Here is a 54,223-nt window from a genome sequence, read left to right on the forward strand (position 1 = left end):
GGCCATCCCTTTCAAGGTCTTTTCGTTTTGGCAGCCTTGATGACCCTGTCTGTTGAAACGTGGGCATGTACCGCCGTCCCTTGAACCCATGTCCTGGGCTTGGGTACCTTGGGGCCTCGTTGGCTTTTGGCGACTTGCTTGGGTTGAATGTTCTTGGCTAATTCCAACAAGCGCTGGGCCAGTTTTTCCATTGAGACGATCGGTAGATATTCGACGGGCAGAGCGATCTGCATGCCCTCATATCCAGCTCTGACCTGGATCGCCAAGTGATAGATCGAAGCCTCCCAGCCCTCAGGCTGAGTCTCTCGATGAGCGTGTTCGACGCTGCGCTTGAGCAAGGCCAGTACGTTGTACGCCAGCACGGCAGTGGTGAATCCAAGCAAGGCAGCTCGTGGACTGCCGAGAGATTCAATTTCACTTTCCAGAATGGCTTCCAGTCGCTGGAACATCCCTTCAATACTCCAACGACGGCGATAGAAGTCCGCGATCTGCGGTGCGCTGATGCTCTCGGGCAGGTTGCTCCAGAACATCAAACTGCGGTCACCTGAGTCGTTTGGTGAATGGAGCGTCAACTCGATGCGTCGCCACTGATGCCCCCCTCTTACCTCAATGCTTTGTTCACGCACCGTACCTGTTGCAACAGGCAAAGATGCTTGCCACTCGCCCTCTTGAATCAGGCGCGGGTGCTTGGCCTGCTGGCGAATGACAAATGACGTTTTCACTTGTTCACAGGCCTCCATTACAGGAAGCGTGCAGTAGAGCCGATCAGCGATCCAAACCTGGTTCGTCTTGGCATCGGACAGTAGCGGCAACACGCAGACTCGCTCGCTTGCGTAGGCGTCTTCGCAGGGTTGCAGGTCAATGACCTGATCCAGGTCGGGATCGTAGACCACGACCGAGAATCCGGGACGAGCCGCTCCGCGCTCGTGCCGTAGTGCTCCAAGGCGCTTTTCGGTGGACGCCAGGTGGCTGCCGTCTACCACCCGAACCTGCCAATCGGGCAGCATGGCTGAGCCCCCCAACTCCTTGATCGTCGGAGTCAGGCGCTGCGCGCAACCTGTGACCAAGGCGCGCAACAGAGCCGGTTCGGTACGGCTGACCTTGTCGTAAAGGGCCGCCAGGCTAACCGGAAGATCCTCCAGTTGCTTGGCCGCGGCATGTAATGACGGCTTCAAGCCCAATGAAACAAGGGACATGAGCTTAACGATGGTTGAGAACAGCAATTCGCGGGAGTACTGCCGTTGCCGGTGTTCTTCGAAAACCTGATCGACCCACTCCGGCGCAATGGCTTGCTCCAAGGCAAGTTTGGCCATCACGCTGGCAGGTGCTTTTTTCTCGAATCGCGCTAGTACATCGGCCCACATCGTTCGGGTCTTCCTGACTGAATTTCAGCGGATTTTACCCAAGACCTTGAAAGGGATGGCCGTAAGGGCGGAACCCTAAGTGGCCGTTACCGCAGGAATGGATATGTACACCGCCCAAAAAGTGTAGTGCCAGAGCCGACGCCATCGCGAGCAAGCTTCGCTCCTACAGAAGCCCCGCAGCAACGGATACGTACACAAGATCGCGATCTACTGCACCGGCAAAAAATTCATCAGCAACAAGCTCTGCGCATAATTCAACCCAATGCGCCGATAACGCTCATCCAGCATCTGCGTCAACAAATCCAACCGCGCAACGATCTTCCCAAACTCCACAGCAAAACTCAGATTGCTGCCCTCCTCCGAAATCTCATTGGAAAACAGCAACAACTCCCCATTGGCCCCCTGCCGCTGACTGAGCATCCAGGTGGCCTTTTCGATATTGCGTGCAGCGTTGCTGACGAACTGCGGGTCGATAGTGTCGGTCATGAAAAACTCGGTGCGCCCGCCATGGGCGGTGACCAGCATGCTGCCAATGGCATAGATAAAGGCGCCGACCCGGTCGCCACGAAACTCCGGGCTCAAGGCATAACTCAAGGCAGCCAGGTCGCGGCGGTTACCCAGGGCCGGCAAAGACTTCTGCTGCTCAATGGCCTGGCGGATGTCCCGCGCGGCACTGGTAGCATCGGTGTAACCCCACTCGCGCCACTGGTTGGGGTTGCGCAGGTAGAGCTTGTTCATCAGCAGGTACAGGCTTTGCAGGTTGTCGCGCATGCTCAGGGTGGCCATGCGGTCGACACTGGTCTGGAAGAACTCCTGGGGTTTGCCATTGCTGAACTGGTGGGCCATGTCACGCCCCTGCTGCTGGCTGCAGCCACTGGCGCAGACCATCAAGACAGCCGCCAGCCACAGCGGCTGGCGCACTATACGCAGGCAAAAGACGCGCAGAAAACAACGAGAAAGCGGATAAACCATCGGCACCGTTCTGGACTCTGGCCGCGCGGGGATCGGCGCGGCCTGGCCCTGAATAGAACCGCAAAAACGCAAAAAGTGCGGTAGCCGCAGCCTCAGCGCAATTGCAGCGGGTCCACCAGGCCGACAGCGATGGCCATGCCCACCAGTTCCGGCAGGTGCTCGGCCTGCATGCGTTTCATCACCCGTGACCGGTACAGGTCGATGGTCTTGACGCTGACCCCCAGCTGCTCGGCGATCTCGCGATTGCTGTAGCCCTGCACCAACGGCAGCAACACATCCCTCTCCCGCGGCGTGAGGCTCTCCAGGCGCGCTTCGATCCGGGCCTGCCCGGCGTTGCGGCTGTGGCGGTCGTCGGCGCGGCTCAGGGCCTGCTGCACGCTGTCCAGCAGCAGCTGTTCGTTGTAGGGCTTCTCGATGAAATCCACGGCGCCGGCCTTGAATGCCCGCACCACGATGGGCACATCGGCGTGGCCGCTGACAAAGATCAGTGGCAGGTGGATATCCCGCTGGCGCAGCTCTTCCTGGACATTCAGCCCGCCCATGCCGGGCATGCGCACATCCAGCAGCACGCAGGCGTCGAGGCTCGGGTCGCAGTGTTCGAGGAATTCCCGGCCGCTGGTGAAGGGCACCGCCTTGAGGCCCACCGACTCCAGCAGCCAGACGGTGGAGTCGAGCATGCCCGGGTCGTCGTCGACCACATACACCAGCTGCTGCGCCACACTCGTCATTGCCTTGCTCCTGTTGTCGGATGGGTGGGTGAATCGGCTTGCGCCGGGGCCGTCGCCGGCAAGTGGCAGCACATCTTCAAGCCGTGGCTCTGGGGCTGGGCCTGCAAGTCGCCGCCGAAGCCTTCGACGATGCTGCGGCTCATGGACAGCCCGAGCCCCAGGCCGTTGGCCTTGCTGGTGTAGAACGGGGTGAACAGCTGCGCCAGTTGCTCGGCGGAGACGCCCGGGCCCTGGTCGCTGACGCTGACCTCGACCCCGCCTTCGCCACTGGCCTGGGCGCCGAGGACGATCTGCGAGCCCTGCTGCGGATGCACCTCGCGATTGGCCTCGATGGCGTTGCGCAGCAGGTTCAACAGCACCTGCTCGAGCAAGATCCGGTCGGCGTACACCGGCGGCAGATTATCCGCCAGGCGCAGCTCGATCGTCACCTGGCAGGCCTGCGCCTCCCAGGCGCACAGGCGCACCGTTTCCCGGGCCACCTCGGCGAGGTCCAGGGCCTGGACCCGGCGCCCGCCCTTGCGCAAAAAGGCCCGCAGGCGCTTGATCACTTCGGCGGCGTGGGTGGCCTGTTCGGCGATCCGCTCCAGGCCCTGGGCAACCTTTTGCACAGCCTGGGGTTGAGTATCCAAGGCTTGCAGATAGCGCTGGCTGGCGTTGGCGTAATTGACCACCGCCGCCAGCGGCTGATTGATCTCATGGGCGATGCCCGAGGCCAGTTCGCCCAGGGTCACCAGGCGCGCGGTGTGGGCCAGTTCGTCCTGGTGATGGCGCTGCTGGGCCTCGCGCAATTCCCGTTCGCTCTGGTCGTGGGCCACCAGGGAATAGAAGCGCTCGCCACTGGCCGCGCGATGGGCCAGCAGCATCAGCGACACCGGCACCGACGCGCCGCCGGCCGGCGGTTGCAGGCGCGCTTCGATGCTCCAGCGGCCTGTGTGTTCGGCGCGGTGCCAGCCTTCGCGTTGCAGGCTGTCCAGCACCTCCGGGGTGAGGATGCTTGCCAGGTCCGGCATCGGCTGCCCGGCCTCCAGGCCCAGGGTGCGCCGGGCCGCCGGGTTGAGGTAGGTCACCGCGCCGCCGGGCTGGATGAACAGCACCGGGTCGGGGTTGGCCTCCACCACTTCCGCCAGGCGCCGCTTGTTCTCTTCGGCCTGGACCCGGGAGGTGATGTCCCGGGATACCGCCACCACTTCCACCACCGCCCCGGTGTAGGTTTCGCGGATCGCCCGGCAGGCGGTCTCGAACCACAGGTAATGGCCGTCGCGATGGCGGATGCGAAAGGTCATGGTGTGGTAGCCGTCCTGCTCCAGGGCGTCCCGGGTGCGCTGCGTCAGCCCGGCCAGGTCCTGGCTGTGGAACAGGCTGCGGGCCAGGCGCCCGCGCAGCTCTTCGGGCCAGTAGCCGAGCAGGGTCCAGGAGGCTGGCGAGGCGTCGAGAAAGGTGCCGTCGGGCGTATGCCGGGAAATCAGGTCGGTGGTGTTTTCGGTGATCAGCCGGTACAGGCGCCGGGCCGTGGCCGACTCGCGCTCGGCGAGGATCTGCGCCGTGGCTTCGCGGCAACGGGCCAGGACCCGTTGCCGGTGCGGGTCGGGGATAAAGCTCCAGAGCAGCACCCGATCGCCCCACTGGGCCTCGACCTCTTCGATGGCCCGCTGCTGCTCCAGGCACGCACGGACCAGGGCCGGGTGATTGACCGGCAGCAGCGCCGCGACCTCGCTCGACGCCTCGGCATCCAGCCATTGCCGGAGCGCCGGATTCAGGTCCAGCGGCCGCGCCTCGGCGTCCAGCAACAGGCTGGGTTGCGGGTCATGGCCGAGCCAGGGCGAATCCGGCAGCCGGCCTTCACGCTGCAGGCGCAGCCAGCGATTCAAGTGGGTGGAGGTGGGCATCGTCGATAAACCTGCGGGCTGGATCAGCGAATTATTAATATAGTAGAAATACCATACAACTCAGGTAGTACTTCCATATCCATTGCCAAGCAGTATATAAAAGCCTCCGGATAAGTCACCGAGCGCCGTTAAAAACGGTCTCGGCCAATAGAGCTAACAATCAGCCACCGGGTACCCGAACCATGTCCATCTACGAGCAAGGCCTCGCGCCGACGGCCGTCAACCATATCGCCCTGTCCCCCTTGAGCTTCATCGAGCGCACCGCCGCCGTTTACCCCGATTACCCGGCGGTGATCCACGGTTCGATCCGCCGCACCTGGGCCCAGACCTACAGCCGCTGCCGGCGCCTGGCTTCGGCCCTGGCCGGGCGCGGGATCGGCAAGAACGACACGGTGGCGGTGATGCTGCCGAATATCCCGGCCATGCTCGAAGCCCACTTCGGCGTGCCGATGATCGGCGCCGTGCTCAACGCCCTCAACGTGCGCCTGGACGCCGAGGCCATCGCCTTCATGCTGGCCCACGGCGAGGCCAAGGTGCTGATCGCCGACCGCGAATTCCATGAGGTGATCCACGCCGCCATCGCCATGCTCGACCAGCCGCCTTTGGTGATCGACCTCGACGACCCCGAGTACGGCGAGGGCCAGCCGGTCAGCGAGCTGGACTACGAGGCCTTCCTCGCCGAGGGCGACCCGGCATTCGCCTGGCAGTGGCCGGATGACGAATGGCAGGCCATCGCCCTGAACTACACCTCAGGCACCACCGGCAACCCCAAGGGCGTGGTCTATCACCACCGCGGCGCCTACCTCAACGCCCTGGGCAACCAGATGACCTGGGCCATGGGCAACCACCCGGTGTACCTGTGGACCCTGCCGATGTTCCACTGCAACGGCTGGTGCTACCCCTGGACCGTCACCGCCCTGGCCGGGGTGCATGTGTTCCTGCGCCGGGTCGACCCGCAGAAGATCCTCAACCTGATCCGCGAGCACCAGGTCACGCACCTGTGCGGCGCGCCGATCGTGCTCAATGCCCTGGTGAACATGCCGGACTCGGCCAAGGCCGCCATCGACCACCCGGTCAATACCATGGTCGCCGGGGCCGCGCCACCGGCCAAGGTGATAGGCGCGGTGGAGGAAATGGGCATCAAGGTGACCCACGTCTACGTCCTGACCGAGGTCTACGGCCCGGTAACCCTGTGCGCCTGGCACGCGGCCTGGGACAAGTTGCCCCTGGAACAGCGGGCGCAGATCAAGTCGCGCCAGGGCGTGCGTTACCCGACCCTGGAAGGGGTGATGGTGGCCGACCCGAAAACCCTCGAACCCACGCCCCGCGACGGCCAGACCATCGGCGAGATTTTCATGCGCGGCAACACGGTGATGAAGGGCTACCTGAAGAACCCCAGCGCCACCGCCGAGGCCTTCGAGGGCGGCTGGTTCCACACCGGCGACCTGGGGGTGACCCACCCGGACGGTTATGTGGAGATCCGCGACCGGCTCAAGGACATCATCATTTCCGGCGGCGAGAACATCTCCACCATCGAACTGGAAGGCGTGCTCTATCGCCACCCGGCGGTGCTGGAAGCCGCGGTGGTGGCGCGGCCCGACGAGAAATGGGGCGAGACGCCCTGCGCCTTCATCACCCTCAAGGCCGATCACCAGCAGGTCAGCGAGGCGCAGATCATCGCCTTCTGTCGGGAACACCTGGCGGGCTTCAAGGTGCCGCGCACCGTGGTGTTCAGCCAGTTGCCCAAGACCTCCACCGGCAAGATCCAGAAATTCGTCCTGCGCGACATGGCGAAAAACCTCTAGCTTGAATAGACAGAAACCCCGCGCACGCCGTTGCCCTGCCGGGAGTCGGCATGGCGGGGTCTAGCCTTTTTGAATCACCCGGCCCCGGCCGTTCAACCTCCACTCTTGCCCGAGGTTCCTGCAATGCCCGAATTCAACGCCCCCCTGCGCGACATGCGCTTCGTTCTCCATGAGGTGTTCAACGCGCCCAAACTCTGGGCCCGGCTACCGGCCCTGGCCGAGACGGTGGATGCCGACACCGCCGATGCGATTCTCGAAGAGGCGGCCAAGGTCACCGGCCAGCTGATCGCCCCGCTCAACCGCAGCGGCGACGAGGAAGGCGTCACCTGGGACAACGGCCGGGTGCGCACCCCCGCCGGTTTCAAGGAGGCCTACGGCACCTATATCCAGGGCGGCTGGGTCGGCCTGAGCGGCAACCCGGCCTACGGCGGCATGGGCATGCCGAAGATGCTCGCGGTGCAGTTCGAAGAGATGCTCTACGCCGCCAATTCCAGCTTTGCCCTGTATTCGGCCCTGAGCTCCGGCGCCTGCCTGGCCATCGACGCCCACGCCAGCGAGGCACTCAAGGCGCTGTACCTGCCGCCCATGTACGAAGGCCGCTGGGCCGGCTCCATGTGCCTGACCGAGGCCCATGCCGGCACCGACCTGGGGATCATCCGCACCCGCGCCGAACCCCAGGCCGACGGCAGCTACCGGATCAGCGGCAGCAAGATCTTCATCACCGGCGGCGAGCAGGACCTGACCGAAAACATCATCCACCTGGTCCTGGCCAAGCTGCCGGACGCTCCGGCCGGGCCCAAGGGCATCTCGCTGTTCCTGGTGCCGAAGATCCAGGTCGACGCCCAGGGCAACCTCGGCCAGGCCAACGCGGTGAGCTGCGGTTCCATCGAGCACAAGATGGGGATCAAGGCCTCGGCCACCTGCGTGCTGAACTTCGACGGCGCCACTGGCTGGCTGATCGGCGAGGCCAACAAGGGCCTGGCGGCGATGTTCACCATGATGAACTACGAGCGCCTGTCGATCGGCATCCAGGGCATCGGTTGCGCCGAGAACGCCTACCAGAACGCCCGCACCTATGCCCGCGAGCGCATCCAGAGCCGCTCGCCCGCAGGCCCGGTGGCCAAGGACAAGATCGCCGACCCGATCATCGTCCACCCCGATGTGCGGCGCATGCTGCTGTCCATGAAAGCCATGACCGAGGGCGGCCGGGCCTTCGCCAGCTACGTCGGCCAGCAGCTGGACCTGGCCAAGTTCGCCGACCAGCCCCACGAGCGGCACAACGCCGAGGCCCTGGTGGCGCTGCTGACCCCGGTGGCCAAGGCATTCTTCACCGACACCGGGCTGGACAGTTGCATCCTCGGCCAGCAGGTCTTCGGCGGCCACGGCTATATCCGCGAATGGGGCCAGGAGCAACTGGTGCGGGATGTGCGCATCGCGCAGATCTACGAAGGCACCAACGGCATCCAGGCCCTCGACCTGCTGGGCCGCAAGGTGGTGGGCAACGGCGGCGTGGCCCTGCGCCTGTTCACCGGCGAGATCCGCGACTACGCCTACCTGCCCGGCGCCGCCTACGCCGCCGAATTGCTGGACGCGGTGCAGCGCCTGGAAGACCTCAGCGACTGGCTACGGGAGCAGGCGGTGCAAAACCCCAACGCGGTGGGCAGCGCCTGCGTCGAGTACCTGCACCTGTTCGGCTACGTGGCCTACGCCTACCTGTGGGCGCGCATGGCCCAGGTGGCCGAGCACAAGCACGCCGAGGACGAAAGTTTCTACGGCGCCAAGCTGGCCACGGCGCGCTTCTACTTCAGCCGTCTGCTGCCGCGCATCCTCAGCCTGGAGCAGAGCATTCGCGCCGGCAGTTCCTCGCTTTTCGGCCTGGAAGCGGAGCAGTTCTAACCCCCTCGGGCGGGGCCTCCGTGCCCCGCCCTGCTGCACGGCGGCTGATGCAAAACCGCCGGCGGCCTTGCATACTGCGCGCCCCGAACACCGCCCAAGGAAGAAACGTGTTGGCGCCTGCCCCGATCATTGCCCGGCCAGCCATGCTGCTGCCCGACACTGCGCACCTGATCCGCACCTTAGCTACTCGCCCATTCCAGCCTGGTGAACCGACCCTGTCCGCCACCGGCAGTGGCTTGCCATTCTCTTGAATCCGGCACGCCCCGTGCCATCTCCTTTCCTGTCTTTGTCGAGTACGCCCATGCATCGCCTGTTCACTTTGTGGTTATGGATCAACGCCGTCCTCAGCGGAATCGCCGTAGCGGCCCCGCTGTCCGTGATGGTGTTTACCGATCTGCAACTGATCGTCCCCCGGGACGTCAGCGGCACCCTGTTCGGCGGGGCCATGGGCTTTCAGCTGTACCTCGGCATCTGGCTCCTATGCGCCCTCGGCCTGGGCCTGGCCCTGCTCACGCGCATGCCCGGCGCCCGCCTGGCCTGGATCGTCGCCGGCCTGGTGCCGCTGCTGCTGGGCGCCTGGTGGCGGATCAATTACCCGGACGATGCCGACGGCAACCTGATCTTCAGCCCGCAAGCCTGGGAACTGGACTACGCCATGGCGATCGGCTGCGCCTTGGTCTTCAGCGGTCTGTACTGGTATCGACGCGGGCGCCTCAAGCCCCGCCCGGTCGCCACTAGCGCGGATGTGCTGCTGCCCCGGACCGTCGGCGCGCTGATCCTCGCCAGCCTGTTCCTCCTCCCATCGCTGAACTTCATCAAGCAGCAGGCCTTGCCCAACTGTGCGTTCAACAAGGCCGGGCAACAGCTGACGGTGTGCCTGGGCGATGACCCGAACGAACAGGTGATTGTCGACTGAAAGAGGGCTGTGGCCCCGGCTCGAACAGCCCGGCGAGCAGCGCATGTCGCTGCGCCGGAAACCGGGCCCGGGCCACCGGCAAATTGCATTGCATCGCCTACCGTCGCAGGATGTCTGCCCTGACCCACAACCGCTCAAAGGACGTGCTCATGACAATTCGTGCTGTGGTTTTCGATTTTGGTGGCGTGCTGTTCGACTGGAATCCGCACCATCTGTACCGCCAACTGATCCCTGACGATGCCCGCCGCCAATGGTTCCTCGACACCATTTGCACCCAGGCCTGGAATACCCGGCAGGACGCCGGGCGAACGCTGGCCGAAGCGACCCGCAGCCTGGTGGCCGAACACCCGGAACATGCGCCCCTGATCGAAGCCTATTACGGGCGCTGGCCGGAAATGCTCCGCGGCCAGCTGGATGACGGCGTGGCCTTGCTGGAAGACCTGCATCAGGCACAGATGCCGCTGTTCGGGCTGACCAACTGGTCCCAGGAAACCTTCCCCTATGCCTGGGACAACTATCCGTTCCTGCAGCGTTTTCGCGACATCGTGGTGTCCGGGCAGGAGCGGCAGATCAAGCCTGACGCGGAGATCTACCACACCACCCTGCAACGCATCCGCGCGCACCTGCCGGAGGTGGCGCCCCAGGAGCTGGTGTTCATCGACGATCACGCACCGAATATCGTCGCCGCCAAGGCCCTGGGCTGGAATGCGATTCACCATCAGTCCGCGGCTGAAACCCGTCGCCAGTTGCAGGCGTTGGGGTTGGGGTTGTCGGTTTGAACTGAGGCGGGCGCGCCAGTCTGTCAGGTCGGCGGCTGGTACCGCGTGCGGTAGCGCCCCGGGCTTTCGCCGGTCCATTTCTTGAACGCACGATGGAAGGCGCTGGGCTCCTGGAAGCCGGTGCGCTCGGCGATTTCGCCGATGCTCGCGCGGCTCTGGCGCAGCAGTTCGACGGCCATGCCGCGGCGCACTTCGTCCTTGATTTCCTGGTACGACACGCCCTCGCGCTCCAGGCGCCGCCGCAGGGTGCTGGGGCTGACCTGCACCTCGCCGGCGAAGGCTTCCAGGGTCGGCCACTGGCTGTAGTGACTGCGGCGCAGACGTTGATAGACCTGGGTCGCCAGGCCGTGCTGGTTGCGAAAACGGATCACCAGCCATTGCGGCGCGCTGCGCAGAAAGACCTTGAGCGAAGCCAGGTCCTGGACCACCGGCAAGCGCAGGAAGCGGCTGGCGAACTCGATTTCGGTGCGCTCGGCGCCAAAGGTCAGGTTCGGTCCCCAGAGCAAGGCATCGTCGCTCAGGGACAGGCGCGGATAACGGAAGTCGGCGCGGTCGATGGCAATGCGCCGCCCGCCGAGCCAGCACAGCAGGCTGATCATCAGCACCAGGAAGGTCTCTTCGCCAAAACGCCCGGTGGCTTCATCGCGAGGCTGGCTGTCGAGGCTCAGCACCGCGCGCTTGCCGCGCACACTGAGGCTGCCGCGAAAGTCGCGCAGGAACAGGCCGAAGTTGGCCAGGCACTGGCGCAGGGCCTTTTCCAGGGTCGGCTCCTGGATCAGCCCCCGGCAGATCAGAGCAAAAGCCCCCGGCGGCAGGCCGTGGGAATCGAGCTGGAAAAACTCGTCCTGCAGCTCGCGGATCTGGATCAGCCACAGGGCCGCGAACGCGCTGGCCGGCACCCGCGCCTCGGGCTGGCCGAGCAAGGCCGGATCGATGCCCGCCTCGGCCAGCACCGCGGCCAGGCGCTCGGGCCGCTCACGCAAGGCGTGGACCATGACCTGCACGAAGTAGACCGCGACCGAATCCTTTTCCCGCATGGAATGACTGCTCTCTGTGGCTGTGAACATGGCAAAAAACGCCAGCGCGGCTGAGCGCTTTTGGCATAGGCCGGGGTCGGCGCGGGCACTAGACTCGCGCCTCGAAGGTTGCATTGCAAGACGCGTTCGCGCTGCTCTGCGACACGCCCGGACGAAGAAAGAGAAGCCAAGATGAATCTGCAGAATATCGGCGTGATCGGCGCCGGCACCATGGGTAACGGAATCGCTCAGGTCTGTGCCCAGGCCGGGTTCGAAGTGACCTTGCTGGACATCAGCGACAGCGCCCTGCAAAAGGCCCTGGCCACGGTGAGCAAGAACCTCGACCGGCTGATCGCCAAGGGCAGCCTGGACGAAGTACAGAAACAGGCGACGCTGGGGCGCATCCGCACCAGCACCGACTACGCCAGCCTGGTCGACGCGCACCTGGTGATCGAGGCGGCGACGGAAAACCTCGAGTTGAAACTGCGGGTGCTGCAACAGATCGCCGCCCAGGTTGCCAGTACCTGTGTGATCGCCTCCAACACCTCGTCGCTGTCGATCACCCAGCTCGCCGCCAGCGTCAGCGCGCCCGAGCGCTTTATCGGCCTGCACTTCTTCAACCCGGTGCCGGTGATGGGCCTGATCGAAGTGATTCGCGGCCTGCAGACCAGCGACGCGACCCACACCCTGGCCCTGGACATGGCCACGCGCCTGGGCAAGGTCGCGATCACCGCCGGCAACCGCCCGGGCTTCGTGGTCAACCGGATCCTGGTACCGATGATCAACGAGGCGATCCTGGTGTTGCAGGAAGGCCTGGCCAGCGCCGAGGACATCGACGCCGGCATGCGCCTGGGCTGTAACCAGCCGATCGGCCCGCTGGCCCTGGCCGACCTGATCGGCCTGGACACCCTGCTGGCGATCCTTGCAGCCCTCTACGATGGCTTCAACGACAGCAAATACCGGCCCGCGCCGCTGCTCAAGGAAATGGTCGCCGCCGGTTACCTGGGGCGCAAGACCGAACGCGGCTTCCACCGCTATGGCTGAGCGTTGCTCGCGTTTTGCCGAAAGCCGCGACAAGGCCCTGGAGCTGTTCGCCAGCAAGGGCTTCGGCCAGGTCGGCATGCGCGAGCTGGCGAGCCATCTGGGGCTGACCCCGGGCTCGCTGTATCACCATTACCCGAGCAAGCAGCACCTGCTGCTGGACCTGATCGAAGAGTTCTACGACGAACTGCTCGATACCCTGGGGCGCATCGAACGGCGGCGCAAGGCGCCGGACGATCGCCTGCGCACCCTGATCCGCGCCCACCTGAAACTGCACCGGGAACTGCCCCGGCATTTCCGCCTGGTGGAGCGCGACAGCGGTTGCCTGAACCCGGACCAGCAGGAGCGCGTCCGCCAGCTGCGCGAGCAATATGAACGCCGCCTGCTGATGCTCCTCGGCCCGCTGCCGCGGCTCGGCGACGCGGTGCTGCTGGCCACCGGGCATGCCATCGCCAGCCTGCTCAACCATGCGCCCGGCTGGCTGGCCGAACAGCCGTTGGCCGAACACGAGCGCGAAACCCTGCTGGAACACCTGCTCAGCGGCGCCCTGGAACGGCTGTTGAACAGCTCGCCGCAGAGTGCCGTGGCCTGACGCCGGGCCGGGGGCGATCCTGCCCTTTTCCGCCCACGTCCTGGACGTCGAAGTGCGCAGCGCCGCTTGTATTTATTCTTCGTAAGCCTCGCCCTGCTGATTGCCAAACGCGCTATATCGCCGCGCCAGTTGCTTGTCCCACCTGAATATATTTTTTCCCGATAACGGCTATTCAAAGTTATTCAGTGGCCCTTGCGTTTGCCCCGAGCCCGGCCTGCTTAACTGCAAAAGCTGCCGGATAGCGCAGTCTCTACAACCTCCCACGGAAGGCAACGCCATGAGTTCATCCTCGCAACATGTCATTCCGCCCTATGGAGTGGCGATTCAGAAAGCAATCTCCCTCGGCAACCTGCCGCAGATGAAGTCCCTGCTCAAACAACGCGATTCATCCCAGAAAGAATCCAAGGATCTGAGCAGCGCTTACGAGCAGTTGGCACAGGAAGTCGCCCGTCTGGAACGGCGCTAAGGCCGTTTCCATTTTCTAATGCAATGGAGGCAATCATGTCCGGTTCCACTACGTCCCCTGTTGGCCTGTTTCCGCTCAGCTACCGGATCGGCAATCCGACCCCGGGCGCGCCGAGCCTTACCCTCGACCTTCTGGTCTACACCCCCGAGCAGACCGTGCGCGGCACCTCGGTGGTGACCCAGGCCACCAACCCGCCGCTGGACCTGCAGTCCGATGTGTGGGGGCAATACACTTACCTGACCGTCATGCCACCCAGCTCGAGCAAGATCCTGGTCACCGCCCAGGGTAACCAGGGCGGGCCGGGCTCGAACTCGATCGTCACCTTCAAGATTCAACTGGTGGTGGACCACGACTGGAAGAACGGCATCGCCAACTACCAGTACTACAACGGCCAGCGCTGGGTATCGGTGGAGAACGCACCGGCCCACCTCGTCGAGTCGGTACCCTCCTACGCCTTGTCAGCCCTGCCAATACCACTGGAACCCGGCCCGGTCCTGCTGCCGTATCCACCGATCACCCCGCTGTATGCCGCGCCGATCCATGGCGCCATCGCCAGCGGCGACTTGACCCAGATGAAGAGCCTGGCCAGCCTGGCCCAGCAGCAACTGGACCAGTTGCCCCAGCTGCGCAGCGCGCTGGATGCGGCCAAGGACGAGATCGGCCGGCTCGAGCGGCGCTGACCACGGCGTGCCAACCCACCGACTTCCCTGAACAAGAACAAGGAGTTGCACCATGCAAACTGGACTGTTCCATACCCGTATCCAAGCCACCACGGGGCTGTTGGGTGCCCCGGTTCTGACCCTCGACCTGTTGGTCAACACCGTGCAGAAAAAAGTCAGCGGCGTGGCCCGCGTGTTCAAGAGCACTTACCCGCCGGTGAACTTCTTCGCCGACGTGTGGGGCGACTATTCCAAGGCACAGCTGCACCCGTCGACCGAAGGCCACATCATCCTGAGCCTGACCGGCAACCCCAGCGGCCCGACCAGCCAGATCGCCGCGACCTTCCACCTGCACGGGATTCTCGGGCTCGACTGGGCCAGCGGTTTCGCCAGCTACAAATACTGCTACCAGGGCAACTGGCAGGACGTGCAGCACGCCACGGTCAGCCAGGCGTCGATCCCGCACCCCGAGCCTGTGCCCCATCACCCCGTGCCGCTGTATGCGGTGGCGGTGCAGCAGGCGCAAAGCAGCGGTGACCTGGCGCAGCTCAAGGCGGTCGTCCGCCAGGGCGAGCAGCAACTGGCCAGCAGCGATGCGCTGCGCAGCGCCTTGCAGCAGCTGAACGCCGAGATTGCCCGCCTCGAAGCTCGCTGAGCAGTGGCGTCCGGGCCTGGCCTTCCTTCCTCGGGGCCAGGCCCGGTCTTCCATTGCAAACCATGTGTCCGCTCGGGCCGGCACCGCCAGGGACGGCGCGGACATCCACCAGGTTCGTGCTGCGCGCCTGTGTGCGCCCAAAGGACTGTCCATGTCAGCCAATCGCCCCGCCCGCTACCTCAGCGAAACCGACCTCAAGCGTTACGTACCGGTGCATGTGGTCTGGGAAATCACCCTCGCCTGCGACCTCAAGTGCCTGCATTGCGGCTCGCGCGCCGGCCATCGACGCCCCAACGAACTGAACACCCAGGAATGCCTCGACGTGATTGACGCCCTCGCCGCCCTCGGCACGCGGGAGGTCACCCTGATCGGCGGCGAAGCCTATTTGCGCAAGGACTGGACCCGCCTGATCCGGGCCATCCACGACCATGGCATCTACTGCGCGATCCAGACCGGCGGGCGCAACCTCACCCCGGCGAAAATGCAGGCCGCGGTCGAGGCCGGGCTCAACGGCGTGGGGGTTTCGCTGGACGGCCTGGCGCCCTTGCATGACGCCGTGCGCAATGTCCCGGGCTCCTTCGACAAGGCCGTGGACACCTTGCGCCGGGCCAAGCAGGCCGGGCTCGCGGTCAGCGTCAACACACAGATCGGCGCGGCCACCCTGCCCGACTTGCCGGAGCTGATGAACCTGATCATCGAGCTGGGCGCCACCCATTGGCAGATCCAGCTGACGGTGGCCATGGGCAACGCGGTGGATCACCCGGAACTCTTGCTGCAACCCTATCAACTGCTGGAAGTCATGCCGCTGCTCGCGCGCCTCTACCGCGAAGGCCAGGAACGCGGCCTGCTGATGAACGTGGGCAACAACATCGGTTACTACGGCCCATACGAGCATATGTGGCGCGGTTTCGGTGACGAGCGCGTGCACTGGAGCGGCTGCGCCGCCGGGCAAACGGTGCTGGCCCTGGAAGCCGACGGCACGGTGAAGGGTTGCCCGTCACTGGCGACGGTGGGGTTCTCCGGCGGCAATGTGCGCGACATGAACCTGCACGACATCTGGCACTACAGCGAAGGCATGCATTTTGGCCGCCTGCGCTCGGTCGACGACCTCTGGGGTTATTGCCGCACCTGCTACTACAACGACGTGTGCCGCGGCGGCTGCACCTGGACCTCGCACTCGCTGCTGGGCAAGCCGGGCAACAATCCGTACTGCCACTACCGCGCCCTGGACCTGCAGAAAAAGGGCCTGCGCGAACGCATCGTCAAACTCGAGGACGCCGCCAAGGCCTCGTTCGCGGTCGGCCGCTTCGACCTGATCACCGAACGCATCGACACCGGCGAGACGGTCAGCAGCGTCAGCGACAGCGGCCAGGTGATCAAGCTGGCGTGGATCAACCAGGGGCAGAAATCCCCCGAGGAAGGACGCCTGCCCACCCGACTGGCCCTGTGCCGCAGCTGCTGGCAGTACATTCATGCCCACGAAACCACCTGCCCGCACTGCTCGGCCGATGTGGCCAGCGCCGAGGCCGACTACCTGGCCGACCGCGCCCGGCAGCAGGCGATCATGGATCGCCTGACCGGCCTGCTGGGCATGCCCCAGACCCGGCTGGTGTAGCGCCACCCCAGGCTCGCCGCCGACTCGGCGGCGGGCCTGACAGGGAGTGCACCAAGGGTGATAACCCGTCACCGCCCCAATGAGAAAACCGTCTAAGAACAAGCCCACTGCCACCCAGGTTTAGGCTTTGCTAGTGGAGGTCTCAATCCATCGGTTTTTTGCCAGCGGGCCGGCTTATCCGGCGCGCCCGCTGCCCTGCCATCCGGGAGTCACCAGCATGAAAATCAATCCCTACCTGATCTTCAACGGCGATTGCGCAGCCGCCTTCAAGTTCTACGCCCAGAGCCTGCAAGGCACCCTCGAAGTGATGATGACCTTCGGCGAAAGCCCCGCCCGCGAGCATGTTCCCGCCGAGTATCACAACCTGATCATCCACACCCGCCTGCTGGTGGGCGACCAGGCCATCATGGGCTCGGACAGCACGCCCGATCGGCCTTACGCGGGGATCCACGGCTGCTCGATATCGCTGAATGTCGACAGCATCGCCGAGGCCGAGCGGGTATTCGCCGCGCTGGCGGACCAGGGCACTGTGCAGATGCCGTTGGAGGCCACCTTCTGGGCGGCGCGCTTCGGCATGCTGGTCGACCGCTTCGGCGCCTCGTGGATGGTCAACTGCGAAAAGGACCAGTGACAGGCGCTGGTGGTTAAGCCCAAGGTGCCGTGGCGATCCGCGGCACTTCAGGCTTCGCCCTTGGCCTCCATCACCTGCAGCGCCCCCAGGCGCTGACGTATGCCTTCGCTGGCCATCGGCCCGGCCTGGACCGTGCAGTGCTCCAGCGGTACCGGGCGGCCATCGACCAGGTCAGCCATCATCGGCCGCACCGGCCGGCCGGTGGCGCGCTCGACGATCTGCACGCTTTCCCCTTCCGGCGCGTAATGGCGATTGCCCCAGGCAACGAACGCCATCAGCACCACACGGAAGTCCTCGCCCCGGGCCGTCGGCACATACTGGTAGCGCAGCGGCCGCTGGCTGTAGGCCTGGCGCTCGAGCAAGCCGGCCTCGACCAGCGAATTCAAGCGCCGGGTGAGCATGTTGGGGGCGATCTCCAGGCTGCGGGAAAACTCCTCGAAACGCCGCAGGCCATGCAGGGCGTCGCGCATGATCAGGATGCTCCACCACTCGCCCACCCGCTCCAGACTGCGGGCAATCGGGCATTCGTCGTGAAGGAGGGTCTTGCGTTGCATGGCGGTTCCTCGGAGTTCGCAGTTGCGTATTTGTGGTTCGGGCATGTTACTTTCATGATGATAGTGACGTCCATAGAGCGACACACCCCACTCGAGATGAAGGAGCTGAAGGTCATGAATAAACGCATTGTCGTCACTGGCATGGGCGCATTGACCCCGCTGGGCTGCGGCGTCGAACAGGTCTGGCAACGCCTGCTGGCCGGGCAATCGGGTATCCGCCGGCTACCGGAAGAACTGATCGGCGACCTGCCGATCAGCATCGGCGGCCAGGTTCCGGACCGCATCCAGGACCCGCAGGCCGGCTTCGATCCGGACGCGCTGCTGTCGCCCAAGGAACAGCGCAAGATGGACCGCTTCATCCTGTTCGCCCTCGCCGCCGCCCAGGAGGCGCTGACCCAGGCCGGCTGGGTGCCGCAGACCGCGGAAGAGCAGGAACGTACCGCCACCATCATCGCTTCGGGCGTGGGCGGCTTCCCGGCCATCGCCGACGCCGTGCGCACCACCGACAGCAAGGGGCCGCGGCGTCTTTCGCCGTTCACCATTCCGTCCTTCCTCAGCAATATGGCCGCCGGTCATGTGTCGATCCAGCATGGCCTGAAGGGGCCGCTGGGCACGCCGGTGACGGCCTGCGCCGCGGGTGTCCAGGCCATCGGCGACGCCGCGCGGATGATTCGTGCCGGGGAGATCGACGTCGCGGTCTGCGGGGGCACGGAAGCCACGATTCACCGGGTCAGCCTGGCCGGTTTCGCTGCCGCTCGCGCCCTGTCGAGCGATTTCAACGACACCCCGGAACGTGCTTCGCGGCCCTTCGACCAGGCGCGCGACGGCTTTGTGATGGGCGAAGGCGCCGGCCTGCTGGTGATCGAGGAGCTGGAACACGCCCTGGCCCGGGGCGCCACGCCGATCGCCGAACTGGTGGGCTACGGCACCAGCGCCGACGCCTATCACATGACCGCCGGGCCAGAAGATGGCGACGGTGCCCGCCGCGCCATGCAACAGGCGTTGCGTCAGGCCGGCGTCGAGCCGTCCCAGGTCCAGCACCTGAACGCCCACGCCACCTCGACCCCGGTGGGCGACAAAGGCGAACTGGCGGCGATCAAGAGCGTGTTTGGCCACCACAGCGAGCTGGCCATCGCCTCGACCAAATCGGCCACCGGCCACCTGCTGGGCGCCGCCGGCGGGATCGAAGCGATCTTCACCATCCTGGCGCTGCGCGACCAGATCGCCCCCGCCACCCTCAACCTGGAAAACCCGGATGCCGCCGCGCAAGGCCTCAACCTGATTCGTGGCCAGGCGCAGCCGCTGGCGATGGAATACGCCTTGTCCAATGGCTTCGGCTTTGGCGGGGTGAATGCCAGCGTGCTGTTCCGGCGCTGGGGGTAAGGCCGGGATTGTTCGCCGGGCATAACGTGGTTTCAGTGTGGCTTCGCTGGAACTTCGATGTGCCCGGCCCGCCTTGTGCAGCTGGGTATTTTCAGTCGGATGTCGACACGTTCGGCACCTTCGCCAGGTTGCCGTGCATGCATCCGACTTCAAAGGTAAAGAGGATGGGCGGCTGCGAGCCACCCTCAAGCTGACCAAACTGTAATGACGCTGGATTTATAGCGGCTGGATCGGGCTTTCCCTAGGACGATCGTGCCAACACCCCCCTTGCCTGGCCCACACCCTCCACATGAATGAGTAGCTTGGGCGCAGATTCCGGGGCACGCAGTCACCAGGCTCCGCAATCCGAGCGAAGAAGAACAAGAAGACTTCAGCTCTTGTTTTTTTTCATGACTTTTTAGTTTGTGAGGGAAAACGAACCATGGCGATATTCGACTACAAGGGCCAAGACGGTCGCGTGCTCATTTCAGATGCCTGGAACCTTGCCACCTACACCAGCGGTGTAGCGACGGTAGGGGCGCTCTACAACCTGCCCGGGGCGGTCCTGGGCGAAGGCAACACCTTTGCCCTGCCCAAGGGCTGGCGCGAAATCAGCGCCAGTGACCTGGGCATCGACGGCAGCCACCTCGACCTGACAGGCAGCTTCAAGGGCGAGAACGTATCCGGCTCCCAGGCCAAGGTGTTCGGCCAGTACGACGAGAGCGGCAAGCTGGTCAAAATGGGCTTTTCGATTGCCGGCACCAACTCGCCGATGGACCTGCTGGGCTACCCGGCGATGATCGACAACTCCTATATCCACGGCTACGACTACCTGCTCGACTCGATCAAGAACTACGCCACCAGCCATAACCTGACGGGCAAGGATGTGCTGGTCACCGGCTACAGCCAGGGCGGCTCCGTGACCAACAGCATGTACCTGGGCAGGGACACCCTGGCCGACGGCTTTTTCAAGGATTCGGACTACTTCGGCATGGCCTCGCCCAAGGCCAGCAACAGTGACGGCATCTTCAACTTCGGCTTCGAAAACGACATCGTGCATCGGCTGATCGGCGAACAGACCGACCTGAGCGGCGCCATTCTCGCGGCCCTCAAAGGCAGTGATGCCAGCTACACCTCGACCACCGACAACATCGTGCTGTTCGACACGGTCTACGCCCTGCCCACCTGGCCCAACGGCCCCTTCTCCGTGGTCAATCCCAACGGCTGGGTGGCGCACCTCGAAGGCATCTTCATCAACCCTATCCAGCGCATCGGCCAGTCGACGTTCTACGACTACATCGAGCGCGACAGCACCATCATCATCAGCAACCTCGACCCGGTCAGCCGCAGCTTTACCTGGGTCAGCGACAAATACTCCGCCACCTCCAACCACTTCGGCACTCCGGCCTTTCTCCTCGGCACGGACAGCGCGGACAAGTTGCAGGACGGCCGCAACGACGACTTCCTGGACGGCTTCGCCGGCAACGACAGCTTCAAGGTCAGCACCGGTACCGACATCGTCGCGGGCGGGGTGGGCGACGACAAAGTCTTCCTGCAGGGTACGGTCTCCAGCTACGAAGCCGTGCGCCTGAGCGATGGCAGCCTGTTTCTCAACGACACCGGCGGGCGTTACGGCCTCAAGGAGCTGCACGACGTCGAACATGTCGAGTTCGAAGGCCTCCTGGGCCAGGCCTTGACCCCGGCCTATACCGTGACCAGCAGCAAGCTCAACTTCGAAGGCCTGTTCGGATCGGACAAGAGCTACGCCAAGGCCACCGAAGGCACGCAGTTGGCCGACCTCCTGAAGGGTACCGCCGGCCGCGACCTGATCTTCGGCCAGGGCGGTGACGACCTTATTGAAGGCGGTGCGGGCCATGATCTGCTGCACGGTGGAAGTGGCAACGACACCCTGCTCGGCGGCAATGGCAACGACGCCCTCTACGGCGGCGCACAGAACGACATCCTGGTCGGCGGCCTGGGCAACGACACCCTCAGTGGTGGCGTGGGCAGTGATCTGTTTGTCTTCGACCTGGGCGGGTTCGGCCATGACCTGATCAGCGACTTCAACGTTCACCAGAACGGGTTCGATCAGTTGGTGTTCTCCAAATCCCTGTTCGCCTCCGCGGCTGCGGTCATCAGCGCCACCAGCCAGCAAGGCAGCGACAGCCTGATCGTGGCGGGAGACAGCAGCATCACCCTGGTAGGGTTCAACCCCGCGCAACTCAGTGCGGACATGATCAGCCTGGTCTGACGCTCGATGGGCACGCCCTCCATCCGTGTGAGGGTGTTGCTCCAACCGGCTTTGGCCACTTCAGAAACACAAAGGGTCCACCTTGGGGTGGGCCCTTTTTTTGATCGTCCATTCTTTATTTAGGGCACTTGAGCCATCGGCAAGCTCACCCCACACACATCCAACGAAGGCTCTGCTCTTGAGCCTGTATCGATCTGTTCCACCAGGCCGCTCCGGATACTCTGGATGGTTTGTTGCGGGCAGAAAAAACCCGGCTCGATGGCCGGGTTTCTGTTCAGTCAATCCTGCACTCGCAATACCGATCGGTAACCGCGAGCACTATGTCCTCAGGCGCATCACGAGCTCGCCATCAAGCACCTCGCCCGTCTCTAGAAACCCCTCGGAGGCATAAAGATTGCGCGCCCCAATATTCTCCGGCGCGACGCCCAGGGTGATGTCAGGACCTCCTGACAAGCCTTTCAGGTATGCCACCAGCGCACGCAGAGCTGCGCGTCCATACCCTAAACCTTGGTGCTGACGATCAATCATCAGGCGATAGAGCCAGCGACCGTTATCGTCCGGGTCGAGGGCATGCATAAGGAAGCCGACCATTTCTCCAGAATGAACGGCGCGCACCGCCAAGGGTTCACACCAAGGACATTCGGCAGCTTCTTCCAATGATTCGGCGTTGCTGGCAATAAAGTCGATCTGTTCGTCACGCACTTGCAGAGCGCAACATTCTGCTTCTTCATCGCGAGTGGATATCGGAGCAAGAAGCACAGCGGGGTAAAGCGTACGCATTGGGTTTTCTCCGCGGGGCAGTGATCGCCCCTCCAGCATTTCGTTGATGGTTCAGTAGCGAAAACATCGTTGGAATCTGGGTCATAGGGCACCTCCTTTTTTCTCGCGGATGGAAACCGATTGGCTGATCCGGCCAAGCGGCGGCGAAATTCTAGAAAACCTCACTTTAACGACGCAAGCGATAGCCATGTTTTGAAAAGAGGTCCTGGTCACCTGAAGCACAAACCCATGCAAACCCAGGATCCCTGGACGAAAGTTGATGAGCGCTCCGAGCAGAGCGAGCCGGCCGCTGCTTTCGCATGATTAAGGGTTAGTATCTCCGCTGGAAACTTCAGCAACGAAGGTTCGGCCCGATTCAGCCGATCAGCGTTCAACCTGTCATGGAAAACGGGAAGTGCTATGAACCAACATAAATTGCCCCTGCTTCTACTAGCAGTACTCGCGGCGGGCACGGGCGGCTGCAAACAAGAGGTGGCGGCTGCCTATAACGGGCCGTTCGGCCTGCAGATGGGCATGACCGCCGAGCAGGCCCGGGCAGTCACCGAGGTTCTGGGCAGCAACGATCGGCGCAACCTCATGCTGGTCGAGCACCCGCCGAGGCCGATGGCCGGGTTTGATCAGTTATCACTCAAGTTTGGTAAAGAAGCCGGGCTGTGCGAAATCTACACAGCGGTCGAGATGCCGGAGAATGCGCAGGACTCGGCCATTCGCGCCCGCTTCGAAGAATTGACTCGTCTACTCACCCAGCGCTATGGCGCGCCCTCGGTAGCCATCGACCAGGCAGTGGATGACGAGCGAGAGCAAGTCCTGGTGTCCCAGTGGCTGGCCTCCCAAGGGGCGAGTCTGGAAGGTGCGCAGGAAGCCGTGCTGACCGTCGGCAGACGCGATGTCGACCCCATCAGTATCAGCCTGTCCATTTCCGGCCCTGGGTCCGAACAGTGCCAGCAGGAGCAACGTCAGGGGCCGACCGACGCTTCTTGAATGGCGTCCAGGCATCACCAGGCACGCTGGCTTTTAAAGCGCTGATTGGCCTCAGTTTAAGGCAACGAGGTGTCTACGAAACCCGGGGCGATTCAATCATGTCCCCTCGCTGCGGCTGGTCGACCCGCACAAATCCCGCCGCTTCATAGGTCTGTTCATAGAGGCTCGGCCCGGCCGGGTCTTCCCACCATCGGCTTGCCTGGAGAAAAGCATGCCTACAACCACGACCCCTTCTCAACGGAATGAGTTCGCCAACCTTGGCGCTCGTCTGATTCGCTTCGGCCAGGCGCTACAGGAAGGCTCGACAACCGTAGGTAAGCTCACCTCCCTGGCAGCAGCATGCGGTATCAGCTTCAAGCTGAAAGCTACTGCGGAACAGGGAGAGCCCCAGAATGGCTAGAACACTCCTTCGGGTCCGAAGTAAGGGTGTGGCCTTCTACCTGAACTCTGAAACCTCCCCCCCCATACCGGGCATCGAAATCGCTACCGCCTATTCAAGACGGAAAATTACGGCCGCGAAAAATCGGGCTGGATTCAAGTGGGTTCGATTGCTGGTAGGGAGTTGATGGCGATTCAGGGAGAGATAGCCTTGCTCGAAGCTTGTGAGGCGCTATTCAGCAGCAAGAAACCTCACCGCTATGGTGCGATACGCGGCAAGCCGGGCAAGTGGGAGGGAGAGGCATTCCCTTATCGGATGGACATGGCTATCAGCGGCTCAGAAGGAGTTCGCCACAGCCCGCCGGAAAGTCGACGGATAGCCAGGACAACGGACTGGGCGAACGACTCAACGATATCCGTGCGCAATGCCGGCAACCATCAGAGCTTTCCAAAATGCCCACGCCCGAAATCTGAATTGGCGCTCGTCCCGGCCAGCACATTCGCCCCTTTACAAGTGCGCTGGGCCGGTCGAGCGGCGCAACTCTACAAACTGTCGAGACATCTGTCTCGAACACAATTCTGAATAAACCTGAAAGCCTGCCGCCACCTGCGACACGCTAGCCCTATCCGGTCAGAGGCAATAAATAAATCGAGAACTGATCAAGATCAGCGAATTTCAACGCCGCCGTTGGGGAGATAACGGAACCCCACCCTGCCCCCAGGCGATCCGCAACTACATCCGGAACGGACAACTCCCAGGCGAGCAGATAGGCAAGCTCTGGTACGTTGACTGGGCTGCATTCACCAAGTCAGCCGGTAACGATCTCGTCGCGATGGTATTGAAAGGAGCTGCATGATGGCACCAAGGCCGCGCAAAACTGCGAACAAGAGCCTTCCGCAGAATCTGTACTTCGATGCGCGGCGCGGGACATATCGCTACCGGCGGCCGACCGACGGGAAACTCTTCCCGTTCGGCTCCGATCGCCTGAAAGCAATCGACGCAGCGAAGCAGCTGAACCTAGAGTTCATGCGTGGTGCAGATCTGATCGGCGCCGTGATGGGTAACTCATCCGAGTCTTTCGCCGGGTTCCTCGACACCTATGAACGTGATGTCCTGCCTCCGCGGGAACTGGCCAAAGGCACATTGGGCCTGTACGCCGTCCACTTCCGCCGCTTTCGGAAGCACTTCGAAGGCAAGGCCGTGGACCAGATCACGATCCGCATGATCGCAGAAATGCTGGATGCCCTTACCCCGCGCACCGCCAACCAATGCCGGGCGCTGCTGATCGACATATTCAACCATGCGGCGGCCAAGGGCCTATGCCCGGATAACCCGGCGGCCAGCACCATCAGCCGCATCGAGAAGAAGCAGCGCAAGCGACATACCATCGAAGGCCTTAAGACGATCCGGGAGAAGTCGCCAACCTGGCTGCAGAACGCGATCGACCTCGCCCTGATCACGGCTCAGCGCCGGACGGACATCCTCAATATGCGGTTCGACGGGGTTCGGGAGGGGTTTCTGTACGTAGTGCAGCAGAAGACGGCCAAGGCCAGTGACGCGGCATGGATCCGGTTTAAGGTGACCGGTGAGCTCCAGGCTGTGATCAGCCGGTGCCGGGATGATATCGCTTCCCCCTACTTGGTTCACCGCCGGCCGGATCGCCTGAAACAGAAGCAGGCGCAGACGAAAGAGCATTGGACGCAGGTGGAGGAGCGATATTTGACGCGAGCCTTCAAAGAGGCCCGGGAACTGGCGGGTTGCTACAAAGGTTGGAAAGAAGAGGAGATGCCAGGCTTCCACGAAGTGCGAGCGCTATCACTGCACCTGTATCAGAAAGCTGGAAAGGACGGGCAGAAAATCGCCGGTCACGCGAGCGAGAGCATGACCAAAAACTACCAGCGCGACCATGCGGAAATCGTCTGGTCCGAGGCGATTCCAGACCTGAATATCAGCGAAATCACCGGGTAGTTTTGCGCGGGTATTGCGCAGGCACAAAAAAGCCGATCTTCTGATCGGCTTAAGTGTCTGATTTTACTCAGGAATATGGTCGGGACGGAGTGATTCGAACACTCGACCCCTAGCACCCCATGCTAGTGCGCTACCGGACTGCGCTACGCCCCGACTAGGCGTGTTACTGGGTTTGCTTCTTAACGAAGCGCTCAAGAATATATCGCAAGCTTTTGAAATTTGGAAGTATTTTCAAAGCAGAAAATCACTTCTTGAGTACCACCAGAACGTCCTCCAGTTCGGAGATCATCTGACGGATCAATTGCTTGTACTGTGTGGTGTCGTCTTTGGCTTCATCACCGGAAAGGCGCAGGCGTGCTCCACCGATGGTGAACCCCTGATCATAAAGCAACGCGCGGATCTGCCGGATCATCAGCACATCCTGGCGCTGATAATACCGGCGATTTCCGCGGCGCTTGACGGGGTTGAGTTGAGGAAACTCCTGCTCCCAATAACGCAGCACATGCGGTTTGACCGCACAGAGCTCACTGACTTCTCCAATGGTGAAGTAGCGCTTGCCCGGAATGACCGGGAGCTCGTCGTTATGACTTGGTTCCAGCATAAGCCTCAACTCGGGCCTTCAACTTCTGCCCTGGACGAAAGGTGACCACACGGCGTGCCGTGATCGGGATTTCTTCACCCGTCTTCGGGTTGCGGCCAGGTCGCTGGCGTTTATCCCGAAGGTCGAAGTTACCGAAACCGGACAATTTGACCTGTTCGTTATCTTCGAGAGCGTGCCTGATTTCCTCAAAAAACAGCTCGACCAATTCCTTGGCCTCACGTTTATTCAGGCCCAGCTCTTCGTAGAGACGTTCGGCCATTTCAGCTTTCGTCAGAGCCCCCATACGTCACTTCCTTAACGTGGCGTTCAACCTGTGTTCGAGCGAGGTGAGGATATTTTGCGTCGTGGAGTTCACCTCATCGTCATTAAGAGTGCGCGATGGATGCTGCCAGGTCAAGCCAACTGCAAGGCTTTTTCTATGAGGATCAATGCCTTTACCTTGGTACACGTCAAACAACCTGAGGTCTGTCAGCCATTCGCCTGCATTCTCACGGATTACATCCAACACCGCACTGGCGGCAACATCGCGATCAGCCAGCAGGGCCAAGTCACGACGTACTTCAGGAAAACGCGACAACTCACGGAATTCCGGCATTTTTCCCGAGGCTACTTCGGCCAGAACCAGCTCGAAAACGAAGACCGGACGGTCGAGACCGAGGGTTTTCGACAATTCAGGGTGGATAGCACCGATATAGCCAACCAGACGACCTTCACGCTCGATGCGCGCGGTTTGACCCGGGTGCAACGCAGGGTGCTTGCCAGGCGCAAAAGTAAAAGCATCGAGTGCGCCGGCAAAGCCCAGCACTGCTTCCACGTCGGCCTTGACGTCAAAGAAGTCCACGACATCGCGACCTTGTGCCCAGCCTTCCGGCAGACGAGTGCCGCACACCACACCGGCCAGCATCGGCTCTTGCTTCAAGCCTTCCAGTTGACCGACGAAACGCAGGCCACTCTCGAACAGACGGACACGGTCCTGCTGACGGTTCAGGTTGTGCTGAAGCGCCTTGACCAGTCCCGGCCACAGCGACGAACGCATGGCAGCCATGTCGTTGGAAATCGGATTGGCCAGCAACAGCGGCTCGACACCTGGATTAAACAACTCGAACTGTTTCGGATCGATGAAGCTGTAAGTAATAGCTTCCTGATAACCGCGGGCCACCAGCAAACGACGCAGCTCAGGCAGATCGCTACGAGCTTCGGCCTTGGCTTGTGGAGCCAGACGCGCTTGTGGGTAGCGAACTGGCAGGCGGTTGTAGCCGTATAGACGAGCCAGCTCTTCGATCAGATCGACTTCCAGGCTGATGTCGAAGCGATGGCTTGGCACTTCAACGCGCCACTGCCCTGCTCCATCAGCGGAAATCTTCAGGCTCAGGGCACCGAGCAGACGCTCGACCTCCGGCGCCTCGATTTCCATGCCCAGCATCTGGGTGATGCGCTCGGCACGCAGGGTGATCGGAGCGATCGACGGCAGGTGCTGCTCGCTGACCGCTTCGATAATCGGGCCGGCTTCGCCACCGGTGATCTCCAGCAGCAGGCCAGTGGCACGCTCCATGGCTTCACGGGCCAGTTGCCAGTCCACACCACGCTCGTAGCGATGCGAGGCGTCGGTGTGCAAGCCATAGGAACGAGCTTTACCAGCGACAGCGATCTGGTCGAAGAAAGCACTTTCCAGGAAAACATCGCGGGTGGTAGCAGCTACGCCACTGTGTTCGCCACCCATGACGCCGGCAATCGCCAGAGCCCGGGTATGGTCAGCGATAACCAGGGTATCGCTGCGCAAGGTCACTTCCTGGCCGTCGAGCAAGACCAGCTTCTCACCCTCTTCTGCCATCCGTACACGGATGCCACCGTTGATTTCGGCAAGATCGAAAGCATGCAGCGGCTGCCCCAATTCGAGCATTACGTAGTTGGTGATGTCCACAGCCGCATCGATGCTGCGTACGTCAGCGCGACGCAGACGCTCGACCATCCACAGTGGGGTCGGCCTGGACAGGTCGACATTGCGGACGACCCGGCCCAGATAACGCGGGCAAGCCGCGGGCGCCAGCACTTCAACCGGACGCACTTCGTCGTGCGCAGGCGCGACGGATAGCACCACTGGACGGGTGACTGGTGCGGCATAGAGCGCGCCAACTTCACGGGCGAGACCTGCCAGCGACAGGCAGTCACCGCGGTTAGGAGTCAGGTCGACTTCAATGCTGGCATCATCCAGCTCCAGGTACTCACGGAAATCCTTGCCTACCGGCGCATCGGCCGGCAATTCCATCAGACCGTCATTGCCCTCTCCCACCTGCAGTTCTGTCTGGGAGCACAGCATGCCGTTCGACTCGACACCGCGCAGCTTGGCCTTCTTGATCTTGAAGTCGCCAGGCAGCTCCGCGCCGATCATGGCGAAAGGGATCTTCAGGCCCGGACGCACGTTTGGCGCACCGCACACGACCTGGAAGGTTTCCGCGCCATTGCTGACCTGGCAAACACGCAGCTTGTCGGCATCAGGGTGTTGTTCGGTGCTCAGCACCTCGCCCACCACCACGCCACTGAAAACACCGGCGGCCGGCGTCACGCTATCGACCTCAAGACCGGCCATCGACAGGCGAGCAACCAGCTCGTCGCGACTTACCTGCGGGCTTACCCAGCCGCGCAGCCATTGTTCACTGAATTTCATCCTGCTCTCCTGAAAGATTCGTTACGGGCGTGCGACCTAGCGAAATTGCGCGAGGAACCGCAAGTCGTTGTCGAAGAACAGGCGCAAGTCATTCACGCCGTAACGCAGCATGGCCAGACGCTCGGCGCCCATACCGAAGGCAAAGCCCTGGAACTCTTCCGGATCGATCCCGGACATGCGCAGCACGTTCGGGTGAACCATGCCGCAGCCCATGACTTCCAGCCAACCGGTCTGCTTGCAGACACGGCAACCTTTACCGCTGCACATCACACATTCCATGTCGACTTCGGCGGACGGCTCGGTGAACGGGAAGTACGAAGGACGGAAACGCACCGCCAGTTCTTTTTCGAAGAACACCCGCAAGAACTCTTCGATGGTCCCCTTGAGGTCGGCGAAATTGATGTCGCGGTCGATCAGCAGGCCTTCGACCTGGTGGAACATCGGCGAGTGGGTGATATCGGAGTCGCTACGGTACACACGGCCTGGGCAGACAATGCGGATCGGCGGCTGCTGCGATTCCATGGTGCGGACCTGTACCGGCGAGGTATGGGTGCGCAACAGCATGTTCGCATTGAAATAGAAGGTGTCATGCATCGAACGGGCCGGGTGGTGGCCTGGGATGTTGAGCGCCTCGAAGTTGTGATAGTCGTCTTCGACCTCAGGGCCTTCGGCGATGCCGTAGCCGATATGGGTGAAGAACTGTTCAATACGTTCCAGAGTCCGGGTCACAGGATGCAGACCGCCGGAGACCTGGCCACGGCCAGGCAGGGTCACATCGATGGACTCGGCGGACAGTTTGGCAGCCAGTTCGGCTTCTTCAAACAAAGCCTTACGCGTATTGAGAGCCTCTGTAACACGCTCCTTGGCAACGTTGATCAGGGCGCCGACCTGCGGACGCTCCTCTGCCGGCAAATTCCCCAGGGTCTTCATCACCTGAGTCAATTCACCCTTCTTGCCAAGGTACTGAACCCGGATTTGCTCCAGGGCATTGATATCTTCAGCGCTTTGCACAGCCTCTAGTGCTTGAGAGACCAGCGCATCCAGGTTTTCCATGTACAGACTCCAGATACAAAATAGGGGAAGAGCTTGTAGGCTCTTCCCCTATTTATGACGTTTAACACCTGGGCCCACAGAGGTGAGCCCGGGTGACTGTCGGGGGTACTTAAGCCAGAGTGGCTTTAGCTTTCTCGACAATCGCAGCAAACGCCGCTTTTTCGTTCACTGCCAGATCAGCCAGAACCTTACGGTCGATCTCGATGGACGCTTTTTTCAGGCCAGCGATAAAACGGCTGTAGGACAGACCGTTGATACGAGCACCAGCGTTGATACGAGCGATCCACAGAGCGCGGAACTGACGTTTTTTCTGACGACGGTCACGGTAGGCGTATTGGCCTGCCTTGATTACCGCTTGCTTGGCAACACGGAATACGCGGGAGCGCGCGCCGTAGTAGCCTTTAGCAAGTTTCAGAATTTTTTTGTGACGTTTACGGGCAATGACGCCACGCTTTACACGAGCCATGAGTTACTTCCTCTATTCTTGATCCAAAAATTAACGAAGGCGCAGCATGCGCTCGACTTTTGCCACGTCAGACGGATGCAGCAAGCTGCTACCGCGCAGTTGACGCTTACGCTTGGTCGACATTTTGGTCAGGATGTGGCTCTTGAAAGCGTGCTTGTGCTTGATACCGTTAGCAGTTTTCAGAAACCGCTTAGCAGCACCACTTTTGGTTTTCATCTTTGGCATGTTCGGATACTCCGCATTCAGTTGATAAACATAATCAGAAGGCCTGCCGTGCCCTGTTGATTACTTCTTCTTTTTCGGGGCGATGACCATGATCAGCTGGCGTCCTTCCATCTTAGGATGCTGTTCGACCGAACCGTACTCTTGCAGGTCAGCTTCAACCCGCTTGAGGAGTTCCATCCCCAGCTCCTGGTGGGCCATCTCACGGCCGCGGAATCGCAAGGATACCTTGGCCCTGTCCCCGTCACTCAGGAAACGTACCAGGTTGCGCAGTTTTACCTGGTAATCCCCTTCCTCCGTCCCTGGACGAAACTTGATTTCTTTTACCTGAATCTGCTTCTGGTTCTTCTTCGCCGCAGCAATCTGCTTCTTCTTCTCGAAGATCGACTTGCCGTAGTCCATCACACGGCAAACCGGTGGGACTGCGTCGGCGGAGATTTCCACCAGATCAAGCTTGGCTTCTTCAGCAATACGAAGCGCTTCATCAATCGAGACGATGCCAATCTGCTCGCCGTCAGCGCCAATTAACCGAACCTCGCGTGCCGAGATATTCTCGTTGATCGGGGCTTTCGGTGCAGCTCGTTTATCTTGTCTCATTTCACGCTTAATAATAATTACTCCGAATCTGGGCGACCACGCCGGGAAACCGCTTGTGCAAGGAACTCCGAGAATTGAGCGACGGGCATCGAGCCCAGGTCAGCACCTTCACGGGTACGCACAGCGACAGTCTGCGTCTCGACTTCCCGATCTCCAATAACCAAGAGATAGGGAACCTTGAGCAAAGTATGCTCGCGGATTTTAAAGCCGATCTTTTCATTTCTCAAGTCGGACTTGGCACGAAATCCGCTTTGGTTGAGGGTTTTTTCCACTTCGAGGGCAAAATCTGCCTGTTTATCAGTGATATTCATCACCACGGCCTGGGTCGGAGCCAGCCACGCAGGGAATGCGCCTTCGTAATGTTCGATCAGAATCCCGACGAAACGCTCGAAGGAACCGAGAATCGCCCGGTGCAACATCACCGGATGTCTACGGCTGTTATCTTCGGAAACGTATTCAGCGCCCAGACGGATCGGCAGGTTGAAATCGAGCTGCAAGGTACCACACTGCCAGACACGCCCCAGGCAGTCTTTCAGCGAGAATTCGATTTTCGGGCCGTAGAATGCACCTTCCCCTGGCTGCAGGTCGTATGGCAAGCCGGCGCTATCAAGCGCAGCGGCCAAGGCATTTTCAGCGCGATCCCACAGCTCGTCGGAGCCCACACGCTTTTCAGGGCGGGTGGAAAGCTTCATTTCGATGTCCTTGAAGCCGAAGTCGGCATAGACATCCATGGTCAGCTTGATGAATGCCGCGGATTCGGCCTGCATCTGCTCTTCGGTACAGAAGATGTGCGCGTCGTCCTGAGTGAAGGCACGCACACGCATGATGCCGTGCAACGCACCGGACGGCTCGTTACGGTGGCAGGCACCAAACTCAGCCAGACGCATCGGCAGCTCGCGGTAGCTCTTCAGGCCCTGGTTGAACACCTGCACGTGGCACGGGCAGTTCATCGGCTTGATGGCGTAGTCGCGGCTTTCCGACTCGGTAGTGAACATGTTTTCGGCGTAGTTGGCCCAGTGTCCGGATTTCTCCCACAGGCTGCGATCGACCACCTGCGGAGTCTTGATCTCCAGGTAGCCATTGTCGCGCTGAACCTTGCGCATGTACTGCTCGAGCACCTGGTACAGGGTCCAGCCGTTCGGATGCCAGAACACCATGCCCGGCGCTTCTTCCTGGGTATGGAACAGGCCCAGGCGCTTGCCGATCTTGCGATGGTCGCGCTTCTCGGCTTCCTCGATACGCTGGATGTAGGCCGCCAGTTGCTTCTTGTCCGCCCAGGCAGTGCCGTAGACACGCTGCAACTGCTCGTTCTTGGCATCGCCACGCCAGTAGGCGCCGGACAGCTTGGTCAGCTTGAAGGACTTGAGGAAGCGAGTATTCGGCACGTGCGGACCGCGGCACATGTCGACGTATTCTTCGTGGTAGTACAGGCCCATGGCCTGTTCGTTCGGCATGTCCTCGACCAGGCGCAGCTTGTAGTCTTCACCGCGAGCCTTGAACACTTCGATCACTTCGGCGCGCGGAGTGACTTTCTTGATGACGTCGTAATCTTTCTCGATCAGCTGCTGCATGCGCTGTTCGATGGCCGCCAGGTCGTCCGGGGTGAAGGGACGCTCGTAGGCGATGTCGTAATAGAAGCCTTCATCGATCACCGGACCGATAACCATCTTCGCGGTCGGATACAGCTGCTTGACCGCGTGGCCAACCAGGTGAGCGCAAGAGTGGCGAATGATCTCCAGCCCCTCTTCATCCTTTGGCGTGATGATTTGCAGGGTCGCGTCGCTGTCGATCAGATCGCAGGCGTCGACCAGTTTGCCATTGACCTTGCCGGCCACGGTGGCCTTGGCCAGACCTGCACCAATGGATGCGGCGACCTCGGCTACGGAAACCGGATGATCGAATGAACGTTGACTGCCGTCGGGAAGAGTAATAGTGGGCATGGCGCCTCCTCTCCTAGTGGTGACCCCTACCAAAGGTCACGTGGGTTGGGATGAGCCAGTACGCGGTTCGATCCAGGCCGTTCGTGACGAACGCCTGCCTCACAGTGGCAGGAGCCTTGCGGCCAACCGGTAAAACGAACCAGAGTGACTGGAGTTCAAATCAGAAAAATAGAGGCATAGACCGCGGTGGGATTGAAACTCGCCCAGAGCCTGAAAACACCCAAGCCGGGCATGCTAGCACAGATGAACGGTCATCGCGCCGTACTTCCCACCGGGACAGCGTAGCAGCGCTTTCTAAGCTACAAAGTGAACTTGATGTGTACCCAAGGTCTCAAATACACCGAGAATCGCCATTCTTGTACCAACCCCAGGAGAGCTCGACTCATGCGCCTCACCCAACTATTCGCCCTTGCCGCCCCTTTCGCCCTGCTGCTGCCACTGAGCGCGCAAGCCGCCTGGCCAGCCGGGGTACGCGCCGAATACATGAAGGATTGCACGGCTGCCGCCAGCCAGAGCGTTGATGTGAAAAGTGCGGAAAAGCACTGCGCCTGTGGTGCGGACAAGCTCAATGAGAAATTCACTACCGACGAAATCAAACAACTCATGAGCAAGCAGACTCAACCGGATCCGGCGCTGAGAACCAAGGCACTGGAGGCTATTGCCGCTTGCCGGGTGGTGAAATAAGTCTTTAAAGCGCGAGAGAGGGCCTTGAATCAGGTTCGATGCGATCTGAAAACCGACCTTTTTTCACAATTTACGCAGCTTTTACGGCTTTTTTTATCACCGAATATTTTCGCTGAAAGCCCCTTAAACCGGGGCCTTCAGCCGATCGGAGCAACAAAACGGACTCAAGCACCTGGGAATCGGCACGTCCAGGGGGCTCCCAAGTCGAACATTTCGACTATGATAGCCCGGTGTGCCCAGTTGGCCTGAGCAGCACAGTACTACTGAAAATATATGTTTCTTGGAGATACACCATGTCTAATCGCCAAACCGGCACCGTAAAATGGTTCAACGATGAAAAAGGCTTCGGCTTCATCACTCCTCAAGGTGGCGGTGACGACCTGTTCGTACACTTCAAAGCTATTGAAAGCGACGGTTTCAAAAGCCTGAAAGAAGGCCAGACCGTTTCCTTCGTGGCTGAGAAAGGCCAAAAGGGTATGCAAGCTGCACAAGTTCGTCCTGAGTAATTTCTCAGCGAGCTAAAAAAACCCCGTCCATGTGACGGGGTTTTTTATGCACGGTGCAAAAGCGCCGACAAGATCAGCCGCAGTTGACCCGAGTGATCACCAGGTTGTTATCGGTGTTGAGGTTCAGCCGATCGGAACGGTATTCCAGGGTGATCATGTCATTCGGCTTGAGAATACGGGCGTTCTGCGCACCTGCGCGAGTGCGTGCCTGCTCCAGCAGCTCAGGCGAAGCTTTTTTGCCGATGGCGAATTCGGCCGCCTTAGCCTCACAGCGGCTATGGCCGCTCTCGGTCGCTACCGGATCCTTATCCGGCGAAGAAGTGCTGCACCCTGTCAAAACGACTGCAGCCAACAAGGTACCGAATGACGCGAGCTTCCAAGGCATGAAGCCTCCTTTTCAAAAATAAGCAGAGATAGTGCGACAACCACTCTGACTATTGGTTTCACAAACGGACTGGCCAATGGCCTCTTGGCCAAGACAGCGGGCAAGTCTGCATCAGGTACGGCCACGTTTTCATGCAGCAATCGTGACCGGATATGAACAGACTCAGTAAATATCGATGTAATCGAACGGTGGCTTCGGCCAGTTCTGTTTCAATGCGTTAAGAATCTGCGTCACCCAGACCTCATCGCTAGCCGCTACAAGACCGACATAACCGGAGCCGGCGGCCCAGGTTTCCAGCCTGAACAGCAGGCCGTCGATTTCCGCACCACCGACCACGCCCGACGAGATATAGGCAATCCCCGTCTTGGTCACTCGCAGCTGGGTATGCACATCGTCACTGGCCGACGCCAGCAACTGGCGCACCGCCTCGAAGGTCAAGGCATCAGGGTTGTTCAAATCGATCTGCACACGGGCACCCTTTGAAAACAGACAATGACCAAGTGTCGCACAGCCCTCCCCTCATGCCTAAGTCGGAGTGCGAAAAGCCCGCCAAGGTGTTTAACTCTACAAGACCGGAAGCCCTCGACAAGCGCCTGTCCGGCCCGCCCATTTCCAAGCTTGCGAGACATCCATGGCCACCGTGACGATCGACGCCGACATCAAAGCCAAATGGCCCGAAGGCCATTGTTCCTACAGCCCCGGCAGCCCCGAAGAGCTGGCAATCATCGGCATCGACCTACTGATCAGGGAGCTGGGCACTGAAGCGGCCCAGACGTTCATCGAGCAGATATTCGAGAAGTATCCCGGCGAGCACTCGGGCACGCCGGATACAGGGAAGGCGTAACACCCGACAGGCTGGCACCTGCCGGGAATATCACTTACTTCAGGCGAGCCAGGCGCTCGGTCAGCAGATCGAAGAAGCCCTGGGCATCGCCATTCTCCACCCAGAACACGTTCTTCTCCTGCTTCAGGCCGTCGTACCAATCGACGATGGTCTGACCGAAGGTTGGGCCCTCACGGCTGTCGATCACCAGGTTGGCCTGGCGCCCGCTGAACAGCTCGGGCTTGAGCAGGTAGGCAACGACGGTCGCGTCATGCACCGGGCCACCCGGAATGCCGTAGTGCTCCATGTCACCCTTGACGTATTCGTTGAGAATATCGCCCACCACCTTACTGGCATTGTTGTTCAAGGCCGCGATCTTCTGCAGGCGCGCATCGCTGGTCAGTACCTTGTGGGTGACGTCCAGCGGCAGGTAAGTCAGCTTCACACCGCTCTTGAGCACCACCTCGGCAGCCTGCGGATCGGCGAACAGGTTGAACTCGGCCACCGGGGTGATGTTGCCGCCATTGAAATGCGCCCCGCCCATGACCACCACTTCCTTGATGCCTTGAGTGATATCCGGTGCCTGGATCAGCGCCAGCGCCAGGTTGGTCTGCGGCCCCAGCATGGCAATGGTGATGCTGTGGGGCTTGGCGGCGCGCAGGGTGTCGATCAGGTAATTGATCGCACTGCCCTCGGCCAGGCCTTTTTTCGGCTCATGCACCGTGACCCCGGAAATGCCTTCCTTGCCATGAATGTTCTCGGCATAGATCGGCGTGCGCAGCAGCGGCTTCGGCGCACCAGCGTACACCGGCACCTCTTCGCGCCCCGCCCACTCACGGGCCAGGCGCGCATTACGCGAAGTCTTGTCCAGGCGCACGTTGCCGGCCACCGTGGTCAGCGCGCGGATCTGCAGCTCTTCCGGCGACGCCAGGGCGAACAGCAACGCAACCACATCATCGGCACCCGGATCGGTATCGATGATCAGATCGATTTTTTCTGCCGCATGGGCGCTTGTAGCAGTGAACAGGGACACGAGCAGAACACTCCGGATCAGGTGCTTCAGTAGCTGAGCATAGCGGTGCATGGCGCACTCCTTTGCGTGGTTGAACAGAGAGGGGCAACGCTCAGAACGTCACCCCGGCAATCAAAGCGATGTTGCAATAAGGTTGACACTCGCCCGTCCGGACGATGGCCCGCGCCTGGCGGCTGAGTACCTTGAACTCATCGTGGCCCAACAGCTTGCGCGCGCCCAGCGCCCCCTCGGTGCTCAGCGCCTCAAGCGCCTGCAAGACCGCGGATTGTCGATCCAGGATCTCCTGCGCCAGTACATGGCCCTCCACCTGCATCTCGCAAAGCACTACCTGCAAGGTGCTGAGGAAGTCCGGAATGCCCTGGGTCAGGGCCAGGTCGATCAATTCGACGCCCGGTGGCACAGGCAGGCCGGCATCGCCGATGACCACGATATCGCCGTGCCCCAGGGAAGCAATCAGTCGCGACAGGGCGACATTGAGCAAGGGTGTCTTTTTCATGCGGGAGAGAACGCCTGTACGTCGGACAACGTGGGAATGGAAGGTTGCGCACCTGGGCGAGTCACCGACAGCGCGGCCGCGACCTGGCCGAAACGAATCGCCTCGACCTCGCTCTTGCCGGCAGCCAGGGCGGCGGCGAAACCACCGACGAAGGTGTCGCCAGCGGCCGTGGTATCGACCGCCTTGACCTTGGGCGCCGGGAAATGCTCGAAGCTCGTGCCATTGGCGAACAGCGAACCCTGGGACCCGAGCGTGATGATGACTTTGCCGGCACCGGCGGCGACCAGGCGGGCGGCCGCGGCTTCGGCGCTTGCCAGGGAATCCACTGGCAAGCCGCTGAGGGCCGCGGCCTCGCTTTCGTTGGGAATCAGATAGTCGATGGACGCGTACCAGTCCGCCGGCAACGGGCCACTGGCCGGTGCGGGGTTGAGGATCACTGTCTTGCCCAGTTCACGGCCGCGCTTGAGGCTATGCCCCACCGTGGGCAGCGGCACTTCGAGCTGACAGATGATCACGTCGGCCGCCTGCAGCACCTTGTCGAAGCCACTGACGACCTCTGGCGTGAGCTGACCGTTGCCACCGGCCACGATCACGATTGCGTTCTGGCTGCTGTCGTCCACCACGATCAAGGCGACGCCACTGGAGCCGGGGACAGCGGTGACGGCCTGGCAATCGATCTGTTCGGCGAGCAACGCCGAACGCAATTGCTCGCCGTAGGCATCATCACCGACGCAACCGATCATCGACACCTGGGCGCCCAGACGGGACGCCGCCACTGCCTGGTTCGCCCCCTTGCCACCGGAAACCGTGGCGAACGACTGGCCGATCAGGGTTTCACCGGCACGCGGCAGCCGCTCGGCCCGGGTGACCAGGTCCATGTTGAGGCTGCCTACTACCACTACTTTTGCTGACATACATCGATACTCACAATTCGATTCAACGGTACTCGGCGAATGCGCCGGCCACGGGCGCCGTCGACTCGCGCAGGACAATGCTTGGCGTGACGATCCGCTGGTCGGTCGGCAATCCAGGCGCAGCGATACGACGCAGCAACAGCTCCGCCGCCTGCTCGCCCAGTTGCAGGATCGACTGGCCGACCGTGGTCAGCGCCGGATACACATAACGGCTCATCTGGATGTCGTCGAAGCCGATCACCGACAGCTCGCTCGGCACCCGGATATTGCGCTCCGCCGCCGCGCGCAGCACACCGATGCCCATCATGTCGTTGCCGGCAAAGATCGCGCTGGGCGGGTTGCGCTCCAGCAACTGGGCCGCCGCGTGATAACCGCCGGTGCTGGTGAAGTCGCTCTGCAGGATACGCTCCGCAGGCACCTCCACGCCGGCCTCGCGCAACGCCCGCTGGAACCCCGCCAGACGCAGCTGCGCCACGCTGGTGTAGTCCGGACCGCCGATGCAGGCGATATCACGATGGCCCAACTCGAGCAGATGACGGGTCGCCAGGTACGCGCCGTATTCGTGGTCGATCCGCACCAGGTCCGCATCCACCCCTTCCAGCCCCCGGTCGACGATCACCATCGGTGTGCGCACAGCCGCCAGGCCCTTGGCCAGCCCACCGTCGCCACCAGCCGAGGTCACAATCAGGCCGTCGATGCGTTTTTCCAACAGCACCCGCAGGTAGCTGCGCTGTTTTTCCGGGTCATCGTCGGAGTTGCAGAGAATCACGCAGTAACCGTTGCGCTCGCAATAATCCTCGATCCCCCGGGCCAGTTCGGCGAAATACGGGTTGAGGCTGTTAGGCACCAACAGGCCGATGGTCGCCGTGGTCTTGGCCTTCAGCGAGCGCGCCACGGCGCTGGGCACGTAGTCGAGCTGCTGGATCGCCGCCTCGACCTTGATCCGCACCTCCTCGCTGACCGGGCGTGTCTTGTTCAACACGTGGGAAACCGTGGTGTAGGAGATCCCCGCGAGGGCCGCCACATCTTTGATCGTTGCCATGACTCAGCTCCGCCGGCTTGCGCGCTGGCTGCGATAAGTATCCAGCACCACCGCAATCACGATGACCGCGCCGGTGATGATACGTTTGGTCGGCTCGGTCGCGCCGATCTGCGCCAGCCCCGCGGCCAGCACCGAGATAATCAACACCCCGAAAAAGGTGCTGATCACCGATCCGCGTCCGCCCATCAGGCTGGTACCGCCGATCACCACGGCCGCGATCACTTGCAGCTCCAGACCGGAGCCGGCATTCGGGTCCGCCGCCTCCAGGCGGGAAATCTGGAACAGCGCGGCGATGCCCGCCAGCAGTCCCATCAGGCTGAACACCAGGATCTTGTAGGGCTTGGGATTGATGCCGGCCAGGCGCACCGCTTCCTCGTTGGTGCCGATGCCGATCAGGTAACGGCCGAACACCGTGCGCGTCAACACCGCCTGGGCGATGAAGATGATCAGCAAGGCGATGATGAAGGACGGCGAGATGCCAAAGGCGATCGGGTTCGACAACCAGGCGAAGGCATCACCGATATAGGCAGTGCGCGAGCCGGTCATCTGGTAAGCCACGCCGCGGGCCATTTCCAGCACGCCGAGGGAGACGATGAACGAAGGAATACGCCAGGCCACGGTGATCGAGCCGGTGATAGTCCCGGCCAATGCCGCGCAGCCCATGCCCAGCAGTGCCGCCGGGATGACACTCCAGCCCCAGCCGAGAATCGCCACGCTGACGGTGGAGGCCGCCAGGGCCAGCACCGAGCCCACGGACAGGTCGATACCGCCGATGATCAGGACAAAGGTCATGCCCACCGCCAGCACCATCAGGTCCGGGATCTGGTTGGCCAGGGTGCTGAAAGTGTCGTAGGAAAGAAAGTGGCTGCTCAGCGTCGAGAACAGCGCAATCATGGCCAGCAAGGCACCGGCCAGCCCCAGGTAGGTACCCAGGCCGTAGTAGTTGCCGCCACGTTTGCCGGCCGAAGATGCAGTTTTCATGGGAGGTCCCTAGGCGCCGCTTCGTTGAGCAACGCATCACGTTTTTGATAGCCGGCGAAAGCGGCGGCAAGCAGTTCATCCTGGGTCCAGCTGTCGCGCTCGAAGGTATCGATCAGGCGCCCGGCGGACAGCACGCCAATGCGATCGCAGATCAGCATCAGCTCCCGCAAGTCACTGGAAACCACCACCAGCGCCTTACCCTGGCGAGTCAGTTCGCCGAGCAGGCCGTAGATGTCGAACTTGGCGCCGACATCGATGCCGCGGGTCGGCTCGTCGAACAGCAGCACCGCGCAATCGCGCTCCAGCCAGCGACCGATGACCACCTTCTGCTGATTGCCGCCGGACAGTTCGGACACCCGTTGCGCCGGCCCCGAACTGCGGATGCGCATGGCATCGATCTGCCGCTGCGCCAGCGCCGATTCGTCACGGCCATTGACCAGGCCGCCACGGGAGATTTCCGGCATGTTGCCCAGGGCGATATTGGCGCTGATGGATTGCGTCAGCAGCAGGCCTTCACCCTTGCGATCCTCGGTGATCAGGGCAATGCCGTGGGCCACCGCGTCGACCGGCGAACGGATATTCGCCACCTGCGCCGGAGAACCCAGGGCAACCGTGCCGCTGTCAGCCTTGTCAGCACCGAAGATCAGGCGCAACAGCTCGGTGCGCCCGGCCCCGATCAACCCGGAGATACCGAAGATCTCGCCGCTGCGCACCTCGAAAGACACGTCCAGCACCTTGTCGGAACGACTCAGGCCGCTGACCGTCAGGGCCGGCGCACCAATCTTGCGCGGACCGAGATCGATGTGCTCGCCCAGCTCGCGCCCCACCATCAGGTTGACCAGTTGCTCGCTGTTGTAATTGGCCATCGGCTCGACGCAAACCAGGCAACCGTCACGCAGCACCGCAATGCGCTGGGCGACCCGGGCCAGTTCTTCCAGGCGATGGGAGATGTAGATGATGGCTACGCCACGGGCCTGTAGACGGGTGATCTGCTCGAAGAGCAACTCGACTTCGCGGGCCGTGAGCATCGCGGTCGGCTCGTCGAGGATCAGCACATGGCAGTCGCCGATCAGGTTGCGCGCGATCTCCACCATCTGCTGGTGGCCGATCCCCAGTTCGCCGACCAGGGTATCGGGATCGATCGCTTCCAGGCCGACCTGAGCCATGGCTTCGATCGCCGCCTTGCGCAACTGTTTGCGATTGATCCAGCCGCCAAGGCTGGGCAGGTTATCGAGGAACAGGTTCTCGGCCACCGACAGCGTCGGCAACAGGTTGAGCTCCTGCATGACCATGCGGATGCCCAGCTCCTCGGCCTGGGTGCGACTGCCGGGACGGTAAGCCTGACCGTTGAAACGCATCTCTCCGGTGGTCGGGGTCACCAGGCCACCGATGATTTTCGACAGGGTGCTTTTGCCTGCGCCGTTTTCCCCGGTCAGCGCCAGCACCTCCCCGCGCATCAGCGTCAGGTCGATGCCGGTCAATACCGGTTGCGCGTAGGTCTTGCCGATACCGCTGACCGAAAGGACAGCGTTCACAGCGGAAACTGACATAAGAAACTCTCCATGCGCCCGCCTGTTCAGGCGGGCGCCGTTGCGCCGCCAGAACGATTACTGGGTGACCAGCTCAACCGGAGTTTCGATCACGCCATTGGCGCCGCCGTCCACCTTCTCGCCCTTGAGAATCTTCAGGGCTGTCTCGATACCGAAGACTGCCTGCTTGGCGGCGAATTGGTCGGCGGTCGCCAGCACGCGACCGTCCTTGAGCATCGGCTTGATGGCATTGATGTTGTCGTAGCCGACCACCTTGACCTTGCCGGCCTTGCCCGCCGCACGCACCGCCGAAACAGCACCGACGGCCATGCTGTCGTTACCGGCCAGCAGCGCCTTGAGGTTCGGGTATTCGCTGAGCATGGCGGCGGCGACACGGTTGCCGGCGTCGATTTCCCAGTCACCGGATTGCAGCGAGACCACCTTGATCTGCGCGGCCTCCATTGCATCCTTGAAGCCTGCGGTGCGCTGCTGGGCGTTGGTGGTGGTCGACACGCCTTCGATGATGCCGACTTCGTCACCGGCCTTCAGGTCCTTGGCCAGGTACTCGCCCACCAGGCGCGCGCCCTTGCGGTTGTCGGGGCCGACAAAAGGCACGCTGATGTTTTTGCTCTTGAGTACCGCCGGGTCCAGCTGGTTGTCGATGTTGATCACGGTGATACCGGCGTCCACCGCCTTCTTGATCACCGGCACCATGGCCTTGGAATCCGCCGGGGCGATCACCAGCGCGTTGACCTTGGAAACGATCATCTGCTCGACGATACGGATCTGGTTGGCGGTGTCGGTTTCATCCTTGATGCCGTTGGAGACCAGGTCGAAATCGGCGGCATGGTCTTTTTGATACGCCTTGGCGCCGTCTTCCATAGTGAGGAAGAATTCGTTGGCCAGGGATTTCATGACCAGGGCGACCTTGGGTTTTTCCGGGGTCTCGGCGAATGCCGAAGAGAGAGGAAGCGTAGCGGATGCGGCAGCCAGAACAGCGACAGCGAGAAGACGTCCAGCGAATGGCAGCTTCATGGGTTCACTCCGATCTTATGATTATTGTGAGCAACGCTTGCGCTGGAGTACGCTCGACGACCTTCAGGCCCCGATGAACGCGGCTTGAAGCGAACCTGAGGCGGGTGTGACTCTTATTCGCCCAGGGCCTGCGCAAACGTTTGCGTAGAACGAACTATGCGAACCCTGCCGGGATTTGTCAACGGGAAAGCCAGCGCCCATGAGTACCGCGGAACGCCAGGACAGGCGCCCCGCCAAAACAACACGCAATCATGCGGTGGTGCTGACCAGCCCGCCCGCGCCCGACGAAGAGTCCTTGCTCAACTCCTTGACCAGGTTCCCCACCACTTCCTGCAACGCACCGCTGGTATCGGCGAGCTGGCCTTGAATCGCCATCACCACAGTCGCCTTGGCTTCCGGGGTCGGGTAGCTCGCCGCCTGGGCGGCGGCCAACTGCTGCTGTTGCTCCTGCAATTGCGCCTGCAGTTCTTTCATGCGCTTGAGCAGCATTTTTACCACCAGACTCTGATTGTCCCCTTCGGACTCTTGAGTCTCGGCCTTCTCGGCTTCGGCACCGGACGCCACCCGCAGCTTGCCGTCTTCGTCCAGCCCCAGGGCTTGTGCAGCGTTATCGGCGGCGCCCTGGCTCAGAGCATCGATAGTGACCGGCGATTTACCGTTGATGGTGATGGCCCCGGCAGCAGGGAAACCGACAGAAATAGACATGTGAGCTCCATAAAGAAACGATCCTTGAAGGGCATCGGCTGCAAGGACCAGCTCTTTAATTCAGGGTTTTCCTCATGCCAATCAGAACTGTCGGACAACCGAACGCGAATCTTCCGACTATTCGGAAAACCGGACAGCAAAACGTCCCGTGCATCCGGTAAATAAAAATAAATTGATATAAATCATTAAGTTAAAAGAGTTTTGCGACCACAGTCCGGCTGGTACAGATCCTGCTCTTCCTTTTCGCCCGCGGCATTCAGATCTGTCTCGGGTGTATCTAGATGAACCTGCACCAGCACCGTCTCACTACTAGAGAGAAAATAATGAAATCTGCTTTCAACACCCTTGTTCCGGGCGCCTTGGCCCTCCTCTTGCTCCTTCCGACTGCATTGCAGGCCAAGGAAGTCGAAACCCAACAGAAGCTGGCCAACGTGGTCGTGCTCGCTACCGGCGGCACCATTGCCGGCGCCGGCGCCAGTGCCGCCAACAGCGCCACCTATCAGGCCGCCAAAGTCGGCATCGAGCAGTTGATCGCCGGGATCCCCGAGCTGAGCCAGGTCGCCAATGTGCGCGGCGAACAGGTCATGCAGATCGCCTCTGAAAGCATCACCAACGAAAACCTGCTGCAACTGGGCCGTCGTGTCGCCGAGCTGGCCGACAGCAAGGACGTCGATGGCATCGTCATCACCCACGGCACCGACACCCTGGAAGAAACCGCTTACTTCCTGAACCTGGTGGAAAAGACCGACAAGCCCATCGTAGTGGTCGGCTCCATGCGTCCAGGCACCGCCATGTCCGCCGACGGCATGCTCAACCTGTACAACGCCGTCGCCGTGGCCGGTAGCAAGGAAGCCCATGGCAAGGGCGTGCTGGTCACCATGAACGACGAGATCCAGTCGGGTCGCGACGTCAGTAAAATGATCAATATCAAGACCGAAGCCTTCAAGAGCCCATGGGGCCCGCTGGGCATGGTGGTGGAAGGCAAGTCCTACTGGTTCCGCCTGCCGGCCAAGCGTCACACCTCGGGTTCGGAATTCGATATCAAGACCATCAAGAGCCTGCCTGACGTAGAAATCGCCTATGGCTATGGCAACGTCAGTGACACCGCCTACAAGGCCCTGGCCCAGTCCGGCGCCAAAGCCATCATCCACGCCGGTACCGGCAATGGCTCGGTGTCTTCCCGCGTAGTGCCTGCCCTGCAAGAGCTGCGCAAGAATGGCGTGCAAATCATTCGTTCGTCCCACGTCAATGCCGGCGGCTTCGTACTGCGCAACGCGGAACAGCCTGACGACAAATACGACTGGGTCGTGGCCAACGACCTGAACCCGCAGAAAGCCCGCATCCTGGCCATGGTCGCCCTGACCAAGACCCAGGACAGCAAGGAACTGCAGCGGATGTTCTGGGAATACTGATTGACCCGCCCGACCTGCTCAGGTCGGGCACTGCCCTACCCCACACTCGCCCGCCCCGGGCGAGTGCTCCGCCCCAGCTGGCCGGCTCTCTTCCTTTCCCGCCGATAAAAAACTCAATCGTTTTGCAGTAATCCGCGAATATCGCTGTCAGAAGAACTTCTTGAATTTTAAGCGGTTGCGAAATTTCCTACAGTAAAATACTGTACGCGCATACAGCTTAATAAGGAATGTTCCGTGCCCGCCGCAGCAACTACCCCACCAAGCTCTTATGAACGCCTCGGTTTGCGCGTTCAGAAAATCATCAATTCGCCCAACGCGCAAAAAGCCAAAGCCGCCCTGATCTTCCGTCAGCCCGACGAGGTGGTCGACGAGTGGGAGCGCCTGCTCGAAGAAATCGCCGAAAACGACAACGTCACCCTCGCCTATCGCGATGACGGCGGTGTGCAGATTTTCTGGGTCGTGCCGAAGGAAGACTGAGTCGATGAGTGTCCGCTGTTTTGCTGTACTGCTGTTTTGTGTTGCCCTGAATGCCCACGCCGATGCACCCCGCACCTTCAACGAAGCGAAGAAAATCGCCTGGAAGCTGTACGCCCCGCAATCCACCGAGTTCTACTGCGGCTGCAAGTACAGCGGCAATCGGGTCAACCTCGCCGCCTGCGGTTACGTACCACGCAAGAATGCCAACCGCGCCGCGCGCATCGAGTGGGAACACATAGTTCCTGCCTGGCAGATCGGCCATCAGCGCCAATGCTGGCAGCAAGGCGGGCGCAAGAACTGCACCCGCCACGACCCGATCTATCAACGCGCCGAAGCCGACCTGCACAACCTGGTGCCGAGCATCGGCGAGGTCAACGGCGACCGTAACAACTTCAGCTTCGGGTGGCTGCCGGCGCAGTCCGGCCAGTACGGCTCATGCCTGACCCAGGTCGACTTCAAGGCCAAGAAGGTCATGCCGCGCCCGTCCATTCGCGGCATGATCGCCCGGACCTACTTTTATATGAGCAAGCAGTACAACCTGCGCCTGTCGAAACAGGATCGCCAGTTGTACGAAGCCTGGAACAAGACCTATCCGGTACAACCCTGGGAGCGCCAGCGCAATCAGAGCGTGGCCTGTGTGATGGGGCGCGGCAACGAGTTCGTCGGCCCGGTCAACCTGAAGGCCTGCGGCTGATTCCGTCCGGATTACCGATAAACACCTGGGGCATGGACAGCCCCTTCAAGATGACTGAGCGCCGACCAGGCCGGTCGCTCAACGTCGCTGCGACGACCTGGCCTGGCACTCAGAAGAACGGCTTACTGCGCGACGCGGTGCTCGATCACTTGCGGTTCGATATTGCGCTTCTTGGCCTTGGTCAGCTTTTCGACCAGCTCGGTTTTCTTGGCTTCGGCTTCGGCCTGGGAATCGAACGGGCCGATCAGCACCCGATCCTTGCCCTCTTCGACGACGACATAGGAAACGATCCCGTGCTCGATCAGCCAGCCAGCAAGATCGCTCGTCGCCTGAGGCAGGGTGCCGGCGACCAGCACATCCCATTGCGGTTTCGTGGCGGCCTGCGGCGGCTGTGCCTGGACGACCGGCGCCACCTTCTTGTCGACCTCGACCTTCTTGCCCTCACCGCATCCCGCCAATGCCAGGACCGCCATCATCATCGCTACTGTGCGCACAACCTACCCCTTGAAAGTCTGAGGCGGCGATTTTAGCACCCCCAACCCTTGCGCAAACGCCACAAAATCAGCGCAAAACAAGGAGAATGATATTTATCGCCTCTGTATAGTTGCAGCTCGGGAATTAATACCGCGTCTGCGCGTCAGAAAGAGGCACCCACACAGTGGTACTTCGCAGTAATCTATACGCACTACTACCGACATCTGCACTGTCTGAATCAGGTGCCCTACAAAGCAATCAAGGAGAAGATCATGCTGATACTCACCCGCAAAGTCGGTGAAAGCATAAATATCGGTGACGACATCACGATCACCATTCTGGGCGTGAGCGGCCAGCAAGTCCGGATTGGCATCAATGCCCCGAAAGACGTCGCAGTCCATCGCGAAGAAATCTACCAACGGATCCAAGCCGGCCTCACCGCCCCGGACAAACGCGAAACACCTTGAGCGTCATGAGCGGCCAGCCCTTTGTCTCATCACAATGGCTGGCGCAGCGTCGTCGTTGATTGATTCCCCCGCAGCACACTCCCCTCTTCAAATGGCAGCGGCGCAGTTCAGGCCGCCAGCGCCAGCCCTGGCAAAGTGCGTTACCCAAGCCCTCCACCGATAGCGCTCCATCCCGGCAATCTGTCGATACGACTCGGCCGGGAGAAAGCCCTCCCTCGTTTTTGTATAAATACTCAGTAGCGTGGCAACGAGCAGGAGGAGTAATTTCAAGACCTACCGCCTCCGCGAGCCTGCCGAGGCTCCCCCTTGCCACCGGCAGACGCTTTACGAACAAGGAGCGGTCAATGCAAGAGTTCGCTTACCTTCTGATCACCAACGACCTGAATGCAATGCGCACCATTGCCGCCTGCTCGACGGAGGGGCTCTACGAAGTCAAACGCGGAATATTCACCTTCCGCTCCCAGGCCAACGTCGACTACCTGCACCGTGCGCTGGCCATCGTCAGCGACGAGTTCGGCATCATTCCTGTGCAGCAGGCCGAGTTCAAAACCAACCGGGCCACCATCAGCAAGGCTTTCAGCCAACTCTGCTAGAGCGCGCGGCGCTCGGTGATGCGCAACAACCCACATCGAGCCAAAGCACACTCGACTCGCTGCTCCTTCCTCGACTCATGGCTGGCTGAACATGACCCCACGCGCCATGCCGCTGGCCGCCACCACCAGCAGCACGATCAACAGCGCCTGCAGATGGCTGATGCGCGCAAACAACGTGGCGCGGCCGGTATCGATCGAGGTGCCGCGCCCCAGGGCGATTCGCCATTTGATCAACGTCACCATCGGCAATATTTCGAGCAACAGGATGATGATGAACAAGGTCATCTTGATGTGAAACAGCGGCTGGTGCAGGTAGTAATCCGTACCTTTTTCGTAGCCGGCAAAAGCCCGCAGTAAACCGGTGATCAACAACACCGCGGCAGCCAACCCCCAGCCGTTATCGGCCAGCAGAGCCCGGCGCACGTCCGCCCCCTCGGTGACCACGCGACGCAACGCCGTACCACGATTGAGCACCGCCGCAAAGGCGACAGCAAAGGCCAACAGGTGTACAGCCGCGAGAAACCAGTGCATGAGCATCGCTCCACTCTCCATTGACGGATGACAAAAAACAGCCTGTGAGTATTAGTCCATAACCCGCAGCTTTGCCTTGCTCTACGTACAACAAAAAGGCGCCCGTCATGGGGCGCCTTTGTACCGCTTCCTCCACCGTTCACGCACGCCGCTGAATCGCCACCTTGGCCCAAAGGGTAAAGGCGACATCCGGGGTCCAGCCGGCATTCGAGGTGTGCTCCTGGAAGCACAGATACAGATTGCCCTGGTAGGTCACACCGTCATCTTTGCGATAGTGATGATTCAGTTGCCATTCCGGATATTGCGGGTCAGGTACCCCGCCGGCAGTCTTGATACTCAGGTTAGTGCTCGGCAGCGACTGATTACCCTGGGTATCCGTGGCGCTGACAAAGTAGCTGTACAGCGTATCGGTTTTCAGACCTTCGTCCTTCAGGGTCAGCGAGGCCGTCTGGGCCACCGGCTTGCCATCGCGGAACAGGGTGTAGAACTCGATCGGACGAACACCGTGGGCAGCACTCCAGCTCAAGGTCACGCTGTTCTCCGTCTGTGCAGGAGAAACCAGGTTGCCCGGCGCCGAAGGTCGCTCCTCGCCGCTGCCGCCATGGATCAGCGGCGCATAACGATCACGGAACTCCCAGTTGTAACGGACGCCGTACCTGTTGATGCCGTTATCCCAGTTGACCGACCAGGTCATCAGCCCCTTGATCGACAAGCCGGCACGATCCAGACGCTTGAAGGCGTTGCTCACCGACGCGGGGTCAATGACATACCCGCTCGCCGCTGCGTCGACGTTGGCCGGCAGACCGATCACGAACTTGTCGGCAGGGATGGCGATATAGCCACGCGTACCGGTGACCAGGCTCTCGGTCAGATAAAACAGAAAGTCTTCCTTCAGCGCGTCGTCATTCTGGGCTATCCAGACCCCCTTCCCGCCGTTGGCTTCCTGGACCCACAGACCGTCACCGCCCTGGTTGTAGTACTGCGGCGCGATGAAATCGTAGTAGCCATCCAGCGCCTGGATGTAACCGACATACTTGCCGCCGGTGACGAGGTAGGGAAACTCTGGCGCCATGCTGATGATGAAATGCTTGCCCTCACCTGCGTAGTGATCCTTCACCAGCTTGAGCGCCGCCGGCAGCACAGTCTTGTTGTCGGCAAAATCGATGGCGCTCTGTTCCAGGTCGATGTCCAGCCCGTCGAAACCATAGACTTCCACCAGACGGATGATTTCGTTGGCCAGCGCTTGCTCATTGCCCTTGTGCAACTCGATATGAGCATCCGCACCGCCAAGGGAAATCAACACCGCCCGCCCCTGGCTGTTGAGCACGCCAACCTGGCGCCGGAACTCCTCATCCGACAGGTTGTAGGGCTTGAAGGTGGGAATGCCGTTGCCTTTCATGAAGGCCACGGCCACCACGTTGTATTCCTTGGGTACATCCACCAGGTCGAGATTGGCGAACTGCCCCTGCTGGTAACCGTCACTGGGGCCTGCCGGCCAGTTGTGCCAGAAACCCATGAGAATCTTCTTGCCAGCGATCGACGGCATCAACGATGCCGAATCATTCAGCTGAGTCTTTACCGATGCAAAGTTGATCTTGTTCACGTTCTAATCCTTCAGAACCATTTAAAGAGAGTGACAACTTCTGCTGTTATTTGAAGTCGACGTCGAATGCCTGATAGAACGCATTGCCGGTGTTGGCGACAATCCACGCCAGCACAATCACGTGATGGCCTCTCTTGCTCCTGGGCAGGGTCACTTGATGTTCGACCTTGGCTTTCATTTCATCGCCATGCTGGTCATACGGAACTTGTGTGTAGAAGTCCTTGAAGAAAGCCTGCGGCTCCAGTTGTGCACGGCTGATACGCTGTTTCGGATCCCAGCCATCCTTGGTGATGAACCAGCTGTAACCGCGGGTCACATGAGGAGCGGTGTACTCCCACTTGACCTGGAACACCTGCCCCGGGTCGACGTTGAGCAACGGCCAGGAGAACGCACGGCCAAGCTTCTTCGACATTTCTTCATTGGTGAAGTTGAGGCAGTCACGCTCGTCGGTCTTGCCGCCGCTGAGGATATGCCCATCAGCCGGTGGCACAACGCTGGCGACATCGCTCTCGTATGGTTTCTGGAAAGGTCCACCCACCAGGTCCGGGAAGTTTTTGCCACCTTCCATCTCGTTGACCTGCCAGGTGCCGAGCAGCCCCAGCTCGACGGCGACAGCGCCACGACTGGAGGGGGACACGACACGCCCGTGTTTCAGTTGAACTAATGGTTTATTCATGATGCTTCACTCCATTGATCAAATAAAACTCCTTCTTGAGGAGAACTTTTAAGCTAGTCCAAATCAGTGTTTTGTCTACTGACTCCCACACACAGAGCTCCGAGCCAATTGTCGCACCTCAACAAAGGCGGGACATCAGAAAATAATTACAGCGCAAGCCTACAGAGAGAAAGGCAAATAACTTACACAATTAAATAAGAGAACAACTAGCTTTGTGTTAACTAACCGTTCAGGACAAGCAATGAATATCCCCAAGAAAGCATAAACCCGACAAAAGCCGGGTTCATGATCTGCTTACTGGATAATGCTCAGAAAGGAATTACAGACAGGTCGCCAATGCTGCCAGTCTACGCTTGGCAACCCAATTGTCCTGGGTCGCGTAATAACTGACAGTGGTACCCGAAGCCTGCCCCCGAATATCGGCAAAGGACTCCGCCGAACGGGTATAGACCGTGTATCCACCCACCTTGGCAGACTCCAGATAGGCCGACGCATCCACACCGAACACAGCTTCGTCCTGCCAGGCAAACTGCACACACTGCGCCACGACCTGCTCCGCCTTGGCCGACGAGAGCACCTTGTAGGGGCTCTTCGAACGCGCCTCATTCATCACCGAGCCGGCACACCCCGCCAGCAACACCGCGATCATTACCGCCATCAACACCCGCATCATGCTACCTCGCCGTGAAAACGCGACTGTACCACTCACATGGCAAGCGATTGGCACTCGGCCGCGAGAAAACTGTTCGCCAATCATTTCGCCCACTGGCTGCAAAAGCAAAAGCCCGCACAAGGCGGGCTTCTTCATGAATCGATAACACCTCGGTTAAAGGCGGCGTAAAAACGAACTCACAATACTTTTGGTGGCGGCCGTTGCATCCAGCTCGCTGGCAGCCCCATAGGCATGCCAGGCGACGGCCGCAATTTCATTCAAGGGACGGGCATCCCCGGCATTGGTCACGGCCACCTCGAACACGTGATGCCGCACATTGCCGGCTTCGAACTCCAGGATGTAAAGAGGCTCACTGGCATCCAACCCTGTCTCTTCCCGCAACTCACGTAGCGCGGCAGCGGCGAGAGACTCCCCAGGCTCGACCTTGCCACCCGGTAAAGACCATTTGGAGCGATCCTTGCGAACAAAAAGAATGTGCCCTCCGTGTGCACAAATAACCGTCGCTCTGCTCTTCATACCTGCACCCTACCCGACCACGCCCTGCCCGCATTGCACAGGGAACGTACATACAGACCGCAATCGACTTAAAAGTGTCACAAAAATGTCATGAAATACGTAAGCATTAAGGATGCCAAGAAGACAACGGCATTGCCTGGAGGGAGCAAGCATGTCGGCGACTCGAAGAACGGCAAAGCCTACCCATACAAACAGAGACATTTACCTCAAGTAAAAACTGCATGCATCTCTATAGGTATCAGTGCATTCCAGGATCGTGGATGAGGAGAAGTCTCGGGACTCTTTCCATGACAACGAGTTCCCAATCCACATGACCTGCTTGTAATTGCTGCCGAGATCAAGATGCATATTCAAATATCTACCCCCGGAGGTCACGTAGATACAGTTATTTATAAAGCCAACTTTATCGACACCTTGGTGAGTCAGTACAAAATAGCTTTTCTCGAAGTTGGTAACGGCTTCCATGACACCATCAACCAACACACCTACCCATTCAGCACCCTCACTCTTGGCTGGCGCGCTAAAAACCCCCATCTCGCCCTTGATATCTCGTGGTGAAGGGCATGACTCCTGGTCACCCGACCAGTCAGGGATATTGAAGTAATTGCTACCGGGCGCGGCATGCACGAATGTAAACAGCTGTGAACACAGCAACATCCAACCCAACAATCTCAACACGTTCCATTCCCTCATAAATATCAGAGGGAAAGTTCTATCAGCTAGGACAATTTTAGAATGTAGGACGATTCCTAAAGTATTAGATTCTTCTCTTAAGACCAGCGGTCTCCACGCCGACGCACTTGACCGTGGTGGTCAGCAGAACAGGGATGCCGCACATACGTATGACCACATTCCAGCCGGTGAGCCCCCTGCTCTTCATGAGATTCATGCCTGAGGAGCATTGCTGTACGAACAGCAAAAATTCCCACAGGAATATATCCAGCCCCTGATGGCCATGCCGACGAGAAGATGACAGGACACTATCAGGAGAGGCGCACCAAAAAAGAGATCGCGTACCTGGAGACGGGTGCCGATTTGGCCTTTTGAGTGGGAGGGTTTTGCAAAGGCTTTGAAAACCGCAGGCAACAAAAAAGGGCCCACCTTTCGGTGGGCCCTTTCAGACCGCCCAGCAGAGCGGATTTTGTTTGGTAGGCGCGATTGGACTCGAACCAACGACCCCCACCATGTCAAGGTGGTGCTCTAACCAACTGAGCTACGTGCCTGCTGTGAGGCGGCATTCTACGGAATTCCGGAGGGGTGTCAACACCTTTTTTGCAGCTAACCCTCTGAATATGCGAATTTTTATTTTTTGAGTCTGCCAAGAAGATTTTTCGATGGCTGGTAGGCGTTTTTCAACTCAGGTAGGATCCACGCAATCGTCAAGAATATTAAACAGAGGTTGCAGGATGGCGAACACTCCTTACCCACAGTCGTATTACGCGGCGTCAGCCAACGCTGCTCCAGCCCGCCCGCTGCTGCAAGACGATGTGGAAACCGATGTCTGCGTGATCGGTGCCGGCTACACCGGCCTCTCCAGCGCCCTGTTCCTGCTTGAGAACGGTTTTAAAGTCACCGTCCTGGAAGCGGCCAGGGTTGGCTTCGGCGCTTCCGGGCGTAACGGTGGGCAGATCGTCAACAGCTATAGCCGCGACATTGATGTGATTGAACGCAGTGTCGGCCCCAAGCAGGCTCAATTGCTTGGCCAGATGGCCTTCGAAGGCGGCAGGATCATTCGTGAGCGGGTCGCCAAGTATCAAATCCAGTGCGACTTGAAGGATGGCGGAGTGTTCGCCGCCATCACCAGCAAGCAGATGGGCCACCTGGAGTCGCAAAAGCGCCTGTGGGAGCGCTACGGCCACACCCAGCTGGAATTGCTGGATCAGCGTCGCATTCGCGAAGTCGTCGCCTGTGACCTGTATCAGGGCGGCATGCTCGACATGAGCGGCGGGCATATCCATCCACTCAATCTGGCGCTGGGTGAAGCGGCGGCCGTGGAATCCCTGGGTGGCGTTATCTACGAGCAATCCCCTGCAGTGCGCATCGAACGCGGCGCCAATCCGGTGATACATACCCCACAAGGCAAAGTCAGGGCCAAGTTCGTCATAGTCGCGGGCAACGCCTACCTGGGCAACCTGGTGCCGGAACTGGCCGCCAAATCGATGCCATGCGGCACCCAGGTCATCACCACCGAACCATTGGGCGATGAGCTGGCAAAAAGTCTTCTCCCCCAGGACTACTGTGTCGAGGACTGCAACTATCTGCTGGATTACTACCGCCTTTCTGCCGACAAGCGCCTTATCTTTGGCGGCGGCGTGGTGTACGGCGCTCGCGACCCGGCAAATATCGAAGCCATCATCCGACCGAAGATGCTCAAGGCCTTCCCGCAACTCAAGGATGTGAAGATCGACTACGCCTGGACCGGCAACTTCCTGCTGACCCTGTCGCGCCTGCCGCAAGTCGGACGCCTGGGCGACAACATCTACTACTCCCAGGGCTGCAGCGGCCATGGCGTCACCTACACCCACTTGGCGGGCAAGGTACTGGCAGAGGCCCTGCGCGGCCAGGCAGAGCGTTTTGACGCCTTTGCCGAGCTGCCGCACTACCCCTTCCCTGGCGGCCAGCTGTTGCGCACTCCATTCACTGCAATGGGCGCCTGGTATTACAGCCTGCGGGACAAGCTGGGATTCTGATAACCCTGCCCCTCTCCAAATAAAAAACCGCCCATAAGGCGGTTTTTTTGAGCTTTGCAGAGGGGAAATATCGACTGCCTGAACGGCACAGAAAAAGCGGAGTGCGAAAACAAAAAACCCCGGTCTTTCGACCAGGGTCTTTGCTATCGATCCGAAGAGCCTATGGCTCCTTCGTCACCTGAGGGCGTTCAGTGCTCCCTCAAGTAGATATGGCGCAGCGGACGGGACTCGAACCCGCGACCCCCGGCGTGACAGGCCGGTATTCTAACCGACTGAACTACCGCTGCGTATCGCTTGGACTTGCGTCCATGTGAACCGTTTAAATCGTCTGACTGGAAAGCTTCGAGGCTTTTCAATCTCAGAGCAGGAATCCCTGATCTGGAAAATATGGCGCAGCGGACGGGACTCGAACCCGCGACCCCCGGCGTGACAGGCCGGTATTCT

57 protein-coding genes, 3 tRNA genes and 1 pseudogene are annotated in these 54,223 nt (G+C 60.8%); 25 read left to right on the forward strand and 36 right to left on the reverse strand.

Annotated features, from left to right (window positions below; translation table 11 throughout):
- Positions 1 to 11: 11 nt before the first annotated feature.
- The 4 genes from PVZ80_RS27575 to PVZ80_RS27590 form a co-directional block, all read right to left on the reverse strand.
- Entirely contained in the window at positions 12 to 1,313 is a 1,302-nt protein-coding gene (locus tag PVZ80_RS27575) for an IS4 family transposase (protein ID WP_080710636.1), read from the reverse strand.
- A gap of 258 nt (positions 1,314 to 1,571) precedes the next feature.
- Positions 1,572 to 2,336: a hypothetical protein gene (locus tag PVZ80_RS27580; protein ID WP_273864842.1), complete on the reverse strand. Its 765-nt coding sequence runs from the start codon at positions 2,334 to 2,336 to the stop codon at positions 1,572 to 1,574.
- 92 nt (positions 2,337 to 2,428) lie between these two features.
- Positions 2,429 to 3,064, reverse strand: coding sequence for a response regulator transcription factor (locus tag PVZ80_RS27585; RefSeq protein WP_273864843.1), 636 nt, complete (start codon positions 3,062 to 3,064; stop codon positions 2,429 to 2,431).
- Complete coding sequence (locus PVZ80_RS27590) at positions 3,061 to 4,950, reverse strand: PAS domain-containing sensor histidine kinase (protein ID WP_273864844.1); 1,890 nt, start codon at positions 4,948 to 4,950, stop codon at positions 3,061 to 3,063. Before PVZ80_RS27590 ends, PVZ80_RS27585 begins: the two co-directional genes overlap by 4 nt.
- Positions 4,951 to 5,132: 182 nt before the next feature.
- Here PVZ80_RS27590 and PVZ80_RS27595 point away from each other — a divergent pair, with 182 nt between their 5' ends.
- The 4 genes from PVZ80_RS27595 to PVZ80_RS27610 all read left to right on the forward strand — a co-directional run bounded on the left by PVZ80_RS27595 (position 5,133) and on the right by PVZ80_RS27610 (position 10,346).
- A complete protein-coding gene (locus PVZ80_RS27595; RefSeq protein ID WP_273864845.1) occupies positions 5,133 to 6,755 on the forward strand; it encodes an acyl-CoA synthetase in 1,623 nt (540 codons plus the stop codon).
- A 123-nt stretch (positions 6,756 to 6,878) separates the two neighbouring features.
- Positions 6,879 to 8,651, forward strand: coding sequence for an acyl-CoA dehydrogenase C-terminal domain-containing protein (locus PVZ80_RS27600; RefSeq protein WP_038631326.1), 1,773 nt, complete (start codon positions 6,879 to 6,881; stop codon positions 8,649 to 8,651).
- Positions 8,652 to 8,952: 301 nt separating this feature from the next.
- Positions 8,953 to 9,567: a hypothetical protein gene (locus PVZ80_RS27605; protein ID WP_124354770.1), complete on the forward strand. Its 615-nt coding sequence runs from the start codon at positions 8,953 to 8,955 to the stop codon at positions 9,565 to 9,567.
- A gap of 149 nt (positions 9,568 to 9,716) precedes the next feature.
- Complete coding sequence (locus PVZ80_RS27610) at positions 9,717 to 10,346, forward strand: HAD family hydrolase (RefSeq protein ID WP_016704867.1); 630 nt, start codon at positions 9,717 to 9,719, stop codon at positions 10,344 to 10,346.
- A gap of 23 nt (positions 10,347 to 10,369) precedes the next feature.
- Here PVZ80_RS27610 and PVZ80_RS27615 read toward each other — a convergent pair whose 3' ends face one another.
- Positions 10,370 to 11,383 carry an AraC family transcriptional regulator gene (locus PVZ80_RS27615; protein WP_273864881.1) on the reverse strand — a complete coding sequence of 338 codons (1,014 nt, stop codon included), beginning with the start codon at positions 11,381 to 11,383 and terminating at the stop codon, positions 10,370 to 10,372.
- Positions 11,384 to 11,554: 171 nt separating this feature from the next.
- Between PVZ80_RS27615 and PVZ80_RS27620 the strand changes: the two genes are divergently transcribed.
- The 7 genes from PVZ80_RS27620 to PVZ80_RS27650 all read left to right on the forward strand — a co-directional run bounded on the left by PVZ80_RS27620 (position 11,555) and on the right by PVZ80_RS27650 (position 17,021).
- Positions 11,555 to 12,406, forward strand: coding sequence for a 3-hydroxybutyryl-CoA dehydrogenase (locus tag PVZ80_RS27620; protein ID WP_124339871.1), 852 nt, complete (start codon positions 11,555 to 11,557; stop codon positions 12,404 to 12,406).
- On the forward strand, positions 12,399 to 12,995 hold the full coding sequence (locus PVZ80_RS27625) for a TetR/AcrR family transcriptional regulator (RefSeq protein ID WP_009048144.1): 597 nt from the start codon (positions 12,399 to 12,401) through the stop codon (positions 12,993 to 12,995). The genes PVZ80_RS27620 and PVZ80_RS27625 overlap by 8 nt, the downstream gene beginning before the upstream one ends.
- Positions 12,996 to 13,272: 277 nt before the next feature.
- The gene (locus PVZ80_RS27630; protein ID WP_016704869.1) at positions 13,273 to 13,461 is read left to right on the forward strand and encodes a DUF1843 domain-containing protein; all 189 of its coding nucleotides are present in this window, start codon (positions 13,273 to 13,275) and stop codon (positions 13,459 to 13,461) included.
- Positions 13,462 to 13,496: 35 nt separating this feature from the next.
- A complete protein-coding gene (locus tag PVZ80_RS27635) occupies positions 13,497 to 14,141 on the forward strand; it encodes a DUF1842 domain-containing protein (protein WP_016704870.1) in 645 nt (214 codons plus the stop codon).
- A gap of 52 nt (positions 14,142 to 14,193) precedes the next feature.
- A complete protein-coding gene (locus PVZ80_RS27640) occupies positions 14,194 to 14,775 on the forward strand; it encodes a DUF1842 domain-containing protein (protein ID WP_009048141.1) in 582 nt (193 codons plus the stop codon).
- 151 nt (positions 14,776 to 14,926) lie between these two features.
- A complete protein-coding gene (locus PVZ80_RS27645; protein ID WP_081362153.1) occupies positions 14,927 to 16,390 on the forward strand; it encodes a GDL motif peptide-associated radical SAM/SPASM maturase in 1,464 nt (487 codons plus the stop codon).
- Between the two features lie 217 nt (positions 16,391 to 16,607).
- A complete protein-coding gene (locus PVZ80_RS27650; RefSeq protein WP_016704872.1) occupies positions 16,608 to 17,021 on the forward strand; it encodes a VOC family protein in 414 nt (137 codons plus the stop codon).
- A 47-nt stretch (positions 17,022 to 17,068) separates the two neighbouring features.
- Here PVZ80_RS27650 and PVZ80_RS27655 read toward each other — a convergent pair whose 3' ends face one another.
- Complete coding sequence (locus tag PVZ80_RS27655) at positions 17,069 to 17,575, reverse strand: winged helix-turn-helix transcriptional regulator (protein WP_009048138.1); 507 nt, start codon at positions 17,573 to 17,575, stop codon at positions 17,069 to 17,071.
- A 114-nt stretch (positions 17,576 to 17,689) separates the two neighbouring features.
- Between PVZ80_RS27655 and fabF the strand changes: the two genes are divergently transcribed.
- Together fabF and PVZ80_RS27665 are read left to right on the forward strand one after the other, a co-directional pair.
- Positions 17,690 to 18,958 (forward strand): beta-ketoacyl-ACP synthase II, encoded by a 1,269-nt coding sequence (gene fabF / locus PVZ80_RS27660; RefSeq protein WP_273864846.1) that lies wholly within the window; start codon positions 17,690 to 17,692, stop codon positions 18,956 to 18,958.
- A gap of 421 nt (positions 18,959 to 19,379) precedes the next feature.
- Positions 19,380 to 21,188: a calcium-binding protein gene (locus PVZ80_RS27665; protein ID WP_273864847.1), complete on the forward strand. Its 1,809-nt coding sequence runs from the start codon at positions 19,380 to 19,382 to the stop codon at positions 21,186 to 21,188.
- 318 nt (positions 21,189 to 21,506) lie between these two features.
- Here PVZ80_RS27665 and PVZ80_RS27670 read toward each other — a convergent pair whose 3' ends face one another.
- Positions 21,507 to 21,968 (reverse strand): GNAT family N-acetyltransferase, encoded by a 462-nt coding sequence (locus PVZ80_RS27670; protein WP_273864848.1) that lies wholly within the window; start codon positions 21,966 to 21,968, stop codon positions 21,507 to 21,509.
- 399 nt (positions 21,969 to 22,367) lie between these two features.
- On the opposite strand from PVZ80_RS27670, the gene PVZ80_RS27675 reads away from it, so the two are divergent.
- Positions 22,368 to 22,949 carry a hypothetical protein gene (locus tag PVZ80_RS27675; RefSeq protein ID WP_273864849.1) on the forward strand — a complete coding sequence of 194 codons (582 nt, stop codon included), beginning with the start codon at positions 22,368 to 22,370 and terminating at the stop codon, positions 22,947 to 22,949.
- 94 nt (positions 22,950 to 23,043) lie between these two features.
- Here PVZ80_RS27675 and PVZ80_RS34120 read toward each other — a convergent pair.
- Positions 23,044 to 23,160 (reverse strand): annotated as a pseudogene (locus PVZ80_RS34120) (phage tail protein); the annotation flags it as partial.
- A gap of 811 nt (positions 23,161 to 23,971) precedes the next feature.
- Between PVZ80_RS34120 and PVZ80_RS27685 the strand changes: the two are divergent.
- Positions 23,972 to 24,184, forward strand: a complete 213-nt coding sequence (locus tag PVZ80_RS27685) for a hypothetical protein (RefSeq protein WP_101284103.1) — start codon at positions 23,972 to 23,974, stop codon at positions 24,182 to 24,184.
- The gene (locus tag PVZ80_RS27690; RefSeq protein WP_273864882.1) at positions 24,184 to 25,296 is read left to right on the forward strand and encodes a phage integrase Arm DNA-binding domain-containing protein; all 1,113 of its coding nucleotides are present in this window, start codon (positions 24,184 to 24,186) and stop codon (positions 25,294 to 25,296) included. Before PVZ80_RS27685 ends, PVZ80_RS27690 begins: the two co-directional genes overlap by 1 nt.
- A 76-nt stretch (positions 25,297 to 25,372) precedes the next feature.
- Here PVZ80_RS27690 and PVZ80_RS27695 read toward each other — a convergent pair.
- From PVZ80_RS27695 to thrS, 9 genes are all read right to left on the reverse strand, one after another.
- Positions 25,373 to 25,449 (reverse strand) — tRNA-Pro (locus tag PVZ80_RS27695).
- 91 nt (positions 25,450 to 25,540) lie between these two features.
- Positions 25,541 to 25,897: a MerR family transcriptional regulator gene (locus PVZ80_RS27700; RefSeq protein WP_007920509.1), complete on the reverse strand. Its 357-nt coding sequence runs from the start codon at positions 25,895 to 25,897 to the stop codon at positions 25,541 to 25,543.
- The gene (gene ihfA / locus PVZ80_RS27705) at positions 25,878 to 26,180 is read right to left on the reverse strand and encodes an integration host factor subunit alpha (RefSeq protein WP_002553164.1); all 303 of its coding nucleotides are present in this window, start codon (positions 26,178 to 26,180) and stop codon (positions 25,878 to 25,880) included. Before ihfA ends, PVZ80_RS27700 begins: the two co-directional genes overlap by 20 nt.
- Before the next feature lie 3 nt (positions 26,181 to 26,183).
- Positions 26,184 to 28,562: a phenylalanine--tRNA ligase subunit beta gene (gene pheT, locus PVZ80_RS27710; protein ID WP_198920000.1), complete on the reverse strand. Its 2,379-nt coding sequence runs from the start codon at positions 28,560 to 28,562 to the stop codon at positions 26,184 to 26,186.
- 36 nt (positions 28,563 to 28,598) lie between these two features.
- Positions 28,599 to 29,615: a phenylalanine--tRNA ligase subunit alpha gene (gene pheS, locus PVZ80_RS27715; RefSeq protein WP_007920512.1), complete on the reverse strand. Its 1,017-nt coding sequence runs from the start codon at positions 29,613 to 29,615 to the stop codon at positions 28,599 to 28,601.
- Positions 29,616 to 29,724: 109 nt separating this feature from the next.
- Positions 29,725 to 30,081: a 50S ribosomal protein L20 gene (gene rplT, locus PVZ80_RS27720; protein WP_007905879.1), complete on the reverse strand. Its 357-nt coding sequence runs from the start codon at positions 30,079 to 30,081 to the stop codon at positions 29,725 to 29,727.
- A 30-nt stretch (positions 30,082 to 30,111) separates the two neighbouring features.
- Positions 30,112 to 30,306, reverse strand: coding sequence for a 50S ribosomal protein L35 (gene rpmI, locus PVZ80_RS27725; protein WP_002553160.1), 195 nt, complete (start codon positions 30,304 to 30,306; stop codon positions 30,112 to 30,114).
- A gap of 60 nt (positions 30,307 to 30,366) precedes the next feature.
- The gene (infC, locus tag PVZ80_RS27730) at positions 30,367 to 30,918 is read right to left on the reverse strand and encodes a translation initiation factor IF-3 (RefSeq protein WP_169914426.1); all 552 of its coding nucleotides are present in this window, start codon (positions 30,916 to 30,918) and stop codon (positions 30,367 to 30,369) included.
- On the reverse strand, positions 30,918 to 32,840 hold the full coding sequence (thrS, locus tag PVZ80_RS27735; protein WP_009048132.1) for a threonine--tRNA ligase: 1,923 nt from the start codon (positions 32,838 to 32,840) through the stop codon (positions 30,918 to 30,920). The genes infC and thrS overlap by 1 nt, the downstream gene beginning before the upstream one ends.
- A gap of 384 nt (positions 32,841 to 33,224) precedes the next feature.
- Between thrS and PVZ80_RS27740 the strand changes: the two genes are divergently transcribed.
- Together PVZ80_RS27740 and PVZ80_RS27745 are read left to right on the forward strand one after the other, a co-directional pair.
- A complete protein-coding gene (locus PVZ80_RS27740; RefSeq protein WP_009048131.1) occupies positions 33,225 to 33,524 on the forward strand; it encodes a hypothetical protein in 300 nt (99 codons plus the stop codon).
- A gap of 293 nt (positions 33,525 to 33,817) precedes the next feature.
- Complete coding sequence (locus tag PVZ80_RS27745) at positions 33,818 to 34,030, forward strand: cold-shock protein (protein ID WP_003179963.1); 213 nt, start codon at positions 33,818 to 33,820, stop codon at positions 34,028 to 34,030.
- A gap of 73 nt (positions 34,031 to 34,103) precedes the next feature.
- On the opposite strand, the gene PVZ80_RS27750 is transcribed toward PVZ80_RS27745, so the two are convergent.
- Positions 34,104 to 34,415, reverse strand: coding sequence for an I78 family peptidase inhibitor (locus PVZ80_RS27750; protein ID WP_009048130.1), 312 nt, complete (start codon positions 34,413 to 34,415; stop codon positions 34,104 to 34,106).
- 162 nt (positions 34,416 to 34,577) lie between these two features.
- A complete protein-coding gene (locus tag PVZ80_RS27755; RefSeq protein ID WP_009048129.1) occupies positions 34,578 to 34,883 on the reverse strand; it encodes a hypothetical protein in 306 nt (101 codons plus the stop codon).
- Between the two features lie 163 nt (positions 34,884 to 35,046).
- Between PVZ80_RS27755 and PVZ80_RS27760 the strand changes: the two genes are divergently transcribed.
- Positions 35,047 to 35,259 carry a hypothetical protein gene (locus PVZ80_RS27760; protein WP_009043057.1) on the forward strand — a complete coding sequence of 71 codons (213 nt, stop codon included), beginning with the start codon at positions 35,047 to 35,049 and terminating at the stop codon, positions 35,257 to 35,259.
- Positions 35,260 to 35,293: 34 nt separating this feature from the next.
- On the opposite strand, the gene PVZ80_RS27765 is transcribed toward PVZ80_RS27760, so the two are convergent.
- From PVZ80_RS27765 to PVZ80_RS27800, 8 genes are all read right to left on the reverse strand, one after another.
- Positions 35,294 to 36,322 carry a nucleoside hydrolase gene (locus tag PVZ80_RS27765; RefSeq protein WP_009048128.1) on the reverse strand — a complete coding sequence of 343 codons (1,029 nt, stop codon included), beginning with the start codon at positions 36,320 to 36,322 and terminating at the stop codon, positions 35,294 to 35,296.
- A gap of 40 nt (positions 36,323 to 36,362) precedes the next feature.
- Positions 36,363 to 36,767: a D-ribose pyranase gene (gene rbsD / locus PVZ80_RS27770; RefSeq protein WP_101282080.1), complete on the reverse strand. Its 405-nt coding sequence runs from the start codon at positions 36,765 to 36,767 to the stop codon at positions 36,363 to 36,365.
- Positions 36,764 to 37,681, reverse strand: a complete 918-nt coding sequence (gene rbsK / locus PVZ80_RS27775) for a ribokinase (protein ID WP_273864850.1) — start codon at positions 37,679 to 37,681, stop codon at positions 36,764 to 36,766. The genes rbsD and rbsK overlap by 4 nt, the downstream gene beginning before the upstream one ends.
- Positions 37,682 to 37,703: 22 nt before the next feature.
- Positions 37,704 to 38,723, reverse strand: a complete 1,020-nt coding sequence (locus tag PVZ80_RS27780; RefSeq protein ID WP_016704898.1) for a LacI family DNA-binding transcriptional regulator — start codon at positions 38,721 to 38,723, stop codon at positions 37,704 to 37,706.
- 3 nt (positions 38,724 to 38,726) lie between these two features.
- Positions 38,727 to 39,704 carry an ABC transporter permease gene (locus tag PVZ80_RS27785; RefSeq protein WP_007920531.1) on the reverse strand — a complete coding sequence of 326 codons (978 nt, stop codon included), beginning with the start codon at positions 39,702 to 39,704 and terminating at the stop codon, positions 38,727 to 38,729.
- Positions 39,701 to 41,254, reverse strand: coding sequence for a sugar ABC transporter ATP-binding protein (locus tag PVZ80_RS27790; RefSeq protein WP_023968635.1), 1,554 nt, complete (start codon positions 41,252 to 41,254; stop codon positions 39,701 to 39,703). The genes PVZ80_RS27785 and PVZ80_RS27790 overlap by 4 nt, the downstream gene beginning before the upstream one ends.
- A 57-nt stretch (positions 41,255 to 41,311) precedes the next feature.
- Positions 41,312 to 42,268, reverse strand: a complete 957-nt coding sequence (locus PVZ80_RS27795) for a sugar ABC transporter substrate-binding protein (RefSeq protein WP_009043052.1) — start codon at positions 42,266 to 42,268, stop codon at positions 41,312 to 41,314.
- A gap of 249 nt (positions 42,269 to 42,517) precedes the next feature.
- A complete protein-coding gene (locus PVZ80_RS27800; protein ID WP_273864851.1) occupies positions 42,518 to 42,973 on the reverse strand; it encodes a hypothetical protein in 456 nt (151 codons plus the stop codon).
- Positions 42,974 to 43,296: 323 nt separating this feature from the next.
- Here PVZ80_RS27800 and PVZ80_RS27805 point away from each other — a divergent pair, with 323 nt between their 5' ends.
- The 3 genes from PVZ80_RS27805 (at position 43,297) to PVZ80_RS27815 (ending at position 45,556) form a co-directional block, all read left to right on the forward strand.
- A complete protein-coding gene (locus PVZ80_RS27805; RefSeq protein ID WP_009048121.1) occupies positions 43,297 to 44,385 on the forward strand; it encodes an asparaginase in 1,089 nt (362 codons plus the stop codon).
- Positions 44,386 to 44,619: 234 nt separating this feature from the next.
- Positions 44,620 to 44,862 carry a DUF1654 domain-containing protein gene (locus tag PVZ80_RS27810; protein WP_009048120.1) on the forward strand — a complete coding sequence of 81 codons (243 nt, stop codon included), beginning with the start codon at positions 44,620 to 44,622 and terminating at the stop codon, positions 44,860 to 44,862.
- Positions 44,863 to 44,866: 4 nt separating this feature from the next.
- Positions 44,867 to 45,556, forward strand: coding sequence for an endonuclease (locus PVZ80_RS27815; protein WP_009048119.1), 690 nt, complete (start codon positions 44,867 to 44,869; stop codon positions 45,554 to 45,556).
- A gap of 122 nt (positions 45,557 to 45,678) precedes the next feature.
- Here PVZ80_RS27815 and PVZ80_RS27820 read toward each other — a convergent pair whose 3' ends face one another.
- Positions 45,679 to 46,035, reverse strand: a complete 357-nt coding sequence (locus PVZ80_RS27820) for an SPOR domain-containing protein (RefSeq protein WP_009048118.1) — start codon at positions 46,033 to 46,035, stop codon at positions 45,679 to 45,681.
- Positions 46,036 to 46,302: 267 nt separating this feature from the next.
- Here PVZ80_RS27820 and csrA point away from each other — a divergent pair, with 267 nt between their 5' ends.
- Positions 46,303 to 46,497: a carbon storage regulator CsrA gene (csrA, locus tag PVZ80_RS27825; protein ID WP_007920550.1), complete on the forward strand. Its 195-nt coding sequence runs from the start codon at positions 46,303 to 46,305 to the stop codon at positions 46,495 to 46,497.
- Between the two features lie 344 nt (positions 46,498 to 46,841).
- Positions 46,842 to 47,090, forward strand: a complete 249-nt coding sequence (locus tag PVZ80_RS27830) for a hypothetical protein (RefSeq protein ID WP_009048117.1) — start codon at positions 46,842 to 46,844, stop codon at positions 47,088 to 47,090.
- A 75-nt stretch (positions 47,091 to 47,165) separates the two neighbouring features.
- Here PVZ80_RS27830 and PVZ80_RS27835 read toward each other — a convergent pair whose 3' ends face one another.
- The 7 genes from PVZ80_RS27835 to PVZ80_RS27865 all read right to left on the reverse strand — a co-directional run bounded on the left by PVZ80_RS27835 (position 47,166) and on the right by PVZ80_RS27865 (position 52,312).
- Positions 47,166 to 47,627, reverse strand: coding sequence for a DUF2214 family protein (locus tag PVZ80_RS27835; protein WP_009048116.1), 462 nt, complete (start codon positions 47,625 to 47,627; stop codon positions 47,166 to 47,168).
- A 133-nt stretch (positions 47,628 to 47,760) separates the two neighbouring features.
- Positions 47,761 to 49,224 carry a carbohydrate-binding protein gene (locus tag PVZ80_RS27840; protein ID WP_009048115.1) on the reverse strand — a complete coding sequence of 488 codons (1,464 nt, stop codon included), beginning with the start codon at positions 49,222 to 49,224 and terminating at the stop codon, positions 47,761 to 47,763.
- 46 nt (positions 49,225 to 49,270) lie between these two features.
- Complete coding sequence (locus PVZ80_RS27845) at positions 49,271 to 49,900, reverse strand: lytic polysaccharide monooxygenase auxiliary activity family 9 protein (protein ID WP_009048114.1); 630 nt, start codon at positions 49,898 to 49,900, stop codon at positions 49,271 to 49,273.
- Between the two features lie 319 nt (positions 49,901 to 50,219).
- Positions 50,220 to 50,570: a hypothetical protein gene (locus tag PVZ80_RS27850; RefSeq protein WP_028682110.1), complete on the reverse strand. Its 351-nt coding sequence runs from the start codon at positions 50,568 to 50,570 to the stop codon at positions 50,220 to 50,222.
- Between the two features lie 156 nt (positions 50,571 to 50,726).
- The gene (locus PVZ80_RS27855; RefSeq protein WP_009048112.1) at positions 50,727 to 51,089 is read right to left on the reverse strand and encodes an NUDIX hydrolase; all 363 of its coding nucleotides are present in this window, start codon (positions 51,087 to 51,089) and stop codon (positions 50,727 to 50,729) included.
- A gap of 201 nt (positions 51,090 to 51,290) precedes the next feature.
- A complete protein-coding gene (locus PVZ80_RS27860; RefSeq protein WP_169751701.1) occupies positions 51,291 to 51,767 on the reverse strand; it encodes a DUF3757 domain-containing protein in 477 nt (158 codons plus the stop codon).
- A 468-nt stretch (positions 51,768 to 52,235) separates the two neighbouring features.
- Positions 52,236 to 52,312 (reverse strand) — tRNA-Val (locus PVZ80_RS27865).
- A 183-nt stretch (positions 52,313 to 52,495) separates the two neighbouring features.
- On the opposite strand from PVZ80_RS27865, the gene PVZ80_RS27870 reads away from it, so the two are divergent.
- The gene (locus PVZ80_RS27870; protein ID WP_081362176.1) at positions 52,496 to 53,779 is read left to right on the forward strand and encodes an NAD(P)/FAD-dependent oxidoreductase; all 1,284 of its coding nucleotides are present in this window, start codon (positions 52,496 to 52,498) and stop codon (positions 53,777 to 53,779) included.
- A 210-nt stretch (positions 53,780 to 53,989) separates the two neighbouring features.
- On the opposite strand, the gene PVZ80_RS27875 is transcribed toward PVZ80_RS27870, so the two are convergent.
- A tRNA-Asp gene (locus tag PVZ80_RS27875) sits at positions 53,990 to 54,066 on the reverse strand.
- Positions 54,067 to 54,223 lie beyond the last annotated feature (157 nt).

Source organism: Pseudomonas sp. B3G-3, assembly GCF_028640915.1.
Classification (GTDB): Bacteria; Pseudomonadota; Gammaproteobacteria; order Pseudomonadales; family Pseudomonadaceae; genus Aquipseudomonas; species Aquipseudomonas chlororaphis_I.

Excerpts from the sequence above, each read along its gene's own strand:
- PVZ80_RS27575 (WP_080710636.1), bottom strand. The coding sequence starts at position 1,313 with ATGGCCAAACTTGCCTTGGAGCAAGCCATTGCGCCGGAGTGGGTCGAT.
- PVZ80_RS27580 (WP_273864842.1), bottom strand. The coding sequence starts at position 2,336 with ATGGTTTATCCGCTTTCTCGTTGTTTTCTGCGCGTCTTTTGCCTGCGT.
- PVZ80_RS27585 (WP_273864843.1), bottom strand. The coding sequence starts at position 3,064 with ATGACGAGTGTGGCGCAGCAGCTGGTGTATGTGGTCGACGACGACCCG.
- PVZ80_RS27590 (WP_273864844.1), bottom strand. The coding sequence starts at position 4,950 with ATGCCCACCTCCACCCACTTGAATCGCTGGCTGCGCCTGCAGCGTGAA.
- PVZ80_RS27595 (WP_273864845.1), top strand. The coding sequence starts at position 5,133 with ATGTCCATCTACGAGCAAGGCCTCGCGCCGACGGCCGTCAACCATATC.
- PVZ80_RS27600 (WP_038631326.1), top strand. The coding sequence starts at position 6,879 with ATGCCCGAATTCAACGCCCCCCTGCGCGACATGCGCTTCGTTCTCCAT.
- PVZ80_RS27605 (WP_124354770.1), top strand. The coding sequence starts at position 8,953 with ATGCATCGCCTGTTCACTTTGTGGTTATGGATCAACGCCGTCCTCAGC.
- PVZ80_RS27610 (WP_016704867.1), top strand. The coding sequence starts at position 9,717 with ATGACAATTCGTGCTGTGGTTTTCGATTTTGGTGGCGTGCTGTTCGAC.
- PVZ80_RS27615 (WP_273864881.1), bottom strand. The coding sequence starts at position 11,383 with ATGCGGGAAAAGGATTCGGTCGCGGTCTACTTCGTGCAGGTCATGGTC.
- PVZ80_RS27620 (WP_124339871.1), top strand. The coding sequence starts at position 11,555 with ATGAATCTGCAGAATATCGGCGTGATCGGCGCCGGCACCATGGGTAAC.
- PVZ80_RS27625 (WP_009048144.1), top strand. The coding sequence starts at position 12,399 with ATGGCTGAGCGTTGCTCGCGTTTTGCCGAAAGCCGCGACAAGGCCCTG.
- PVZ80_RS27630 (WP_016704869.1), top strand. The coding sequence starts at position 13,273 with ATGAGTTCATCCTCGCAACATGTCATTCCGCCCTATGGAGTGGCGATT.
- PVZ80_RS27635 (WP_016704870.1), top strand. The coding sequence starts at position 13,497 with ATGTCCGGTTCCACTACGTCCCCTGTTGGCCTGTTTCCGCTCAGCTAC.
- PVZ80_RS27640 (WP_009048141.1), top strand. The coding sequence starts at position 14,194 with ATGCAAACTGGACTGTTCCATACCCGTATCCAAGCCACCACGGGGCTG.
- PVZ80_RS27645 (WP_081362153.1), top strand. The coding sequence starts at position 14,927 with ATGTCAGCCAATCGCCCCGCCCGCTACCTCAGCGAAACCGACCTCAAG.
- PVZ80_RS27650 (WP_016704872.1), top strand. The coding sequence starts at position 16,608 with ATGAAAATCAATCCCTACCTGATCTTCAACGGCGATTGCGCAGCCGCC.
- PVZ80_RS27655 (WP_009048138.1), bottom strand. The coding sequence starts at position 17,575 with ATGCAACGCAAGACCCTCCTTCACGACGAATGCCCGATTGCCCGCAGT.
- fabF (WP_273864846.1), top strand. The coding sequence starts at position 17,690 with ATGAATAAACGCATTGTCGTCACTGGCATGGGCGCATTGACCCCGCTG.
- PVZ80_RS27665 (WP_273864847.1), top strand. The coding sequence starts at position 19,380 with ATGGCGATATTCGACTACAAGGGCCAAGACGGTCGCGTGCTCATTTCA.
- PVZ80_RS27670 (WP_273864848.1), bottom strand. The coding sequence starts at position 21,968 with ATGCGTACGCTTTACCCCGCTGTGCTTCTTGCTCCGATATCCACTCGC.
- PVZ80_RS27675 (WP_273864849.1), top strand. The coding sequence starts at position 22,368 with ATGAACCAACATAAATTGCCCCTGCTTCTACTAGCAGTACTCGCGGCG.
- PVZ80_RS27690 (WP_273864882.1), top strand. The coding sequence starts at position 24,184 with ATGGCACCAAGGCCGCGCAAAACTGCGAACAAGAGCCTTCCGCAGAAT.
- PVZ80_RS27700 (WP_007920509.1), bottom strand. The coding sequence starts at position 25,897 with ATGCTGGAACCAAGTCATAACGACGAGCTCCCGGTCATTCCGGGCAAG.
- ihfA (WP_002553164.1), bottom strand. The coding sequence starts at position 26,180 with ATGGGGGCTCTGACGAAAGCTGAAATGGCCGAACGTCTCTACGAAGAG.
- pheT (WP_198920000.1), bottom strand. The coding sequence starts at position 28,562 with ATGAAATTCAGTGAACAATGGCTGCGCGGCTGGGTAAGCCCGCAGGTA.
- pheS (WP_007920512.1), bottom strand. The coding sequence starts at position 29,615 with ATGGAAAACCTGGATGCGCTGGTCTCTCAAGCACTAGAGGCTGTGCAA.
- rplT (WP_007905879.1), bottom strand. The coding sequence starts at position 30,081 with ATGGCTCGTGTAAAGCGTGGCGTCATTGCCCGTAAACGTCACAAAAAA.
- rpmI (WP_002553160.1), bottom strand. The coding sequence starts at position 30,306 with ATGCCAAAGATGAAAACCAAAAGTGGTGCTGCTAAGCGGTTTCTGAAA.
- thrS (WP_009048132.1), bottom strand. The coding sequence starts at position 32,840 with ATGCCCACTATTACTCTTCCCGACGGCAGTCAACGTTCATTCGATCAT.
- PVZ80_RS27740 (WP_009048131.1), top strand. The coding sequence starts at position 33,225 with ATGCGCCTCACCCAACTATTCGCCCTTGCCGCCCCTTTCGCCCTGCTG.
- PVZ80_RS27745 (WP_003179963.1), top strand. The coding sequence starts at position 33,818 with ATGTCTAATCGCCAAACCGGCACCGTAAAATGGTTCAACGATGAAAAA.
- PVZ80_RS27750 (WP_009048130.1), bottom strand. The coding sequence starts at position 34,415 with ATGCCTTGGAAGCTCGCGTCATTCGGTACCTTGTTGGCTGCAGTCGTT.
- PVZ80_RS27760 (WP_009043057.1), top strand. The coding sequence starts at position 35,047 with ATGGCCACCGTGACGATCGACGCCGACATCAAAGCCAAATGGCCCGAA.
- PVZ80_RS27765 (WP_009048128.1), bottom strand. The coding sequence starts at position 36,322 with ATGCACCGCTATGCTCAGCTACTGAAGCACCTGATCCGGAGTGTTCTG.
- rbsD (WP_101282080.1), bottom strand. The coding sequence starts at position 36,767 with ATGAAAAAGACACCCTTGCTCAATGTCGCCCTGTCGCGACTGATTGCT.
- rbsK (WP_273864850.1), bottom strand. The coding sequence starts at position 37,681 with ATGTCAGCAAAAGTAGTGGTAGTAGGCAGCCTCAACATGGACCTGGTC.
- PVZ80_RS27780 (WP_016704898.1), bottom strand. The coding sequence starts at position 38,723 with ATGGCAACGATCAAAGATGTGGCGGCCCTCGCGGGGATCTCCTACACC.
- PVZ80_RS27785 (WP_007920531.1), bottom strand. The coding sequence starts at position 39,704 with ATGAAAACTGCATCTTCGGCCGGCAAACGTGGCGGCAACTACTACGGC.
- PVZ80_RS27790 (WP_023968635.1), bottom strand. The coding sequence starts at position 41,254 with ATGTCAGTTTCCGCTGTGAACGCTGTCCTTTCGGTCAGCGGTATCGGC.
- PVZ80_RS27795 (WP_009043052.1), bottom strand. The coding sequence starts at position 42,268 with ATGAAGCTGCCATTCGCTGGACGTCTTCTCGCTGTCGCTGTTCTGGCT.
- PVZ80_RS27800 (WP_273864851.1), bottom strand. The coding sequence starts at position 42,973 with ATGTCTATTTCTGTCGGTTTCCCTGCTGCCGGGGCCATCACCATCAAC.
- PVZ80_RS27805 (WP_009048121.1), top strand. The coding sequence starts at position 43,297 with ATGAAATCTGCTTTCAACACCCTTGTTCCGGGCGCCTTGGCCCTCCTC.
- PVZ80_RS27815 (WP_009048119.1), top strand. The coding sequence starts at position 44,867 with ATGAGTGTCCGCTGTTTTGCTGTACTGCTGTTTTGTGTTGCCCTGAAT.
- PVZ80_RS27820 (WP_009048118.1), bottom strand. The coding sequence starts at position 46,035 with ATGATGATGGCGGTCCTGGCATTGGCGGGATGCGGTGAGGGCAAGAAG.
- csrA (WP_007920550.1), top strand. The coding sequence starts at position 46,303 with ATGCTGATACTCACCCGCAAAGTCGGTGAAAGCATAAATATCGGTGAC.
- PVZ80_RS27830 (WP_009048117.1), top strand. The coding sequence starts at position 46,842 with ATGCAAGAGTTCGCTTACCTTCTGATCACCAACGACCTGAATGCAATG.
- PVZ80_RS27835 (WP_009048116.1), bottom strand. The coding sequence starts at position 47,627 with ATGCTCATGCACTGGTTTCTCGCGGCTGTACACCTGTTGGCCTTTGCT.
- PVZ80_RS27845 (WP_009048114.1), bottom strand. The coding sequence starts at position 49,900 with ATGAATAAACCATTAGTTCAACTGAAACACGGGCGTGTCGTGTCCCCC.
- PVZ80_RS27850 (WP_028682110.1), bottom strand. The coding sequence starts at position 50,570 with ATGCGGGTGTTGATGGCGGTAATGATCGCGGTGTTGCTGGCGGGGTGT.
- PVZ80_RS27855 (WP_009048112.1), bottom strand. The coding sequence starts at position 51,089 with ATGAAGAGCAGAGCGACGGTTATTTGTGCACACGGAGGGCACATTCTT.
- PVZ80_RS27870 (WP_081362176.1), top strand. The coding sequence starts at position 52,496 with ATGGCGAACACTCCTTACCCACAGTCGTATTACGCGGCGTCAGCCAAC.